Here is a 56,403-nt window from a genome sequence, read left to right on the forward strand (position 1 = left end):
TAGATCTCGACCCCCGCCTCCAGCAGCGCGCCATACACCGGCCGGGCCGCGTGGTACTGCATGAAGTATTCATAGCGCCCCTGCAGCAGCAGGCGCACACGCACACCCCGGCGCGCCGCCAGCACCAGCGCGCGGCGCAGCTTGCCGCCGGGCATGAAGTAGGCGTTGGCAATGATGATCTCGTGCCGCGCGGTGCCGATGGCGCGGCGGTAGGCTTTTTCGATGCGGCTGCGGTTGCGCACGTTGTCGCGCAGCACCAGCGCGGCGCGCATGGGCGGGCCGGCGGCGCCGTCCAGCCGTGCCGCGTGGCTGGCGGCGCTGGCCGCGCGCAGGGCCTGCAGCGCCTCGGGCAGGCGGCGCAGGCGTGCACCACGCATGGTCTGCACGGCCTGCATGCGCCACCAGAGCTGGTCCATGGTGTCGCTGGCGGCCGCCACCAGGCTGCCCGTGGCACGCACGGCAAAGTCAAAGCGGGGGGCGTCGAGCGTGCCGTGGTTGGGGTCGTGGAAATCATCCAGCACATTGATGCCGCCGCAGAACAGCAGGTGGCCATCCACCACGCAGAGCTTGCGGTGCAGCCGCCGCCACCGGTGGGGCAGCAGCAGGCCCAGGGGCCCGAGCGGCGAGTACACGCTGTACCGCACCCCGGCGGCCTGCAGCCGCCCGGCCCAGGCCTCGGGCAGGGCCCCCGTGCCCACGCCATCCACCACCAGCTGGGTGCGCACGCCCCGCTGCGCCGCACGCATCAGCGCCTCGGCCACGGCCGCGCCCGAGCCGGTGAAATCGAAGATGTAGGTCTCGAACTGGATATCCGACAGCGCGGCGTCCATGGCCAGTATCAGGGCCGGGAACAGCTCCTCGGCGCCCTGCAGCAGACGCACCCGGTGGTCGTCCGAAAACTCCGTGCCACGGACCAGGGGCGGCTTTTTCTTCACGTGCTCACAACCGGAATTCGGCGATCAGCGGCAGGTGGTCGGACATGCGCCACCAGATGCGGCCGCGCGGCACATGCAGCGACAGGGGCGTGAGGCCCCGCGCATACACATGGTCCAGCTGGGTCAGGGGCAGCCGCGCGGGGTAGGTGAAAGCGCGCGGGCCTTCAAACTCATACAGCGCAAACCCGGCGAGCATGCGCTTGAGCTGCTGCCCCCAGTCGTTGAAGTCGCCGGCCACCACCAGCGGCGCACCGGGCGGCACCTCGCGCTCGATAAACCCCTGCAGGCGCTCGATCTGCCGCACGCGGCTGCCGGGGATGAGCCCCAGGTGCACCACGATCACATGGACATTGCGGCCCTGGGCATTCACCTCCACATGCAGCAGGCCGCGCTGCTCGAAGCGGTGGTCCGAGATGTCCTCGTGCTGGTGCCCGATCACGGGCCAGCGCGTGAGCAGCGCGTTGCCATGCTCGCCATGTTTGGTAAAGGCGTTGGTGCGGTACACCGACTCATAGCCCTCGGGTGCCAGGAACTCGGCCTGGGGCACATCGGGCCAGCGCTGAAAGTAGGCCGCCTCGCGCCGGTGGAGCTTGCGCACCTCCTGCAGGCAGACGATGTCGGCATCGAGCTGCTCGACCGCCAGGCCCAGGTTGTGGATCTCCAGCCGCCGCGCGGGGCCGATGCCTTGCACACCCTTGTGGATGTTGTAGGTGGCCACCCGCAGAATATCGTCGTGTTGCATGGTCCTGGAAGCGGTAGTTGAACGCACTCACTTGGGATTGTGTCGCAAGCCGTGCCCGCAGCGGGTTTGCCCGACGCCCACGGGCGGCCATGGGCCAGTACACTGGGGCTGTCTCCTCCACGCCACACGCAGGCCAGTTCACCCTCCATGGCCACCGAGAACCGCCCCCCCGCCTCCACCCAGGTTCAGGCACTGATTGTGGACAGCAATGCCACGTCACGCAGCATCCTGGCCGGGCAACTGCGCGAATACGGCGTGAACCGCATCGTGCAGTGCTCGCGTGTGCAGGACGCGCGCAGCCGGCTGGAGCACACGGTGTTTGACTACGTGCTGTGCGACCAGTTCTTTGGCGATGCCAACTCCTCGGGCCAGACCCTGCTGGACGACCTGCGGCGCGCGCAGCTGCTGCCGTTTTCCACCGTGTTTTTCATGGTCACGGCCGAGGCCTCGTATGCCGCCGTGGCCGAGGCCGCCGAGTCGGCGCTGGATGGCTACCTGCTCAAACCCTTCACGCCCAGCGCACTGTTCGAGCGCCTGAGCCTGGCGCGCCTGCGCAAGGTGCACCTCAAGCCCATCTTTGACGCCATCGAGGCCGAGGACTTCGAGCAAGCCGCTGCGCTGTGCGTGGAGCGCTTCGAGGCGCGCAAGCCCTACTGGCTGTATGCCGCGCGCATCGGCTCGGAGCTGCTGCTGCGCCTGGGCCGGCACGACGAGGCACGCACGCTGTTCGAGGCCGTGATCGCCGCCCGCGCCCTGCCCTGGGCCAAGCTCGGGGTGGCGCGCGCGCAGATCGAATCGGGCCAGGCGGCGCGCGCCATCACCACCCTGCAGGAGCTGATCGGCGAAGACGCTTCGTTTGCCGATGCCTACGACGTGCTCGGCCGCGCCCAGGTGGAGCTGGGCAACTTCGCGCAGGCCATCGAAACCTACCGCACCGCCAGCACCCTCACGCCGGATTCGGTGGTGCGGCTGCAGAAGCTGGGGATGATGTCGTACTACATGGGCGACCGCGAAACGGCCACCAAGGTACTGGCCCGGGCCGTGATCCTGGGGATCGACTCCAAGCTGTTCGACTACCAGTCGCTGGTGCTGCTGACCTTTGCCTACTACGCCGAGAACGACCGCAAAGGCATCGAGCGCTGCATGGCCGACTTTGCGCGCATCCTGGAGCGCCACGCCGAGAGCGCACGCGTCCGCCGGTTTGCCGAGGTCGCGCGGGCGCTGCAGCTCATCCAGCAGCGGCAGTTCTCGCAGGCTGTCGAATCGGTGCGCGCCATGGCACGTGAGATCACGGCCGCCAGCTTTGACTTTGAAGCCGCCTGCAACCTGGGCAGCCTGCTGGCGGTGCTGGCCGTTACCTCCATCGAATTGCCCGAGGGCGAGGGCTGGGTGCGCGCCCTGGGCATGCGCTACGCCAACACGCGCGGCCTGACCGAACTGATGGCCAACGCCTGCAACCTGCATGAGCCCTATGGCGTGCTGGTGCGCGACTGCCTGCAGCAAGTCAACAAGGCCGCCGAAGTTGCCATGGCCCAGAGCCTGGCAGGCAACCCCGCAGGCGCCGTGCAAAAGCTGCTGCAGCAGGCCGACGCCACCCTCAACTCCAAGCTCCTGGACCTGTCGCAGCAGGTGCTGCTGCGGCACGGTGCGCGCATCGCATCGCCCGAGCCGCTGCAGGAAGCCATCGATGCGCTGCGCCAGCGCATGGGCACCACCCCGGCGCGCGCCATCCTGGGGCAGGACAGCGAACGGCGGCCCGGCGGCGTGGTGATCCGCTCGCGCAATGCCGTGGAGAGCAGCCCCGCAACGCGTGCCACAGGGAGCCCTGAACCGGGCGGCGATGATGAGGGTGCGGGCAGCGATGGTGCAGACGGGCCCGGCGATGCCGGGCCGGATGGCCCGATGGGCAGACTCCCGCTGCCGCCCTGAGCGGCCCCTGCACAGCGCGCACCGGCCTCACACAAAGCGGAACGCGATGCTGCCCAGCGAGCCGTAGTCGGCATGGAAGGTATCGCCCGCAGCGGCCGCCACGGGCCGGGTGAACGAGCCGCCCAGCACCACCTCGCCGGCTGCCAGCCCTTCCCCATAGGGCGCGAGCTTGTTGGCCAGCCAGGCCACGCCCGTGGCCGGGTGGTTGAGCACGGCGGCCGCCAAGCCCGACTCCTCGATCACGCCATTCTTGTAGAGCAGCGCGCCGCACCAGCGCAGGTCCACCGCATCGGGCCGCACGGGGCGCCCGCCGGTGACGATGCCGGCATTGGCCGCGTTGTCCGAGATGGTGTCGAACACCTTGCGCATCACGCCCGTGTGGCGGTCCTGCTGCTCGATGCGTGCGTCGATGATCTCGATGGCCGGCACCACGTACTCGGTAGCGGCCAGCACGTCGAAGATGTTCACGGGCGCTCGCCCCGGCTCGCCGCGCAGCGGCTTGTTGAGCACGAAGGCCAGCTCCACCTCCACGCGCGGCAGGATGAAGCGCTGCATGGGGATGTCGCCGCCCTCGGCAAAGAACATGTCGTCCAGCAGGGTACCGAAGTCGGGCTCGGTGATCTGGCTGGCCACCTGCATGGCGCGCGAGGTCAGGCCGATCTTGTGGCCGCGCACCGTGCGCCCCTCGGCGATCTTCATCGCCACCCAGGCGCGCGAGATGGCATAGCCGTCCTGCACCGTCATGCCGGGGTGGCGCTTGGAGAAATGCTCCACCTGCACGCGGGTCTTCTCGGCCTGGTGCAGCTCCTGGGCCAGTTGCTGGATCAGTGCATCGTCAAGCATCGGCGCACCCTCAGGATTCAGCAGTGAAGCCGATGGCTTTCACGATGGGCCCCCACTTGTCGCCATCGGCCTTGAGCAGCGCGGCCAGTTCGGTCGGCGTGGACGAACGGGCCTCCAGCCCCATGGCCGCCAGCCCGGCCACCACCTCCTTGTCCGCCAGCGCGGCGCGGATGGCGGCATTGGCCTTGGCCACCAGCTCGGCCGGCGCCTTGCCCGGCAGGAAGAAGCCGAACCATTCGCCATAGACCATGTCCTTGAAGCCCTGCTCCACCAGCGTGCCCGCACCCGGCACGAATTTATTGCGCGTGGCGCCCGAGGTGGCCAGCACGCGGATCTTGCCGCCTTGCAGGTGGGGCAAAAACTCGCCCACCGGCGCCGACACCGCTGCGATCTGCCCGCCCAGCAGGTCCAAAATGGCCGGCTGCGAACCCCGGAAGCCCACGTGGCGCATGTCCACCTTGCCCGCGCGGCTGATGAGCTCGCCCACGAAGTGCGGCACCGAACCCGGTGCTGGCGAGCCGAAGTTGGCGCCCGTGGGGTTGGCCTTGCACCACTCCAGGAACTCGGGCACGGTCTTGACCGAGGCCGGCACCTGCGGGCCCACGGCAAAGCCCATGTCGAACACCACGCCCAGCGAGACCGGGGTCACGTCGGCCACGGGGTCATAGGGCAGCTTCTTGTAGGTGTGGGGGTAGATGCCCAGCATGGACATGGGCGTGGCCAGCAGCGTGGCGCCGTCGGCCGGGGCGGCCTTGAGCGTGGTGATGGCGATCTGCCCGCCTGCGCCGGTCTTGTTCTCCACCACGGCCGACTTGGCATAGCCCCCGGTGATCTGGGTCGCCACGCGGCGCGCCAGGGTGTCCACCGTGCCACCGGCGGCAAAGCCGGCCAGGATCTTCACGGTGTCGATGGCCTGGGCGTGGGCCATGAAGGGCAACGTGCCAGCGGCGCCGGCCAGGGCCAGCTGCAGGATGTCGCGGCGGGAAGGGGTAGGCGAGGATTTCGTCATGCGTTGTCTCCGGGTCTCGTTGTGGGTTATTGCTTCGCCGCCTGCCGGTAGTTGGCCTTGAGGTGCTCGGGCACGCGCTCGTCGAAGCCGCAGGCCACGCGCCGCACCTCGGGGCTGTCGGTCGGCTGGTGGCCCACGCCCAGGGCCGAGGCGCGCGGTGCGGCGATGGCGACCACCGTGCCGGCCAGGCGGCCCAGGCCGGTGATCTCGCACTCCACCCGATCGCCCGGGTCCACCGAGCGCGAGTGGCAGGGCGTGCCCATCAGGATCACGTCGCCCGGCACCAGGGTGATGTGGCGTGCGATGTCGGCCACCACGTAGTGCGGGCCCCAGATGGTCTCGTCGCCAATGTGTGCTTCCTGCACCACCAGGCCGTTGCGGTAGGTGCGCAGCGTCTGCTCGAACAGGTTGACGCCGCGCACGATGCCCGGGCCGATGGGCAGCAATGTGTCCGCCCCCTTCACCCGCAGCATGCTGCCCTGGTCGGTGTCGCGGTAGTTCTGCAGGCCCATGTCGAGCGCGGGGCAAAAGCCTTCGATGTAATCCCAGGCCTCGTCGGGCAGCACGTTGCGGCAGGTCTTGCCGATGACCACGGCGTACTCGCCTTCATAGTTCAGGTACAGGCTGTCGGCAGGCTTGTGGATCTCGCAGCCGTGGCCGTTGACCGAGGTTGGCGGCTTGGTGAAGTAGGTCGGGGTTTCGGTCGGCTTGGGCTGGTTGCGCGTCTCGAAGCTGCGCGAGCTGTACGAGATGTGCACGGCGATGACCTTGCTGGGCGAGACGGGGGGCAGGTGCTGCACCGTGGCCGGGTCGAGCACGCGGCCATCGTCCAGGCGCAGCTGGCCCTGCTGCGCCCCCTCTTCCACAATGGTCCCCCAGCAGGCGCTGCCGCCCGCCAGCACGCGGCGGCGCTCCACGCGCGGGCCGCGCATCACGGCGGGCAACTCGGTGATCGGGAATTCGAAGTTCATGCCGCCACCCCCGCCACTTCTGTCTCGCCATCGAACCACATGTGCACGTTGCCCGTGCCGCGTGCGTTCTCGTAGGCCGACAGGGCCACGCCGCGCGCGCGGCAGTCGGCCCCGCCCATGGCGCCCAGCATCTGCAGGTAGTGCGCGCCGAAGGCCTCCCAGGGCATCTTGCGGTACTCGTCCTGCCAGCGGTCGAGCACCCTGTCGTGCCGGCCCTGCTCCATCAGCGCGATGGCGCCCTTGTCGCTCACGATGTTCTCGGGCCGCGAGACATTGCTCTCGTGGAAGATGCGCGGGTGGTTGGGCTTCCAGTCGATGGGGTTGAACTTGTGGCTGAGCGCGCCCGAGGCCAGCAGCAGCACGCGCAGGCCGCTGCGGCGCACGGCCTCGGCAATCGCCTCGCCCGATTGGAGGAAGTGGCGCCAGTCGCAGTTCTGGCACGAGCTCACGGTGACCACCGGCGTGTCGCTGCGCTCCAGGCGCAGCTGCTTGACCAGGTTGATGGTGGCGTACTGCTTGCCCAGGTCGGGGTGGTTGATGACGCGGTTGTAGCCCTTCTGTTCGCGCGACACGGCCTCGATCTCGAGCGCCAGGTCCGGGTGGCCCCGGTAGTCGTAGGGCACGCCGTGCAGGTACCAGGGCATCTCGTCGGAGATGAACATGCCCTGGTAGCGCGGCGCACCGTCCACCAGGTGGTAGCCCGTGGTAAACCAGTGCGAGTCGAAGAGGATGACCACGTCGGGCCGGGCGGCAGCGATGCGCTCGCGCAGGCGCGCATAGCCGGGGATGAGGTCCGAGTCGGCCCCCGCGCCCTGCAGCACGCGAAACTCTTCGCACTGCATCAGGCCGGGGTGGTGCGAGACGATGGCGGCGCCAACGATGCTTCCCATGGTGTGTGTCTCCTGTGGATGTGTCTTAGCGGTGGCTGAAGCTGGCGCGGAAGGGCTTCTTGGGGACCACGACGTCCTTGACGTCGCAGAAGAACTCGAAGCTCCAGTCCCCGCCCTCGCGGCCCACGCCGCTGCGCTTGATGCCGCCAAACGGCGCGGCCAGGTCGCGGATGCCGAAGCTGTTGACCCAGATGAAGCCGGTGCGCACCCGCTGCGCCACGGCGCTGGCGTGCTCGGCTTCGCCATAGCAGACGCCGCCCAGGCCGTAGTCCGTGCCATTGGCCAGGGCGATGGCCTCCTCGTCGCTGTCGAAGGTCTGCAGCGTGAGCACGGGGCCGAAGACCTCGTTCTGCACGATCTCGCTGTCCTGGCGCAGGTGGGTGAGCAAGGTGGGCTGGTAGTACTGCGCGCCGAAGGCGTGGTGCGCCCCGCCCCAGAGCAGCATGGCGCCGTCGGCCACGGCGCGCTGCACGAAGCCGTGCACGCGCTCGACCTGGCGCGGGTGGATGATCGGGCCGACCTCGGTGGCCTCCTCGCGCGGATCGCCCACGGTGAGCTTTTCCACGTAGCCGCGCAAGGCGGCCACGAAGGCATCGTGCACCTTGCGGTGCACCAGGAAGCGCGTGCCCGCCAGGCACACCTGGCCGGCGTTGCGGTACATCAGCGCGCCGGTGGCGGCCGCGTTGTCGATGTCGGCGTCCTCCAGCACGATGAAGGCCGACTTGCCGCCGAGCTCCAGGCTGCAGGGCACGAGGTTGGCACCGGCGGACTGCGCGATCCACTTGGCCGTGGGCACCGATCCGGTGAACGAGATACGCGCCAGGCGCGGGTCGCTGACCAGGCGCGCGCCGGTGCTGGCGCCTGCGCCCTGCACGATGTTGAACACCCCGGGCGGCAGCCCAGCGGCGTGCGCGCAGTCGGCCAGCAGGCTGCTGGTGAGCGGTGCCCATTCCGGCGGCTTGACGATGACGCAGTTGCCTGCGGCCAGCGCCGGGCCCAGCTTCCAGGTGGCCAGCATCAGCGGCGCGTTCCAGGGCGTGATGATGGCCACCACGCCAGCCGGGTCGTGGCGCACGATGTGGGTCGCCTGCTCGGTCTCGATAGGGCGGTCCTGCAGCGTGAGCCCATGCTCGGCGAACCAGGTGATGTTGAGCATGGCGCGCGGCACCACGCCATGCTTCATGCGCGAGAGCAGCACGCCGGCATCGTTGGATTCGAGCGTGCAGAAGGCCTCGGCGCGGCTTCCGATCTCGGCGGCAAAGCGGTCCAGGTAAGGCTTGCGCTCGGCGGCCGTGAGCGCGCTCCAGGCCGGGAAGGCACGCGCCGCCGCAGTCACGGCCGCATCCACATGGGCGGGCGAGCCCTCGCTGATGTGGCCCAGCAGCGCCTGGTCGATCGGCGAGTGCAGGTCGAAGCGCATCTCGGACGCCACGCGCTGGCCGTCGATGTAGTGGTGGGGCGATACGGCAATGCCGGCGACGTTCAGCGTGTCGGTGCTCAAGGGGTTCTCCGGTCAGACAAGAAAGCAAAGGGGCCGGGCTGCCGGCCCCCTGTCGTCGCGGAGTATCAGCAGCCCCCTGCTTGACCACAATCAATGCTTTCTTACGGATTGTGAAGATGATCTAATGAATGGCACCCAGCTGTTTTCAGGCCTTTTTCTTTCCATGTCCCTGCCCCACTTCACGCTGCGCCAGCTCGAAGCCTTCGTCACCGTGGCCGAGATGCGCAGCTTCACCGCAGCCGCCGACCGCCTGGCGCTCACGCCGTCGGCCGTGAGCCAGCTGGTGGGTGAACTGGAGGATGTGCTGGACTTCAAGCTGTTCGAGCGCAGCACGCGCCGGGTGGGCATCACCAGCGCGGGGCGCGAGTTCCTGGCGTCGGCCGAATCGGTGCTCAAGCACCTGCGCATGGCGCAGACGGCCGCGAGCGACGTGCGCAACCGTGCGGCCGGGGTGGTGCGCATAGCGGCCCCGCTGGTGGTGGCCAGCGTGATCCTGCCCCGGGCCATCAAGGCTTACCAGCAGACGCGGCCCAAGGTGCACATCCACATCCGCGATGCACCGGTGGAAAAACTGGTCGATGCCGTGGCCAGTGGCGACGCTGACCTGGCACTCGGGCCGGACCGCGCCTGCGGAGAGGACATCGCGCGCACCCCGCTGTTTGAAAGCCCCTGGGTGCTGTGGTGTGCCCCCACCCACCCGCTGGCGCGCCAGCGCAGCGTGACCTGGGCCCAGCTGCAGGCCCACCCCCTGGTGGCCGCCGGGCGCGACCACGAGCGCAGCGTGGCCCAGATGCACACCGGCCTGCCCAGCGAGCAGCGCGTGACGCCCGTGGAGATCGTGGACAACATTTCCACCGCGCTGGGCCTGGCCGCCGCCGACGTGAGCGCCACGCTGGCCCCCGACTACGTGGGTGCGCTCGCCAAGCCGCTGGGCCTGGTGCGCCGGCGCATTCTGGCGCCCGAGGCCATGCGCTATGTGTGCCTCTACAGCCCCACGCAGCGCGCCACGTCGCCGGCCGCCGAGGGCTTTGCCGAGCACCTGGTCAAGCTGCTGGCCAGGCGGCAGTGAGCTGCGGCGCGCTCAAGCTGTTCAGGGCCTTGGGGCCGGCACACAACGCGGCAGCAAAAGGCAGGCCTCGGCATTGGACGCCGAGAAACAGCGGTCGGCCGCCTCGCGCCAGGGCAACCACTCGAAGGCCACATGTTCGCGCGGGCTCAGCACCACCGGGGTGCCCACCGGCACACACAGGCCAAACACCCGCTCGCGGTTGAACACCACGCCGGGCGCATAGCGGTGGCGCCACTGGGGCCAGATGTCGTAGATGTTCTCCAGCCACCAGTCGGACAGCGTGCAGCCGGGGGCCTGCACATCGATGCCGGTTTCCTCCCACACCTCGCGCGCAGCCGTGGCCTCCCAGGCTTCATCCCAATGGTCCTTGCTGCCGGTGACCGACTGCCAGTGCGTGCCACCGTCGGCCCGGTGCAGCAGCAGCACGTCGAGCGCCGGGGTGTGGATCACCACCAGCACGGACTCGGGGATCTTGAAGGGCCGCTGCTGTTCCATCGCCGCCGCCTGGGGGAATCAGGGCTTGGCTTTCGTTGCCACCGGGGGCGGCAGCTCCTTGGCCTGCAGCGCACGCACCTGCACCACCAGCTGGTTGTGCGCATCCAGGAAAGCCGCCGCGATCACCTTGCCTTCGTTGGTGTTGCTCCAGCCCGCGCCGGCGGCACCGCCGAGCTTGCCGAACACCAGGCCCCCAACCCCCAGGTCGGTGGTGCGTGCAGCACCGGTGGCCGCCGCCACCTGCTCGGTGGTTTCGTTGTCGGACAGCAGCAGCGCCGTCTGCGCCTCCTTGAACTTGACCTGCTCCACCAGCCCGGCCAGGCCGGCGATGTCGCGCAGCACCGGGACCATGGCGATCACGCCGGCCAGGCCCCGCCCGGCATCCTGCTCGCTGAAGGTCAGGCTGGGCGTGAGGGTGTACTGCGCCTCATAACCTTTGCCCTTGGCCACGGTGGAGTTGTTCTTGCGCAGCACGCCCGCTTCCTTGAGCTCCTGCTCCTGGATGGTGCCGCGCAGGCCGGCCGCGCGGTCCACCACCCGGAAACACCCGCTTTGCTGGGCCAGCAGCTTGACCAGGGGCACAGGCGAGGACGGCAGGCCATAGCCCGCCCCCATGGTGTAGCCGTTCGGGTTCTCGGCCAGCGCCAGCGTGGCCACCGGGGCCTCGCAGCGCACCAGCTCCTTGGCAGCGTTCTGCGCCGCCTGGGGGCCCGCCGAACCGGTGACCACCGAGCCGCCCTGTCCCAATTCGGTTTTCTTTTCGCCACAGCCCACCAGGGCCAGCAACACCAAAGCGGCGGCAGCCGCCTGCATCGTGGGGGAACGCATGGAGAACCTCCTTTGTGTACCAGCCAGGGCCGGCCAATAAAAAAGCGGCGCGGGCGTGAAGCCCGTGCCGCTTTGTGGTGCGATGCCCCGAAAGCGCATCTGCAGTGATCGAGTCCGTCGAGACGTGCCCCGGATCAGGCGGCCTTGATGGCGTCCGGGTTGCGCAGGCGGATGTGCAGCTCGCGCAGCTGTTTCTCGTCCACGGGCGAAGGCGCCTGGGTCAGCAGGTCCTGCGCACGCTGGGTCTTGGGGAAGGCGATCACGTCGCGGATGGACTCGGCGCCTGTCATCAGCGTGATCAGGCGGTCCAGGCCGAAGGCCAGGCCACCGTGTGGAGGCGCGCCGTACTGCAGGGCATCGAGCAGGTAGCCGAACTTGGCCTGGGCGTCTTCGGCCGAGATCTTGAGCGCGGTGAACACCTTGCTTTGCACATCGGCGCGGTGGATACGGACGGAGCCGCCACCCAGTTCCCAGCCGTTGAGCACCATGTCGTAGGCCTTGGCGATGCACTTGCCAGGGTCCGTGTCCATCAGGTCTTCGTGGCCATCCTTCGGCGACGTGAAGGGGTGGTGCACTGCGGCCCAGCGGTCGTTCTCTTCGTCATGCTCGAACATGGGGAAGTCCACCACCCACAGGGGCGCCCAGCGGCTCTCGAACAGGCCGCTCTTCTTGCCGAATTCGCTGTGGCCGACCTTCAGGCGCAGGGCGCCGATGGAGTCGTTGACGATCTTTTCCTTGTCGGCGCCAAAGAACAGCAGGTCGCCGTCCTGGGCGCCGGTGCGCTTGAGGATCTCGGCGATGGCCGCGTCGTGCAGGTTCTTCACGATGGGCGACTGCAGGCCGTCACGGCCCTTGGCCACTTCATTGACCTTGATCCAGGCCAGGCCCTTGGCGCCGTAGATCTTCACGAACTCGGTGTAGGCATCGATCTCGCCACGCGAGATCTGCGAGCCGCCGGGCACGCGCAGGGCCACCACACGGCCGCCCTTGGTGGTGGCGGGCGCGGAGAACACCTTGAAGTCCACGTCCTTCATCACTTCGGTCAGCTCGGTGAATTCGAGCTTCACGCGCAGATCGGGCTTGTCGGAGCCGAAGCGGAAAGCCGCCTCCTGGTACGTCATGATGGGGAATTCACCCAGGTCCACGCCCAGCTGGGTCTGGAACACCTCGGTGATCATGCGCTGGAAGATGGCGCGGATCTCTTCCTCGCCCAGGAACGAGGTTTCGCAGTCGATCTGCGTGAACTCGGGCTGGCGATCAGCGCGCAGGTCTTCGTCGCGGAAGCACTTGGTGATCTGGTAGTAGCGGTCGTAGCCGGCCACCATCAGCATTTGCTTGTACAGCTGGGGCGACTGGGGCAGCGCGAAGAACTGGCCGTCGTGCACACGGCTGGGCACGAGGTAGTCGCGCGCGCCTTCGGGCGTGCTCTTGCCCAGCATGGGGGTTTCGATGTCGATGAAGCCTTCCTTGTCCAGGAAGTTGCGCACCTGGATGGCGGTCTTGTAGCGCAGCATCATGTTGCGCTGCATGTGCGGGCGGCGCAGGTCCATCACGCGGTGCGTGAGGCGCGTGGTCTCCGACAGGTTCTCGTCGTCCATCTGGAACGGGGGCGTGACCGAGGGGTTGAGCACGGTCAGCTCATGGCACAGCACTTCGATCTGGCCGCTCTTGAGCTTGTCGTTGGTCGTGCCGTCGGGACGGGGGCGCACCAGGCCCACGACCTGCACGCAGAACTCGTTGCGCACGTCTTCGGCGGTCTTGAACATCTCGGCGCGGTCGGGGTCGCACACCACCTGCACATAGCCTTCGCGGTCGCGCAGGTCGATGAAGATCACGCCACCATGGTCGCGGCGGCGGTTCACCCAGCCCGACAGGGTGACGGTTTGGCCCATCAGGGCTTCGGTCACAAGACCGCAATAGTGGGAGCGCATGGCCATGACAAAACTTCCGGCGCCGCTGGGCGCGTTGACGTTGAAAGGGATTTACTTGGGAGGGATGGACGTGGGGTCTGTCGGAGCGACCACGCCCATCGAGACGATGTACTTGAGGGCGCTGTCCACACTCATGTCGAGCTCGACACAGTCACTTTTGCGCACCATCACAAAATACCCGCCGGTGGGGTTGGGGGTGGTGGGAACGTACACGCTCACGAATTCGTCGCGCAGGTAGGCCGCCACTTCACCGTTGGGCGCACCGGTCACGAACGCCACGGTCCAGACGCCCTCGCGGGGCCACTGCACCAGCACGGCCTTGCGAAAGGCATTGCCGCTTTCGGAGAACAGCGTGTCGGACACCTGCTTGACGCTGGAGTAGATGGAACGCACCACGGGGATGCGGTGCACCAGGGCATCGCCCCACTGCACCAGCTTGCGGCCCGCGAAGTTGCTGGCCACGGCCCCCACCACGAGCAGGATGGCCAGCGTGAGCACCACCCCGAAGCCGGGGACATGCACGCCCAGCAGTTTGTCAGGGTGCCATGCGCCGGGCAGGATCTGCAGGGTCTGGTCGAGCGTGCTCACAATCCAGTTGAGCACCCAGGCCGTGATGACACCGGGAACGATGACCAGCAGACCCGTCAACAGCCATTTGCGCAAGGCAGCCATGCCGTTCCTCAGCTCGACGACGTAGAAGCAGAACTGCCACCAGCGCTTGATGCGCCTGCGCTAGCAGCTTCTTTTTTAGGAGCATCGCCCGTGCTGGCGGGGGCTGCGGCATCGGAGGCGCCTCCTGGCTTGGCTTCGGTGGCCGGTGCAGAGTTGCCGCCGCTGCCGCCCCGGAAGTCGGTCACATACCAGCCCGAGCCCTTGAGCTGAAAGCCCGCCGCCGTGACCTGCTTGGAGAAGGCTTCGGCGCCGCAGGCGGGGCACACCGTGAGCGGTGCGTCGGAGATTTTTTGCAGCACATCCTTGGCATGGCCGCAGGAGCCGCATTTGTAGGCGTAGATAGGCATGTCAGAGTGTTGAGGGAAAGTGCAAAACCCTCAATTATAGGCGGCACGCCCATACCCCCTGGGCTTACTCCGCGCCGACCAGCTTGTGGTGGGAGGCGTGGCTGTTGCGGATGGCCTGCGGCCCCAGCGAGCCGATCAGCATGCCCGCCAGCGCCGCCAGCAACCCCGCCAGCTGCGCCGGGAACACCGTGCCCGCCGGCGTGGCCAGGAACAGCACCCAGGTCAGCAGGCCCAGCACGATGGCGAAGATCGCGCCCTGCGTGGTGGCGCGCTTCCAGTACAGGCCGAACACCAGCGGCACGAACGCACCCACCAGCGGCACTTGGTAGGCGCCCGAGACGAGTTCATAGATGGAGGTGCCCTGCATGTAGATCGCATAGGCCAGCACGCAGGCGCTGAACACCAGGGTGGTGATGCGCATGGTGCGCAAGTGCTGCTGGTCCGAGCTGTGGGGGCGGAACTGGCGCCAGATGTTTTCGGTGAAGGTGACGCTGGGCGCCAGCAGCGTGGCCGAGGCCGTGGACTTGAGCGCCGACAGCAGCGCACCAAAGAACAGCACCTGCATCACGAAGGGCATCTTCTCCAGCACCAGCGTGGGCAACACCTTCTGCGGGTCGTCCTTGAGCAGCGCGGCCGTCTCGGTGGGCATGATGATGAGCGCGCTGGCCACGAGGAACATGGGCACAAAGGCAAACAGGATGTAGCAGATGCCGCCGATCACGGGGCCGCGCGTGGCCGCCTGGATGTTGTTGGCCGACATCACGCGCTGGAACACGTCCTGCTGCGGGATGGAGCCGAACATCATGGTCATGCCCGCCGCGATGAAGAACACCACGTCATGGAACTTGGGCTCGGGCAGGAAGCGGAACAGCTCGCGGCTGGAGGCAAATTCGATCACCTTGTCCGCGCCGCCCGCCATGTTGCCGGCAAACACGGCAATGACGGCCAGGCCCACCACCAGGATGATCATCTGGATGAAGTCCGTGACCGCCACCGACCACATGCCGCCGAACAGCGTGTAGGCCAGAATGGACACCACGCCGATGGTCATGCCCACCGGAATGCTGATGGCACCGCCCGACAGCAGGTTGAACACCAGCCCCAGCGCCGTGACCTGGGCCGACACCCAGCCCAGGTAGCTCAGCATGATGATGAGCGAGCAGACGATTTCCACCGCGCGGCCATAGCGCTCGCGGTAGTAGTCGCTGATGGTGAGCAGCGTCATGCGGTAGAGCTTGCCCGCAAAAAAGAGGCCCACCAGGATCAGGCAGAAGCCCGCGCCAAACGGGTCTTCGACCACGCTGCCCAGCCCCCCTTCGATGAACTTGGCGGGAATGCCCAGCACCGTTTCCGACCCGAACCACGTAGCAAACGTGGTGGTGATGATCATGTACAGCGGCAGGTGGCGCCCGGCGATGGCGAAGTCCGCCGCGTTCTTGACGCGCCGGGCCGCCAGCAGGCCGATGCCGATGGTGATCAGCAGGTAAACGATAACCAGGGTCAGCAGCACAGCGCGCTCCTCTCTCTTTTTGTCTCAGTCTGTCGATGGTGAAGGGGTCCAGCCCGCGGCCTCGGCGCCCCTGCCCAGGGGCCCGGCGCACGCCAATCGCGGGCTAGAAAAGCCGGATTCTGATCAGCAGTTGGATGAGCAGCAAGCCCAGCACAAACCCGACCCCAGCAAAAATGATGCCTTGCAGCAGCCGGTTGGTGCGTTTCTGGGTTTCCAACAGCTCTCTGAGCAGGTGCTGCTGGTCGGCGGGCCGCTGGCGCAGCGCGTCATAGACCAGGCGCGGCAGCTCGGGGATCAGCTTGGCGTAGTGCGGCGCCTCGGCACGCAGCTCGCGCCACAGGCGCTGCGGGCCCATCTGCTCCAGCATCCATTTTTCGAGAAAGGGCTTGGCCGTGCTCCACAGGTCGAGTTCCGGGTCCAGCTGGCGGCCCAGGCCCTCGATGTTGAGCAGCGTCTTTTGCAGCAGCACCAGCTGGGGCTGGATTTCGACCTGGAAGCGGCGCGAGGTCTGGAACAGGCGCATCAGCACCATGCCCAGCGAGATCTCCTTGAGCGGGCGGTCGAAGTACGGCTCGCACACGGCGCGGATGGCCGACTCCAGGTCGTTCACGCGCGTCTCGGGCGGCACCCAGCCGCTTTCGATGTGCAGCTCGGCCACGCGCTTGTAGTCGCGGCGGAAGAAGGCCACGAAGTTCTGCGCCAGGTATTCCTTGTCCACCTCCGTGAGCGTGCCCACGATGCCGAAATCCAGCGAGATGTAGCGCCCGAACGTCGCCGCATCCAGGCTCACCTGGATGTTGCCCGGGTGCATGTCGGCATGAAAGAACCCGTCGCGGAACACCTGGGTGAAGAAGATGGTGACACCATCACGCGCCAGCTTGGGGATGTCCACCCCGGCTTCGCGCAGGCGGTCGATCTGGCTGATGGGCACACCGTTCATGCGCTGCATCACCATGACCTCGGCATGGCAGAAGTCCCAGAAGATCTCGGGGATCAGCACCAGGTCCAGGCCCTGCATGTTGCGGCGCAGCTGCGCGGCGTTGGCGGCCTCGCGCACCAGGTCCAGCTCGTCGTGCAGGTAGTTGTCGAATTCGGCCACCACCTCGCGGGGCTTGAGGCGCTTGCCGTCGGCCGAGAGGTTTTCCACCCAGCCGGCCATCATGCGCATCAGGCTCAGGTCTTTTTCGATCACGGGCAGCATGCCCGGGCGCAGCACCTTCACCGCCACCTCGCGCTCCACCCCCTCGCGGTCGCGCAGCGTGGCGAAATGGACCTGGGCGATCGAGGCACTGGCCACCGGCGTGCGGTCGAAGGACACGAAAATCTCATCCAGCGGGCGGCGGAACGCGCGCTCGATGGTGGCCACCGCAATCCCGGGGTCGAACGGCGGCACCCGGTCCTGCAGCCGGGCCAGCTCGTCCGCCATATCGGGGGGCAGCAGGTCGCGCCGGGTGGACAGCACCTGGCCGAACTTCACGAAGATGGGCCCCAGGCGCTCCAGCGCCTCGCGCAGGCGCTGGCCACGCGGGGCCTCCAGGTTGCGCCCCACGGACAGGACGCGCGACACCATCCGCAGCCAGGGCTTCTGGAAACTGTCGAGCACCAGGCCATCCAGGCCGAACCGGAACACCACCCACAGGATGGTGGCGCCCCTCAGAAATTGCTTCATGTGCCGGACCGGTCAGGGCCGTTGCCGGCAGGCGTTGCGGGTGCAGGCTGCACCACCACCGCGCCCGCTGGGGCCTGCGGCGCCATGCGCGAACCCACGAACTGACGCAGCGCCTGCGCCGCCCGGCGGGCCACCTGCGCCGCCGTGTGGGCCGGCGCGTCGCCGATCACACGGGCCAGGTCTTCCTCGACATCCCAGCGCACATGGTCCACCAGCCAGTTGATCTCGGCCGCGAGTTGCACGTCGCCGTCGATGCGGATGGTGGGCTTGTCGCCGCGCAGGGCCGTCTGGGCCAGCGTGAAGGGAGAGGTTTCGGTGACGTGCAGTTGCAGGTCGGGCACGGCGGACTCCGGGGCCAGGTTGAACAACCCGGCCGGCGTGATCACCAGGCCCATCGAGTACACGCGCCACTGCACGCGGGCGATGCGGCCTTTCTGGCGCACCAGGCGGTCCATGGCCTCCTGTTCCTGCATCAGCACGTGGTTGAGGAACAGCACCACGCGCTGCTGCACCTCATGCACCAGCCATTGCGGGGGTTGCGGGCCGGCGGCCACGCGCTCGAAAAGGCCGTCCAGGAATGAAAAAGGGGACTGTGGTGTGCTTGCCATAGTCCCCGATTATTCCCTGAACTGGAATGCCCCTGGCGCAGGGGCCCCGTCTTTACTGCAAGGCCTGCACGCCCGCCACCAGCCAGCCGCTGCCACCGGACTTGGGCTTGGTCATGTTCCACACCTCGCGGAAGGGGCTCGGGCCGGCCGAGGGCTCCTCGCGGATCATGCCGGAGAACTCCACGCTGGCCATGTAGCCGTCACCCAGGTCTTCGATGCCCAGCAGCTGGGCTTCGATCATGACCACATCCGTGTGATTGGGCTGCACGCCGCGGTGGGCTTCCCGCTCGCTGAGCTGGGTGCGGATCTCGTCCAGCATGTTGTCCGTCATCATGGAGCGCAGCGTGCCGATGTCCGAACGGTCCCAGGCGGCCTGCAGCGTCACGAAATTGCGCTTGGCGGCGGTCAGGAAACCTTCGGCGTCGAAATCGGCCGGAGCGCCCCAGTTCTGCGCGCCCGACAGGCCCGAACCGATCACCACGCCCGTGCCCGCACCGCCCTGCGCACCGCGCGAGGCATCAAACGCCATGCTGCTGCGCTCCCAGGGGCGCGCCGAGGCGTCGTTGCCCACATTGTTGGGGCTGTACTGCGGCGGCACCTGCGCTGCGGCAGGGGTGGCCGCACCGGCACCGGCGCCCGCCCCCTGGAACGCGAACGGCGCACCGCCCGCGGCCCCCCCACTGTTGCCAGCGGCGCCGCTGCGCGAACGCATCACCATCTTGAAGACGGCAAACGCGGCCAGTGCCAGCAGTGCAATCATCAGGATGTTCCCAAACCCGGCGCCCAGGCCCAGCGAATGGGCCAACCAGGCCAGGCCAAGGCCCGCAGCCAGGCCGCCAAGCATCGCGCCCCAGGGCTTCTTGGGCGCGGCGGCGGGCGCTGCCGCAGGTGCCGCGGCAGGCTTGGCCGCAGCAGCGTTGGTCGCGTTCTGGGCCGGAGCCCCCGGGGTGGCGGGCGGCGGGGTCGCCGACTCGCGCTGGGTCACGTTGCTCGACTGCTTGCCCACCGATTTGCCACCGCCCATCCGCTTGGCATCGGCGTCGGCGTGCGCCAACGCCAGCATCGCAACCAACACCACAGACCACAGTTTCATCATGACTTCTCCGTCTCCATTAATCGCTGAGCAACACGCTCAGCACTTGATTCCAACATGCAGGGCCACAATGCCCCCCGTCATGTTGTGATAGTCCACATGCCCAAAGCCATTTTTTTGCATGAGGCTTTTGAGTTCTTCCTGCCCCGGGTGCATGCGGATCGATTCGGCCAGGTAGCGGTAGCTGGAATCGTCGCCCGCCACCAGCTTGCCCAGGCGGGGCAGCACCTTGAACGAGTACCAGTCGTAGGCCTTCGAAAGCGGCTGGGCCACTTTCGAGAATTCCAGCACCAGCAGCTTGCCGCCGGGCTTGAGCACGCGGCACATCTCGGCAATCGCCTGGTCCTTGTGCGTCATGTTGCGCAGGCCAAAGGCCACGCTCACCACGTCGAAATGCGCGTCGGGGAACGGCAGCTTTTCGGCATCGCACACCAGGGTGGGCAGCACCACGCCCGCGTCGATGAGGCGGTCGCGGCCCACGCGCAGCATGGCTTCGTTGATGTCGGTGTGCACCACCCGGCCCGATGCGCCCACCTTTTTCGAGAAGGCCAGCGACAGATCGCCCGTGCCCCCGGCGATGTCCAGCACCTGGCTGCCTTCGCGCAGGTTGGCCACCATCACGGTGTAGGCCTTCCAGGCACGGTGCAGGCCCGCCGACATGAGATCGTTCATCACGTCGTATTTGGAGGCCACCGAGTCGAACACGCCGCGCACATGGCGCGCCTTGTCCTGCTCATCCACCGACTGAAAACCAAAGTGGGTCGTGCTCATAAGTTTCATGCTAGGCGCGCGAGCGCCAGAGGTACAGCGACAACCCCGCACCGAAATGGGGCTTGTGTCGCAATTAGGACAACGCCATTCAAGAGAAAACCGCCTCTAGCGCCTGACTATATTGCGCCAGCAGCTCCTCTTTCAATAGCACATCAATCAACAGGGCTTCTGCGCCCCGCCCTCAGTGGCTGCCGCAGCCATGGCCACCCGATCCCCCCTTGGGCGGCATGGGCGCGTCGCGGTCCACGCCGGCTGCGGCCAGGCGCTCGGTGTATTGGGCCCACAGGGCCTCCTGTGTCTGCCCCAGCTCGTAGAGGTAGTCCCAGGTGAAGATGCCGCTGTCGTGGCCGTCGGAAAACGTGGGCTTGACCGCGTAGTTGCCCACGGGCTCCAGGTTCACCAGCGCCACGTCGCGCTTGCCGGTCTGCAGCACTTCCTGGCCGGGGCCGTGGCCCTGCACCTCGGCCGAGGGCGAATACACGCGCATCAACTCGAAGGGGATGCGGAAGCTGGCGCCATCCGAAAACCCGACCTCCAGCACCCGCGACGCCCCGTGCACCGTGAGCGCCTGCGGCGTAGGCGCGCCCGCTTTCAAACCTGCCATGGAACTCCCCTGTGAGAAAACTGTGTTGTGGATGGTAGTGAAGGCCCGCCGCTGCGCCCGGCGCGGGCCGGGCACCGCGCGGTCAAGGCAGTGGCAGCGCCGCCAGCCGGGGCCGCAGAGCCGCTTCCAGCGCCGGCAGCAGCGCACGCACGGTGTCTTCCTGCGCTGCCGGGCTGGGCCGCTGGGCGGCCGCCCACACGGGCGCGGGGAAATGGCTGTCCCAAGCAAACCGGGCAATCACATGCCAGTGCAGGTGGGGCACCATGTTGCCCAGCGCAGCGATGTTGACCTTGGCGGGCGCCACGTGCTCACGCAGGGCTTGCTCCACCAGCGTCACGGCGTCCATGCAATGGGCGCGCTCGGCGGCCGACAGGTCGGAGAACTCGGCCACATGCGCATTCCACACCACACGGTAGAACGCCGGAAAGCCAGCCTCCTGGGCGCGGATCACGCGCAGGTGGGCGCCACGCCAGACGAGCGCACCCCCATCCCCAGCGCACAAAGGGCACGCCACGTCGGCCATCAGACGAGAACCCGCTCGATGCCGCCACCGTTGGCGCGCTCGACATAGTCCGGCATCCAGTTCTCGCCCAGGATCTCGCGCGCCATCTCGATCACGATGTAGTCGGCTTCGAGCAGGCCGTTGCTCAGGTCGTACTGGTAGCGGTTCAGGCCTTGCAGGCAGCTCGGGCAGCTGGTGAGGATCTTCACGTTGTCCTGGGCGGCCACGGCGCCGCTTTCGCGCAGCTTGGCTTCGCCCTTGCGGATTTCCTCTTCCTTGCGGAAGCGCACCTGCGTGGACACGTCCGGCCGGGTCACGCCCAGCGTGCCGGACTCGCCGCAGCAGCGGTCGCTCTTCAAGACCTGCTCGCCCACCAGCGCCTTCACGGTCTTGACCGAGTCCTGCAGCTTCATGGGGTTGTGGCAAGGCTCGTGGTACAGGTAGGCGCCCTTGCCTTGCAGGGTGATGCCCTTCTCCAGCAAATACTCGTGGATGTCGATGATGCGGCTGCCCGGGAAGATCTTGCCGAATTCGTAACCCTGCAGCTGGTCGTAGCAGGTGCCGCAGCTGACCACCACGGTCTTGATATCGAGGTAGTTGAGCGTGTTGGCCACGCGGTGGAAGAGCACACGGTTGTCCGTGATCATCTTCTCGGCCTTGTCGAACTGGCCGCTGCCGCGCTGCGGGTAGCCGCAGCACAGGTAGCCCGGCGGCAGCACCGTCTGCACACCCGCATGCCAGAGCATGGCCTGGGTCGCCAAGCCTACTTGCGAGAACAAGCGCTCCGATCCGCAGCCCGGGAAGTAGAACACCGCCTCCGTCTCGGCCGTGGTGGTGGCCGGGTCGCGGATGATGGGCACGTAGTCCTTGTTCTCGATGTCGAGCAGCGCACGCGCCGTCTTCTTGGGCAGGCCGCCGGGCAGCTTCTTGTTGATGAAGTGGATCACCTGCTCCTTGACCGGCGCCATGCCCACCGTCGCTGGCGGCTTGGCCGTCTGCTTGCGGCCCACCTTGCGCAGCAGGTCCACGGCCATGCGCTGGGCCTTGAAGCCCACGTCCACCATGGCCGAGCGCATGAACTTGATGGTATCCGGGTTGGTGGCGTTGAGCATGGTCATCGCCAGCGCATTGCCGGGGCGGAAGCTCTTCTTGCCCATCTTGCGCAGCAGGTTGCGCATGTTCATGGTGACATCGCCAAAGTCGATCTTCACCGGGCAGGGGCTCTCGCACTTGTGGCACACCGTGCAGTGGTCGGCCACGTCTTCAAACTCCTGCCAGTGCTTGATGCTCACGCCACGGCGCGTCTGCTCTTCGTACAGGAAGGCCTCGACCAGGAGCGAGGTGGCCAGGATCTTGTTGCGCGGGCTGTACAGCAGGTTGGCACGCGGCACGTGGGTGGAGCACACGGGCTTGCACTTGCCGCAGCGCAGGCAGTCCTTCACGCTGTCGGCAATCGCGCCGATGTCGCTCTGCTGCATGATGAGCGACTCGTGCCCCATGAGGCCGAAGCTCGGCGTGTAGGCGTTGGTCAGGTCGGCGTGCAGCACGGCATTGGATGCCGAATCGACCCCTTGCGCTTGTCCAGCAAGCGCTGCAAGCTCCTCTTTTCGGAGCAACTTGCCTTTGTTGAAGCGGCCTTCCGGGTCCACCTTCTGCTTGTACTGCGCAAACGGACGCAGTTCGTCATCGGTGAGGAATTCGAGCTTGGTGATGCCGATACCATGCTCGCCCGAGATCACGCCGTCCAGGCTGCGCGCCAGCACCATGATGCGCTCCACCGCTTCGTGGGCGGTCTGCAGCATCTCGTAGTCGTCGCTGTTGACGGGGATGTTGGTGTGCACATTGCCGTCGCCCGCGTGCATGTGCAGGGCCACCCACACGCGGCCCTTGAGCACGCGCTTGTGGATGGCGCTGGCCTCGTCCAGGATGGGCTGGAACGCAGCCCCCGAGAAGATGGTCTGCAAAGGCGCACGCAGCTGGGTTTTCCAGCTCGCGCGCAGGCGGTGGTCCTGCAATTGCGGGAACAATGTGGCCACGTCCTGCAGCCAGCCGGCCCACAGCGCGCGCACCTCGGCCACCAGCGCGATGGCCTGGGCCACGCGGTCTTCCAGCAGCTCGGCCGACGGGATCTCATTGGCGTCGTCGTGCTTGCCCAGCGGCAGGTTGCCATGCTCGAAGAACTCGGTGAGCGCATCGCACAGCTTGAGCTTGTTGCGCAGCGACAGCTCGATGTTGATGCGCTCGATGCCGTCGGTGTACTCGGCCATGCGCGGCAGCGGGATCACCACGTCTTCGTTGATCTTGAAGGCGTTGGTGTGGCGGCTGATGGCGGCCGTGCGCTTGCGGTCCAGCCAGAATTTCTTGCGCGCCTCGGCGCTGATGGCGATGAAGCCTTCGCCGCTGCGCGAGTTGGCGATGCGCACCACCTCGCTGGTCACGCGGGCCACTTCGTCGGCGTTGTCGCCCGCGATGTCGCCGATGAGCACCATCTTGGGCAAACCGCCGTTGCCCTTCTTGCTCTTGGTGGCGTAGCCCACGGCCTTGAGGTAGCGGTCGTCCAGATGCTCCAGGCCGGCCAGCAGCACGCCGGAGCGCTTTTGCTCGGCGAACATGTAGTCCTTGATTTCCACAATGGAAGGCACGGCGTCCTTGGCATTGCCGAAGAACTCCATGCACACGGTGCGCGTGTGCTCGGGCATGCGGTGCACCACCCAGCGCGCGCTGGTGATCAGGCCGTCGCAGCCTTCCTTCTGGATGCCGGGCAGGCCCGAGAGAAACTTGTCCGTCACGTCCTTGCCCAGGCCTTCCTTGCGGAAGGTCTTGCCCGGGATGGCCAGGCGCTCGGTGCGCACGGGCGTCTTGCCGTCGGCCTCGAAATACTGCAGCTCGAAGGTGGCGGTCTCCACATCGTGGATCTTGCCCATGTTGTGGTCCAGGCGGGTCACTTCCAGCCACTGCGCATCGGGCGTGACCATGCGCCAGCTGGCCAGGTTGTCCAGGGCCGTGCCCCACAGCACGGCCTTCTTGCCGCCGGCGTTCATGGCGATGTTGCCGCCGATACAGCTGGCTTCGGCACTGGTCGGGTCCACCGCGAACACGAAGCCCGCGCGCTCGGCCGCGTCGGCCACGCGCTGGGTGACCACGCCGGCCTCGGTCCACACCGTGCCGACCTCGCTGTCCATGCCCGGCAGGCGGCGCAGCTCCACCTCGGTCATGGCTTCGAGCTTTTCGGTGTTGATGACCACGCTCTTCCAGGTCAGCGGGATGGCGCCGCCGGTGTAGCCGGTGCCGCCCCCACGCGGGATGATGGTCAGGCCCAGCTCGATGCAACCTTTGACCAGGCCGGCCATTTCAACCTCGGTGTCCGGCGTCAGCACCACAAACGGATACTCGACGCGCCAGTCGGTCGCGTCGGTCACGTGGCTCACGCGCGAGAGGCCGTCGAACTTGATGTTGTCCTTGGCCGTGAGGCGGCCCAGCGTGCGCTGGATCTGGCGGCGCAGCTGCGTGGCCTGCTCGAACTTGGCGTTGAACTCGGTCACCGCGCGGCGCGCGGCCACGACCAGCTCGCCCACCAGGCGGTCGCGCCCGGCATCGTCGGCCGGGGTGCGGCGCTTTTCGATCTCGGCCAGGCGGTGGTGCAAGGCCTCGACCAGCAGCTTGCGGCGGGCCGGGTTGTCCAGCAGGTCGTCCTGCAGGTAGGGGTTGCGCTGCACCACCCAGATATCGCCCAGCACCTCGTACAACATGCGGGCCGAGCGGCCCGTGCGGCGCTCCTTGCGCAGTTGGTCCAGCACATCCCAGGAGGCGGAGCCCAGCAGGCGGATCACGATCTCCCGGTCGGAGAACGAGGTGTAGTTATAGGGAATCTCGCGCAGACGCACGGGCTCGGCAGCCTGCGCCTGCAAGGCAGCCAACGCAATCGGAACATTCATGGGGGATCTACCTGGGGTGGGCGCCGCGCGCCCATGAGCCTCGGGGGCGTGATTTTATGTCAGGCACCCGGAACGCGCCCTCAGGGCCCGGCCAGAAAGACCCGCACCAGCGCCACCGAGCGCTCTGGCTGGTCGTTGAACAGAAAATGCCCGGCCCCCTCCAGCACGTCCAGCCGGGCCTGGCGAAAGTGCCCCAGGTGCCGCCGCTGCTGGGCCTCGCCCATCACCGGGCTGCAGCGCCCGGCCAGGAACAGCGTGGCGCCTTCAAAACGCGCCACACCCCGGCGAAAGTCCAGGCTGGCGGCAAACGCCGGGTCCCGCCCCATGCGCCCCACGGTGGCGTCAAAGTTGGCCCAACCCGCCCGCCAGCCCTCCAGCACCGGCGGGCGGCCATCGCAGGTGGCCCGCGCCTGCACCAGCGGCAGCATGCGCCCCAGCAGGTAGTCGCGCCGCGCCTGGGGGTCGCCCCGGGTGTCCACACTCCATTGCGCCAGCCAGGCACGCGCCATGCCCCAGGCCACCGGCCAGCCGGGCCACCCCCCGGCATTCAGATAAGGCAGCGTGCTGCCATCCAGAAAACCCGGCTCGGCCAGCACCAGCCGCCCCACCTTGCCGGGGTGCGCCCCCGCGTAGGCCGAAGCCAGCATCGCGCCCCACGAATGCCCGACCAGGTGCACGGGCTGCCCAGCGCCGTAGGCATCGACGATGGCGTCGAGGTCATCCACAAACCCCTGGGGCGTGATGTCCGCCGCAGGCACGCGCGGCGACAGGCCCGTGCCACGCTGGTCGTAGAACACCACGCGGAATTGGTCGGCCAGTGCCGCCAGGCCCAGCAGGTAGCGGTGGTCCGCACCGGGGCCGCCGTGCAGCACGACCACCACGGGCCGACCCACCTCGCCAAAGGCCTGGGCATGGAAGGCGTAGCCGCGCAAGCGCACGGAGGGCAGCGCGGGGTCCAGCTCGGCCGTCACCGGCAGGGTCAGCGCCCCGGCCCAGAGCGGGAACAAGCAAGAAACCAGAAAAGCAGCCCGGCGCTGGAGTGCGCGGAGCGGGAACAACACAGCCATGCATGCCACCTGCCAGAGGGATTGGGAATGGCAGAATCCTCCCGCACACGGCCCTGCGCCGCGACAACAAATGTTATCGAACGCCACGGACCACGACCACGCCTCGGTGCTGCGCACCGCCAGCCGTTTCCGGCCGGTGGACACGGCGGACTTCGCGCCCATCCTGCAGACGCTGCAATGCCGCGACCTGGCGCCTGGCGAATCACTGCTGCATGCTGGCCAACCCGAACCGGGCGAATATTTTGTGCTCCATGGCCTGCTGCGCATCAGCGTGGCCGACGAGCACGGGCGCGAGGTGACGCTGGATTTTCCGCAAGGGCCCGGCATCCTGCCACCCGCGATGACGCGCATGGCCGGGGGCTGCTCGCGCGTGGACTGCCAGGCGCTGGAGCCCACACGGGTGGCCCGCTTCGGCCGCGAGCTGCTGGTCACGCTCATGCTGCGCTCCCCGGTGCTGCAGCAGTGGGGCGAAGCCGTGATGCACGCCGAACTGCTGCGCCGCGCCGACCGCGAGTGGCGCCTGGCCGCCCTGCCCGCGCTGGAGCGGCTGCAGCTGCTGCGCCGCGAACACCCCACGCTGGAACAGCGTGCGCCCCACCGCCTGGTGGCCAGCTACCTGGGCATCACGCCCGTGTCGCTCAGCCGGCTGCGTGCGCAGCTGCTGCGGGAGAACCGCCCGCCGCAGCCGTGCTGAAGTCGCTCAGAACAACACGCGGCTGCGCAGCGTGCCGCTGACCTGGGCCAGTTTGTCCAGCGCCAGGTCGGACGATGCGGCGTCGATGTCGATCACCACGTAGCCGATCTTCTCGTTGGTCTGCAGGTACTGGGCCGAAATGTTGATCGCGTTGTCCGAAAAGATGCGGTTGATCTCGGACAACACGCCCGGCACATTGCGGTGGATGTGCAGCAGGCGGTGCTTGCCCGGATGGGCGGGCAGCGCCACCTCGGGGAAGTTCACCGACGAGGTGCTGGTGCCGTTGTCGCTGTACTTCACCAGCTTCTCGGCCACTTCGAGGCCGATGTTGGCCTGCGCCTCCATGGTGGAGCCGCCGATGTGCGGGGTCAGGATCACGTTGTCGAGCCCGCGCAGGGGCGACACAAACTCATCCTTGTTGGTGCGCGGCTCCACGGGGAACACGTCGATGGCGGCGCCCAGCAGTTTCTTGGCCCGGAGTGCCGCTGCCAGGGCCTCGATATCCACCACCGTGCCGCGCGCGGCGTTGATGAGGATGCCGCCGGGCTTCATGGCCGCAATCTCGGCCGCGCCAATCATGCCTTCGGTGGACGGCAGCTCGGGCACATGCAGGCTCACGATGTCGCTCTGGCCCAGCAGATCGTGCAGGTGCTGTACCTGGCGCGCGTTGCCCAGCGGCAGCTTGTTGACCACGTCGAAAAACGCCACCTGCATGCCCAACGCCTCGGCCAGCACCGACAGCTGCGTGCCGATGGAGCCATAGCCCACGATGCCCAGGGTCTTGCCCCGGATCTCATAGGCATTGTCAGCCGACTTGAGCCAGCCGCCGCGGTGCGCCACCGCGTTCTTCTCGGGGATGCCGCGCAAGAGCAGGATCGCCTCGGCCAGCACCAGCTCGGCCACGGAGCGGGTGTTGGAGTACGGCGCGTTGAACACCGCGATGCCACGCTCGCGCGCCGCGTTCAAATCCACCTGGTTGGTGCCGATGCAAAAGCAGCCCACGGCCACCAGCTTGTGCGCCTGGGCAAACACCGCTTCGGTGAGCTGGGTGCGCGAACGGATGCCCACGAAGTGCACGTCCGCGATCTTGCGCTGGAGTTCGTCATCGGGCAGCGCGCCGGACACCGTCTCGATCTGGGTGTAGCCCGCCGCACGGATCACATCCACCGCAGAGGAATGGATGCCCTCCAGCAACAAAAATTTGATCTTGTTCTTGTCGAGCGAATTGAGGGCCATGGCTTTAGGGAAGTTGGTTTAAAAAAGGGGGCGCGACACCCGGGATGGGAAGAGGCGGCCCACGCAGTGGCGCACGCCACTATGCACCAAGCATGGTGCAACGCACAAAACCTTGCAGCACTCGGCAAATGGCTGCATGACTGTCACAAAAAGGTCACAATCGCTCCCCTTGCGGGTGCCCCACGGGGTTTCCCCCGTTGATACAGGCCATTGCGTCTGCGACAACGACACACTCCCGTCACATCGGCTGACTACCCTTCGGCCTTTGTGCATTCCGTCATTCTTGGAGATACATACATGCAACTCAAGCATCTGGCGCTCTCTGCGGCCATCGCGCTGTCCGTCTGCGCCCCCGCACAGGCACAGCAGGTAGAGATTCAGTGGTGGCATTCGATGAGCGCTGCGTTGGGCGACTGGGTCAACGACCTGGCCAAGCAGTACAACGCCAGCCAGACCAAGTACAAGGTCGTGCCCACCTACAAGGGCACGTATGACGAATCCATGACGGGTGCCATTGCCGCCTTCCGCGCCGGCAACGCGCCCCACATCATCCAGGTGTTCGAAGTGGGCACCGCCACCATGATGGCCAGCAAGGGCGCCATCGTGCCCGCCGCCAAGGTGCTGAACGACGGCGGCTTCAAGTTCGACCCCACGCAGTACGTGTCGGCCGTGGCCGGCTACTACACCGCGCCCAACGGCCAGATGCTGAGCTACCCGCTCAACAGCTCCACCACCATCTTCTATTACAACAAGGACGCCTTCAAGAAGGCCGGCCTGGACGCCGACAAGCCGCCCAAGACCTGGCCCGAAGTGTTCGCCGCCGCCTCCAAGCTCAAGGCCAGCGGCCACAGCTGCCCGTTCACCACCAGCTGGATCAGCTGGACGCAGCTGGAAAGCTTCTCGCTGTGGCACAACACGCTGTTCGCCTCCAAGAACAACGGCTTTGACGGCAACGATGCCCAGCTGCAGATCAACACCCCGCTGCATGTGCGTCACTTCGAGAACCTGGCCAAGGCCTCCAAGGAAGGCAGCTTCGTCTACAAGGGCCGCGGCAACGCGCCCGACGCCTCCTTCCCCTCGGGCGAGTGCGCGATGATCACTGGCTCGTCGGGCCTGTACGCCCGTGTGGCCAAGGAAGCCAAGTTCGCCTACGGCATCTCCACCCTGCCCTACTACGACGACGTGAAGGGCGCGCCCCAGAACACCGCCATCGGCGGCGCCAGCCTGTGGGTGATGTCCGGCAAGAAGGCCGAGGAATACAAGGGCGTGGCCGACTTCCTGAACTTCCTGAACGACACCAAGGTGCAGGCCGCCAGCCACCAGCGCACGGGTTACCTGCCCGTCACCATGGGCGCCTACCAACTGACCGAGGCCTCGGGCTTCTACACCAAGAACCCCGGCACCGACGTGGCCGTGACGCAGATGATCAAGAAGGCCACCGACAAGTCGCGCGGCATCCGCCTGGGCAACTTCGTGCAGGTGCGCGCCATCATCGACGAGGAAACCGAACAGATCTGGTCGGGCAAGAAGACCGCCAAGGAAGCCCTGGACACCGCCGTCACACGCGGCAATGAGCAACTGGCCCGCTTCGCACGCGCCAACAAGTAAGCACTGCCGAACGCCTGCCGATGCCGCCCTGCAGCCATGCCGGGTGGCATCGAAAGCCCGCCGCCCCGTCAACCAGCCTGGTTCACGGGGCGGCGGAGTTTTCTTTTTGAGAGTTCCGATATGGAAAAACGCGTACTTTTTCGCTCTGCCTGGCTGCCCTGGGTGCTTCTGGCACCACAGTTGGCCGTCATCAGCATCTTCTTCTTCTGGCCCGCAGGCCAGGCCCTGGTGCAATCGTTCCAGATGCAGGACACCTTCGGCTTCTCCCGGGAATGGGTGGGGCTGGACAATTTCAAAACCCTTTTTGAAGACCCCGGCTACCTGGCGTCGTTCAAGACCACGGCCTTCTTCTCCATCCTGGTGGCGGTGAGCGGCATCACCCTGTCGCTGTGCCTGGCCATCTTTGCCGACCGCATCATCAAGGGCGCCATCGTCTACAAGACGGCCCTGTTGCTGCCCTATGCGGTGGCACCGGCCGTGGCCGGTGTGCTGTGGATGTTCATGTTCTCGCCCTCACTGGGTGTGGTGGCCTACCTGCTGCGCCAGTCGGGCTTTGACTGGAACCACATGCTCAACGCCGACCATGCCATGGCGCTGATCGTGATCGCGGCGGTGTGGAAACAGATCTCCTACAACTTCCTGTTCTTCCTGGCGGGCCTGCAGTCCATCCCCAAGTCGCTGATCGAGGCGGCCTCCATCGATGGCGCCAGCCCCTGGCGCCGGTTCTGGAGCATCCAGTTCCCGCTGCTCTCGCCCACCACGTTCTTCCTCTTGGTGATCAACGTGGTGTATGCCTTCTTCGATACCTTCGCCATCGTGGATTCGACCACGCAGGGCGGCCCGGGGCGCGACACCGCCATCCTGGTCTACAAGGTGTACCACGATGGCTTCAAGGCCATGGACATGGGCGGCTCGGCCGCACAGTCGGTGGTGCTGATGGCCATCGTCGTCGTGCTGACCGTCATCCAATTCCGCTACGTCGAGAAGAAAGTCCAATACTGATATGGTTGAACGCAGCCCTTACCTCACCGCGTTCTCGCACCTCATCATGGTGCTGGGCGTGATCATCGTCGGCTTCCCGCTGTACCTGGCCTTCGTGGCCTCCACCCACACGGCCCAGGAGATCGTGCAGGTGCCCATGCCCATGGTGCCCGGCGGCAACTTCTGGCAGACCTACCACGACGCGCTGTTCGGTGGCGGCTCGGGCGCAGGCTCCACCGCCCCCGTGGCCCGCATGATGTGGGTGAGCTTTGTCACCGCCATCGTCATCACCGTGGGCAAGATCGCGATCTCGCTGCTGTCGGCGTTTGCCATCGTGTACTTCCGCTTCCCGTTCAAGGGCATCTGCTTTTGGCTGATCTTCATCACGCTGATGCTGCCCGTGGAAGTGCGCATCGGCCCCACCTACCAGGTGGTGTCGGACCTGGGCATGCTCAACAGCTATGCGGGCCTCACAATCCCGCTGATCGCCTCGGCCACCGCCACCTTCTTGTTCCGCCAGTTCTTCCTCACGGTGCCGGACGAGCTGGTGGAAGCCGCGCGCGTGGACGGCGCCGGCCCCATGCGCTTCTTCAAGGACATCCTGGTGCCACTGTCGCGCACGTCCATCGCAGCGCTGTTCGTGATCCAGTTCATCTACGGCTGGAACCAGTACCTGTGGCCGCTGCTCGTGACCACCTCGGAGGACATGTACCCCGTGGTCATCGGCATCAAGCGCATGCTGGCCGGCGGCGACGCGGGCAACGAGTGGAACATCGTGATGGCCACGGCCCTGCTGGCCATGCTGCCACCCGCCTTCGTGGTGGTGGTGATGCAGCGCTGGTTCGTCAAGGGCCTGGTGGACACCGAAAAGTAAAGATTAAACCTGGCCCTACCGCTTCATACACCTGCGCTAGCAGCTACCAATTTAATAGCAAAATGGCATCTCTATCCCTTCGCAACATCGTCAAACGCTACGGCACGGGCCCCAAGGCCAACCAGGTCATCCACGGCGTGAACGCCGAGGTCCAGGACGGTGAATTCATCGTGATCGTCGGCCCCTCGGGCTGCGGCAAATCGACCCTGCTGCGCATGGTGGCCGGCCTGGAGGAAATCTCGGGCGGCGACCTGTTCATCGGCGAGCGCAAGGTCAACGACCTGGAACCCGCGCAGCGCGACATCGCCATGGTGTTCCAGAACTACGCGCTCTACCCGCACATGACGAACTTCGAGAACATGGCCTATGGCCTGAAGATCGCCAAGGTGCCCAAGGAGGAGATCAAGGCGCGCGTGGACAAGGCCGCCAAGATCCTCGAACTCTCGCACCTGCTCGAGCGCAAACCGCGCGAGCTGTCGGGCGGCCAACGCCAGCGCGTGGCCATGGGCCGCGCCATCGTGCGCCAGCCCCAGGTGTTTTTGTTCGACGAGCCGCTGTCCAACCTGGACGCCAAGCTGCGCGCCCAGACCCGCCTCGAAATCCAGAAGCTGCACCGCGAGCTGGGCATCACCAGCCTGTTCGTGACGCACGACCAGGTCGAGGCCATGACCCTGGCCCAGCGCATGATCGTGATGAACGCGGGCAACATGGAACAGTTCGGCACGCCCGAAGAGGTCTACCACACGCCCGCCACCACTTTCGTGGCCAGCTTCATCGGCTCGCCACCCATGAACCTGCTCAAGAACGCCCCCAGCGCCACGCCCGGCACCATTCTGGGCATTCGCCCCGAACACCTGGACGTGCGCAGCGAGGGCTGGGAAGTCAAGGTGGAAACCGTGGAGCTGCTGGGCGCCGAACGCCTGATCTACGGCCGCATCAACGGCGAGCAGATCATCGTGCGCGTGGAAGAAGGCACGCACTCGCCCGCCCCCGACTCGGTGATCCATGTGCAGCCGCGCGCCGACCGCCTGCACAGCTTCGACGCCACCACCGGCAAGCGCATCCCGGCGCCCTGATCCGGCCCGCCGCCTACCGGGAGACCTGGTTGCGCCCCGCGCGCTTGGCCCGGTAGAGCGCGGCGTCGGCACGGTCGATGCAGGCCTGTATCGACTCGCCCGCCTCCCACAGCGCGATGCCCCACGAGGCCGTCACGGTCAGCGCCCGGGGCTGAAGCACCAGGGGGGCTGCGGCCAGATGGCTGCACAGGTCCTGGGCCTTGGCCATCAGGCTCTCGTCGTGCACCTGCATCAGCACGCACACAAACTCCTCGCCGCCCCACCGCGCCAGCAGGTCCGTCTCACGCAGCCGCGCCCGCACCCGGGCGGCGGCGGCCACCAGCACGGCATCCCCCACGGCATGGCCATGGGTGTCGTTGATGGACTTGAAATGGTCCAGATCCAGCATCACGATGCCCAGCGCCACCGGACAGCGGCTGCGGCGCCGCTCCTCCTGTTGCAAGGCATCCATCAGGGCGCGCCGGTTCAGGCAATGGGTCAGGGGGTCGAGCGTTGCCAACCGCTGCACATGCTGCAGCGCCTCCGTCAGCTCCTGGTTGCTCTGCTTCAACTGCTGCGCCAGCTTGCGCGCCATCACCCGGCCTTCGATGTCGTGGCGATGCACGGCATACGACGAGATCCCGTACAGCTGGATCAGCAGCACCATCAGGACGGCGCACAGCGCCCACAGGACCTGCGGCGCGCCCGAGGCGGCCACCAGCCCCATCCCCCACAGCGGGGTGGCCACCCCCACACAAAAAGCCAGCAGCATGGGCCAGTAGGTGCTGAGGTTGTGAATGCTGAACAGCGCCACCGTGGCCACGCACACCAGGATGACCTGCAGCAGCGTGGCGTCATTCCACAGCCCGGGCAAGGCCGTTGCAGAGCCCCAGGCCGCGCCATAGACAAAGAACAGCACGGTCAAGCCATGCAACCAGCGCCGGCGCTGCACCGCAGCGCCCAGGCTGCGTCGCAGCAGCCCCAGCAGCCCCAGTGCGAGCAACTCCAGCAACACCATGCAGCCCACCCAGCCCGCCAGGTAGTCCACCGCCACCGCGTCCTGCATCAGCCAGGCCATGAAGCCAAAGCCCAGCCAGGACGTGGAGGACGAGAATCGCTGCCGCTTGAGCAGCACCCGCAACAACCCGGCGTCGATGGCCTCCCTGTCCCCTTCGTCCAGCGCCACCTCGCTGGCGGCATCGCTTTGTAGTTCGAGCATTCACGACTCCCTTTGGCCGGCCCCAGGCAGGGGCTTTCAGGGTAGCGATGGCCGTGCCAAAGCGCAAGCGGCGCCAACGCCTGCCCCTACACTTTGGCTTTGCGACCATGCAGGCGACACCCGCCCGCCGCCCCCTCCCGTCCCCACCCTTCGTGTCCATTTCCATGAGCAGCACCGCCACACCCCTTCCGCCCTGGCCCTACCCCCGCTGGATCGCCCACCGCGGCGCGGGCAAGCTGGCCCCTGAAAACACGCTGGCCGCGTTCCGCCTGGGCGCGCAGCACGGCTACCGCATGTTCGAGTGCGATGCCAAGCTGAGTGCCGATGGCGTGCCTTTTTTGATGCATGACGCCACGCTCCACCGCACCACCAACGGCGTGCAGGTGTTGGGTGCCGCCGCCAGCCCCACGGGCGGCGACCACCCCTGGTCCATGCTGTCGCAACTGGATGCGGGCGGCTGGCATTCGCGCAGCCATGCGGGCGAGCCGCTGCCCACGCTGGAGAACCTGGCGCGCTACTGCATCGCCAACGGCTTGTTCCTGAACATCGAGATCAAGCCCACGCCGGGGGCCGAGGAAACCACCGGCCGGGTGGTCGGCGAAACCACGACGCGCCTGTGGCAAGGCCAGGCGACGCCACCGCTGCTCTCGTCCTTCCAGCCCGAGGCACTGAAAGGTGCGATGTCCGCCGCACCGCACATCCCGCGCGCTTTGCTGCTGGACACGCTGCGGGACGGCTGGGCCGACATGGCCCGGCAGCTGGGCTGCGTCGCCATCGTCTGCAACCATGCGCTGTGGGACGCGGCCCTGGTGGCCCAGGTGCAGGGCCTGGGCATGCGCACCCTGAGCTACACCGTGAACGACGACTGGGCCGCGCAGCGGCTCATTGCCCTGGGCACGGACGGCATCATCACCGATCGCGTGGACTTTTTTCCGCCCGCCACGGCCTAAAAAAGTCCCCAGGCCAGCGCCACCATGGAGCCGGATTGGCCGGGCCACGGGTGGCGTCCCCTTCGCAGGAGGAAGGCGCTATAGCGCCTCAGGGGGTCAATCGAGCTTTGCGCCCGACTTCTTCACCGCGTCCGCCCAGCGCGGCGTCTCGGAGGCCAGGAACTTCGCAAAGTCGTTCGCGCCCAGGAACGCCGGGTCGGCCCCCTGGCTCACCATGCGGCTCTTCACATCCGGCATCTGCATCACCTGGCCAAACGCATCGCTGAGCTTGGCCACCACGTCCTTGGGCGTGCCTGCAGGCGCCAGAAAGCCATAGAAGCCCACCACCTCGAAGCCCTTGAGGCCGCTCTCGATCACCGTGGGCACGTCGGGCAGCGCAGGGTTGCGTTCGCGGCTGGTCACGGCCAGGGCGCGCACCTTGCCCTGCTTGTGGTACGAGGCGGCCTGCGGAATGCTCTCGGCCATGAACTGCACCTGCCCACCCATGAGGTCGGTGAACGCGGGCGCACTGCCCCGGTAGGGGATGTGCACCATGAACAGGCCCGTGGCCGTCTTGAACATCTCGGGCACCAGGTGGCTGATGCCGCCATTGCCCGCCGAGCCGAAGTTGACCTGGCCCGGCCGCGCCTTGGCATAGGCCATGAACTCCTGCAGGTTCTTGGCCGGCACGTTGGTGTTCACCAGCAGGGCCAGGGGCTGCATGGCGGTGCGCGCGATCGGCGTGAAATCCTTGAGCGTGGTGTAGGGCAGGCGGCTGTAGAGCGCGGGGTTGATCACCATCACGCCGGTGTTGGCCAGCATGAGCGTGTGGCCGTCGGCCGGGGCCTTCATCACCTCCTGCGCCCCCACGGTGCCGCCCGCGCCGGCCTTGTAGTCCACCACCACCGGCTGGCCCAGCACGGCCTGCAGTTTGTCGGTGAGCAGGCGGGCATGCTGGTCCAGCGGGCCACCGGCCGGGAAGCCGATGACGATGCGCAACGGTTTGGAGGGAAAGGAGGCCGCAGTCTGCGCATGCGCCGCCACGGAAAACACCAGGCCAGCCGCCAGGGCCCAGCAGGAACGCATCGTGGGTTTCATTCTTTGATCTCTGAAATGGGGTTGGGAGAAGGGACGCTCGCGTCCATGCCCCGATTCTCGCGGCATCGCCCCCGGGGAAGTCCATCCGCCGCGCAGGGGCATGCGGGCGGCGGTCAGCCCTTCCAGCCCCGCACCAGCAGCCACTGGCAGGTGGCTGCCGCCACCACCAGTGCGGAATAGGTCAGCATCTTGCCGTCGCGCGCCCCCAGCGCCAGCCCGCCAGCCAGCACCACCAGCCCCACCGCAAAAATAACCGCAAACTGGCGCCAGCCTGCCACCACCCCCCCTTTGGCGCCGAACAGGCGACCGCACAGCACCAGCGCCAGCGCGACAAAGGCGGCGGGGGCCATGAAGTTCAGCAGGTGGTTGAGGATGTCCAGGGGACCCATGAATTGACCCAAATCAAGGCATAGGCAAGCACCGCTGCCCATGGAAGCCAACGATTTTATAATCGGGAGTTATGGCAGTCTGGGCCCTCGGGATCAACCACACCACCGCGCCGCTCGATCTGCGCGGCCGGTTTGCGTTTGCGCTCGACCAGATCGCGCCCACGCTGCAGGGCCTGCGCCAGTCGCTGGGCACCACCAGCAGCCACCCCGGCGTGGAAACGGCCATCATCTCCACCTGCAACCGCACCGAAATCTACTGCGCCGGCGAGCAGCCCGCACTGGACCACACGCTGGGCTGGCTGGCCCACAGCGGCGGTGTGACTCCGGCCCTGTTGCGCTCGCACTCCTACACCCTGGAAGACAGCCTGGTCGCGCGCCACGCGTTCCGCGTAGCCAGCGGGCTCGACTCGATGGTGCTGGGCGAGGCCCAGATCCTGGGCCAGATGAAGGATGCCGTGCGCGCCGCCGAGACCGCCGGCGCCCTGGGCACCACGCTCAACCAGCTGTTCCAGCGCAGCTTTGCCGTGGCCAAGGAGGTGCGCAGCAGCACCGAGATCGGCGCACACAGCATCAGCATGGCCGCCGCCGCCGTGCGCCTGGCCAGCCAGCTGTTTGAAGACCTCGGCAAGATCCGCGTGCTGTTCGTGGGCGCGGGCGAGATGATCGAGCTGTGCGCCACGCACTTTGCCGCCAAGAACCCCAAGCAGATCGCCATTGCCAACCGCACGCTGGAGCGCGGCGAGAAGCTCGCCACCCGCTTTGGTGGCGAGGTGATGCGCCTGGCCGACCTGCCCGAGCGCCTGCACGAGTTCGACGCCGTCATCAGCTGCACCGCCAGCAGCCTGCCCATCATCGGCCTGGGCGCCGTGGAGCGTGCGCTCAAGAAGCGCCGCCACCGCCCCATCTTCATGGTCGACCTGGCCGTGCCGCGCGACATCGAGCCCGAGGTCAAGGCCCTGGGCGATGTGTACCTCTACACCGTGGACGACCTGGCCACCGTGGTGCAAACCGCCCAGGCCAACCGCCAGGCCGCCGTGGCCCAGGCCGAGGCCATCATCGACGCCGGTGTGCAGAGCTTCATGCACTGGATGGAGCTGCGCAGCCCGGCCGGAGCCACCGGTGGCGTGGTGCCACTGATCCAGCAGCTCAACGCCCAGACCGACGAGTGGCGCGCCGCCGAGATCGCGCGCGCCAAGAAGCTGCTGGCCAAGGGCGAGAACGTGGATGCCGTGCTCGAAGCGCTGTCGCGTGGCCTTACACAAAAAATGCTGCACGGCACCCTGGCCGAACTGCGCGCAGGCGACGCCGAAATGCGCGCCCAGACGGCCCAGACCGTCTCGCGCCTGTTCCTGCGCTCGCAAACCAAAACCACCAACAACAGCAACGGGCTGTAGCGGCGCTCGCCCGCTCCCCTGCCCGCCCCGATTTCAAGCCAAATCGGCCCCTGGCGCTTTACCGACAAGCGCTAAAAGCTACAGAATTCGTAGCACATCATTTTCCCCAATGCCATGAAACCCTTTCTCCGAAGCCAGCTGGAGCGCTACGCACAGCGCCTGGGCGAACTCGACTTCCTGCTCTCGCGCGAAGACATCATGAGCGACATGGCGCAGTACCGGCGCATCTCCGTCGAGCATGCCGAGGTCACGCAGGTGTCCGGCCGCTACGCCCGCTACCAGCAGCGCGAGGCCGACCTGGCCGGTGCGCGCGAGATGCTGGCCGACCCCGACATGGCCGAGATGGCGCAGGAAGAAATCACCAGTGCCGAGGCCGAACTGCTGCAGCTCGAAGACGAACTGCAGCGTCTGCTGCTGCCGAAAGACCCCGACGACGCCCGCAACGCGTTCGTCGAAATCCGCGCGGGCACGGGCGGTGACGAATCCGCCCTGTTCGCGGGCGACCTCACCCGCATGTACACCCGCTACGCCGCCAACGTGGGCTGGAAGGTGGAGGTGGTGAGCGAAAACGCGGCCGAGCTGGGCGGCTACAAGGAAATCGTGCTGCGCTTTGAAGGTGACAACGTGTATGGCCACCTGAAGTTCGAATCCGGCGGCCACCGCGTGCAGCGCGTGCCCGCCACCGAAACGCAGGGCCGCATCCACACCAGCGCCTGCACGGTGGCCGTGATGCCCGAGCCCGACGAGCACGAGGCCATCAAGCTCAACCCGGCCGACCTGCGCATCGACACCTTCCGCGCATCCGGCGCGGGCGGCCAGCACATCAACAAGACCGATTCCGCCGTGCGCGTGGTGCACTTGCCCACCGGCATCGTGGCCGAATGCCAGGACGGCCGCAGCCAGCACAGCAACAAGGCCAAGGCGCTGCAGGTGCTGCAGGCGCGCATCCAGGAGAAAGAGCGCAGCGAACGTGCCGCCAAGGAGGCGGCGCTGCGCAAGGGCCTGATCGGCAGCGGCGACCGCAGCGACCGCATCCGCACCTACAACTTCCCGCAGGGGCGGCTGACGGACCACCGCATCAACCTCACGCTGTACAAACTGCTGTACGTGATGGAAGGCGACCTGGGCGACGTGCTGCAGGCCCTGGCCCACGCGCGCGAGGCCGAGCAGCTGGAAGAGCTGGAGATGGGCACCACAGGCTGAACGCCCTCTTGAATTTGAATCAAATCAGCCCCTTGCGCCCGACCATCAAGCGCTAGCAGCTATCAAAAACAGAGTGAACCACCACACCGCCCCCACCCTCGCCCAGGCATTGGCCCAGGCCCACACCCTGGGCCTCGCGCGCATCGACACGCAACTGCTGCTGCTGCACGCCCTGGCCCGCCCCGATGCAGGCCGCGCCTGGCTGCTGGCGCACGACACGGACGCGATGGACGAGGCCGCACACGGCCAGTTCATCGCCCTGTGCCAGCGCCGCCTGGCGGGCGAGCCCGTGGCCTACCTCACCGGACGCAAGGAGTTCTACGGCCTGCCCCTGCAGGTGGATGCGCGCGTGCTGGACCCGCGCCCCGACACCGAAACCCTGGTGGACTGGGCTCTGGAAGTGATCGGTCCCCTGCCAGCGCCCCGCGTGGTGGACCTGGGCACCGGCAGTGGCGCCATTGCGCTGGCCCTGCAAAGCCAGCGCGCCGACGCCCAGGTGCTGGCGGTGGATGCCAGTGCCGATGCGCTAGCCGTGGCACAGGCCAATGGAAAGCGGCTGGGCTTGCCCGTGCGGTTCCAGCAGGCCAACTGGCTGGCTGGCGTCGAGGGCCAGTTCGATGCCATCGTCTCCAACCCCCCCTACATCGCCAGCGCCGACCCCCACCTGGCCGCGCTGGCCCACGAGCCCCTGCAAGCCCTGGCCAGCGGCACCGATGGGCTGGACGACCTCCGCACCATCGTGGCCCAGGCCCCGGCGCACCTGCAGCCCGGCGGCTGGCTGCTGCTGGAGCATGGATACGACCAGGCGCCCGCCGTGCAGGCGCTGCTCGCCGCCCAGGGCTTTGCCCAGGTGCTCAGCCGCAATGACCTCGCTGGCATTGCGCGTTGCACGGGCGGGCAGTGGCCTCTGGCACAGACAGTGAAATAATCCCCCCCATCGCGGGCTCCCTGCCTTCCATTGCCCGCCCGCCCCTTCCAAGGAGTTTTACCCATGAGCGACACCCAACAACGCATCGACGCCCTCGTCAAATCCAGCGACATCCTGCTGTTCATGAAGGGCAGCGCCAGCTTCCCCATGTGCGGCTTCTCGGGCCGCGCGATCCAGATCCTGAAGGCCTGCGGCGTGGACCCCAAGGCCGTGGTCACCGTCAACGTGCTCGAAGACGACGAAATCCGCCAGGGCATCAAGGAATACAGCAACTGGCCCACCATCCCCCAGCTGTACGTGAAGGGCGAGTTCATCGGCGGCTCGGACATCATGATGGAGATGTACGAGTCGGGCGAACTCAAGCAGGTGCTGGGCACCGAGGGCTGACCCCTTCCGTCCCCGGCCCTCCGCCCCCACCAACCGCCTTCGGGCGGTTTTTTCATGGCGTATTGGTGTGCCCGCAACAGCGGCACCAACCAGGGGCTTTTCCGATAGAGCGGCGGGCATGTTGTGTGCTTGAATGGTTGCGTGACCCCCATCACAAGGAGCATGCAATGACCAGCCATAGCCTTGTTCCCCAGCCACCCGCCCTGCGCTTGCCGGTGGCCCAGATGCGCAATGTGTTCCACCCCGGCGACGTCGAGCGCAAGCTCGCGCGGCTGCAGGAGTCCGGCAACCAGCGCGAATACGAAACCCTGCGCACCGTGTACGAACGCATGCTGGAGCGTGGGCCGGAGCGCTTCCAGGTCAAGCCCTCGGGCATCCCCGACATGGCCAGCCTGTACGCGCAGCTGCCCAACTTCACTGAGGTGCTGGACGACGTTCGGCGCCATGTGGCCCTGGCCCAGGACAGCAGCGATGGCCTGGAGGTCACGCCCATGCTGCTGCTGGGCCCGCCCGGCATCGGCAAGACCCACTTTGCACGCCACCTGGCCGAGCTGCTGGGCACGGGCATGAACCTGCTGCCCATGAGCTCGATGACCGCGGGCTGGCTGCTGTCGGGCTCGTCGGCGCAGTGGAAGGGCGCGCGCCCCGGCAAGGTGTTCGAGGCGCTGGTGGAGGGCGAATATGCCAATCCTGTCATCGTGGTGGACGAAATTGACAAGGCTGCAGTGGATGCGCAGTACGACCCGCTGGGAGCGCTGTACAGCCTGCTGGAACACGACACGGCCCAGAGCTTTACCGACGAGTTCGCCGAGGTGGCCATCGACGCAAGCCAGGTGATCTGGATCACCACGGCCAACGACACGCGGGGCATCCCCGACCCCATCCTGAACCGCATGAACGTGTTCGAGGTGGAGGCCCCCACGCTGGAGCAGGCGCGCGCCATTGCCCGCAACCTGTATGCCGGCATCCGCGCCGGGCACGACTGGGGCCGCCTGCTGGACCCGGAGCCCCTGGACGATGTGCTGGACCACCTGGCCCAGATGCCGCCGCGCGAAATGCGGCGCGCGCTGATGACGGGCTTTGGCAATGCCCGGCTGGACCGGCGCGGCACGGTGGAGATCACCGACCTGCCCAAGGCCGCCTCGGGGCGCAGCCGCATCGGCTTCGTGCAGTAAGCGCTGCGGGTGGTTGCCGCCGGCCGCCGCGCACGGTGCGCCGCCGGTGCCTGCCCGCAGGGCGCACAGATACACTCAGGTGGCCGCAGTGCCCTGGCCTGCGCCGCCCGCCCCCGCCATGACCCTGTCCCAAAGCCTCTTCGTGATCGGGCTGCTGATCGCAGCCAGCGCCTTCTTCTCCATGGCCGAGATCTCGCTCGCGGCCGCCCGCCGCCTGCGCTTGCGGCAGATGGCCGACGAGGGCGATGCGCGCGCGGACCGCGTGCTGCGCATGCAGGAGCAGCCAGGCGACTACTTCACCGTGGTGCAGGTGGGCCAGAACGCGGTGGCCATCCTGGGCGGTATCGTGGGCGAAGGGGCGCTGAGCCCCCATTTCAGTGCGCTGTTTGGCCTGTGGCTGTCCGAGTCCACGGCAGAGAAAGCCGGTTTCCTGGCGTCGTTCCTGGTCATCACCTCGCTGTTCATCCTGTTTGCCGACCTGTTCCCCAAGCGCCTGGGCATGGCCGATCCTGAGCGGCTGGTGGTGCGCCTGGCACAGCCCATGGCCTGGTGCACGGCGCTGCTGCGCCCGGTGGTGTGGTTCTACAGCCGGGGCGCCGATGCGCTGTTCCGCATGCTGGGGCTGTCGTCGCTGCGCGATGAGCGCATTACCTCCGACGACATCCTGGCCATGATGGAGGCCGGGGCGCGTGCCGGAGTGCTGGCCGCACGGGAGCAACAGGTCATCACCAATGTGTTCGAGCTGGACACCCGCATGGTGTCCAGCGCCATGTCGCCGCGCGACCGGGTGGCGTTCTTCCTGCGCGACGAACCCGACTCCGTCATCCGCCTGCGCATTGCGGCCGAACCCTTCTCCACCTACCCCGTGTGCGAGGGCGACATCGACCATGTGGTGGGTTATGTGGACGCCAAGGACCTGTTCCAGCGCGTGCTGAACAACCAGCCCATTTCGCTGGCCGACGACAGCCTGGTGCGCAAGGTGCTCATCGTGCCCGACCGCCTGACCCTGTCCGAGGTGCTGGAGCAGTTCCGCCAGGTGCACGAAGACTTTGCCGTCATCGTGAACGAATACAGCCTGGTAGTGGGCGTGGTGACGCTGAACGACGTGATGAGCACCGTGATGGGCGACCTGGTGGGCCCCGCAGACGAAGAACAGATCGTGCGGCGCGACGAGGACTCGTGGCTCATCGATGGCGTCACCTCCATCGAGGACGTGCTGCACGCGCTGTCGCTCGACGAACTGCCCCACGCCGGGGAATACGAAACCCTGGCCGGGTTCCTGATGGTGATGCTGCGCCGCGTGCCGCGCCGCACCGACAGTGTGAGCTGGGGCGGCTACAAGTTCGAGGTGCTGGATGTGGACAGCTACCGCATCGACCAAGTCATGGTCTCGCGCCTGAACCCTGCGGACAACGGCAGCCCCCCACCCGCACCACCGGCAGGGCGTGCCGCAGAGACCGGGGGCTGAACCAAGGTGCTTGGGGTTGTTGAGAGCGGACAACAAAACCCAGCGCAGCGGCTCTGGCTAGGGATCCTCTGCACGAATCGAGCGGTAAGTGGGCGCTGCGGATCGGGAGGGGCTGCAAGGCGCAAAACGCAGCAATAGCCGTAGCTATTGCGAAGTTTTGCAACGCCGCAGACTGCCCGAGACCGCAGATGCACACGACGCGGTGATTTGTGCAGAGGATCCCTAGGCGCTGCGTCGCAGGCAGCACGCGCAGTACGACAAGACGCGGCAACAACGCCAGAAGGGTTTTGTGAGCCGCTCTTAAGCGGCAGGCGCTGTCGGCCTGTCGGCAAACGCCCAACTGCGCTGGGCGCCAAACACTGCGTCCGGGTAGGGCGAACGGCCACGGCTGCCGTTGTAGCGGCCCAGGGCCATGAAGAGATCGCCCTGTTCCCGGTCGATGTAGTGGCGCAGGATCACGCAGCCAAAGCGCAGGTTGGTCTGCATGTGGAACAGCTTGCCGGCATCGCCATCGCCGATCACCCGCGTCCAGAACGGCATGACCTGCATGTAGCCCCTGGCCCCGACGCTGGACACGGCAAACTTGCGGAACCCGCTCTCCACCTGAATCAGCCCGAGGACCAGCGACACATCCAGCCCCGCGCGCTTGGACTCGTACCAGACCGTCTGCAGAAAGTCGCGGCGCACCTCCCACTCGGGCTTGCGGCGGCGCAGCCGGTCGCTCTGGGTGCCCAGCCAGCGCAGGTAGTGCAGGCGGGCTTCGGTGGTAAAAAACTCGGGCTCGGGCGGCGCATGGTTGGCAATGGCCGAACTCAGCGCCGAGCGCACGGAATCCATCAAGGGCTCTTCGAGCTGCCCCCCCGCGTGCGCCGCCTGCGGCGCGGCCAGCCAGGCTGCAGGTGCCGCGAACGAGGCGGCAGACAGCAGGCACGCGCGCCGCGACAGCCCCCCCGCAGCGGCGCCAGGCCGGGCCGGGGAGGAAGAACAGCCGTCAGAGGCGTTGGCGTCCCGCTCGCTCATGCTCATACCACCATGCGGCCCTTCACGTGGGCCAGGATGTCGGCAACGGCCACCTTGGTGGCGGCCGTGTCGCGGCGGTGCTGGTACTCGACCACGCCTTCCTTGAGGCTCTTGTCACCAATGGTCACGCGGTGCGGCACACCGATCAGCTCCCAGTCGGCGAACATGGCGCCGGGGCGCTCGCCGCGGTCGTCCAGGATCACATCCACACCGGCGGCCAGCAGGTCGGCATAGAGCTGCTCGGCCGTGGCCTTGACGGCCTCGCTGCGGTCCATGCCCACGGGGCAAATGACTGCAGTGAACGGCGCAATCGCGTCGGGCCAGATGATGCCGCGCTCATCGTGGTTTTGCTCGATGGCGGCGGCGGGCAGGCGCGTAACGCCGATGCCGTAGCAGCCCATCTCCAGCGGCTGGGGCTTGCCGGTCTCGTCCAGGAAGGTGGCGTTCATCGCGCGGCTGTATTTGGTGCCCAGGTAGAACACATGGCCCACTTCGATGCCGCGCTCGATGGCGAGCTCGCCCTGTCCATCGGGGGAGCGGTCGCCCGCCACCACGTTGCGCAGGTCGGCAATCGCATCGGGCTCGGGCAGGTCGCGACCCCAGTTCACGCCGGTGATATGGACATCCACCTCGTTGGCGCCGCAGATCCAGTCGGCCATGAGGGCCACTTCACGGTCCACCACGAGCTTGAGCGGCTTTTTCAGGCCGATGGGGCCCAGGTAGCCGGGCTTGCAGCCAAAGTGGTCCTCGATCTCGGAGAGCGTGGCAAAGCGGAAGCCTGCCAGGCCAGGCACCTTGCCCACCTTGATCTCGTTCATGTCATGGTCGCCGCGCAGCAGCAACAGCCAGACCTGGCTCTTGACGATCTCGCCGGCCTCGTTGGTTTCGTCCGTGGCCAGGACCAGCGACTTCACCGTGGTGCTCAAAGGCACACCGAGCAGCTCGGCCACGTCGGCACAGGTGGCCTTGCCAGGCGTCGGCGTCTTTTCCATGGCCTTGGCGGGCGCAGGGCGTGGACCGGCGGGCGCCAGCGCCTCGGCCTTTTCCATGTTGGCGGCGTAGTCGCTCTCTGGGCAGTAGACGATGGCATCCTCGCCCGTGGCGGCGATCACCTGGAACTCTTCGGACAGGTCGCCACCGATGGCGCCGCTGTCGGCCGCCACGGCGCGGTAGGTCAGGCCGAAGCGGTCAAAAATGCGGCGGTAGGCCTGGGCCATCACCTGGTAGCTGGCCTTGGCGGCCACCTGGTCGCGGTCGAAGCTGTAGGCGTCCTTCATGATGAACTCGCGGCCGCGCATGAGGCCAAAGCGTGGGCGGCGCTCGTCGCGGAACTTGGTCTGGATCTGGTAGAAGTTCTTGGGCAGCTGCTTGTAGCTCTTGAGTTCCTGGCGCGCGATGTCAGTGATCACTTCTTCGCTGGTGGGCTGCACCACGAAGTCCCGGCCATGGCGGTCCTGGATGCGCAGCAGCTCGGGGCCCATCTTGTCAAACCGCCCGGTCTCCTGCCACAGCTCGGCCGGCTGCACCACGGGCATGGTCAGCTCCACGGCGCCCGCGCGGTTCATTTCCTCCCGCACGATCGCCTCGACCTTGCGGATGACCCGAAGGCCCATGGGCATGTAGTTGTAGATGCCCGCGCCCAGCTTCTTGATCAGCCCCGCCCGCATCATGAGTTTGTGGCTGACCACTTCTGCGTCGGCCGGAGCTTCCTTGAGGGTGGAAATAAAGAATTGGGAGGCTTTCATCGGAATCGATTTCAGGCGGATCAGAGCAGTCCACTTGCTGCGCGCTAGGCGCCGTGCATAATGGACGCAGTTTAAAAATTTGGGGTTTGATTATGCTTGACCGGGACGGCTTTCGGCCGAACGTCGGCATCATCCTGCTCAACCAGAGAAACCAGGTGTTCTGGGGCAAGCGCATACGCACCCACAGCTGGCAGTTTCCGCAGGGTGGCATTGACCGGGGCGAAACCCCCGAGCAGGCCATGTTCCGGGAGCTGCACGAAGAGGTGGGATTATTGCCTGACCACGTGCGCTTGGTGGCCCGCACCCGGGACTGGTTGCGCTATGAGGTGCCTGACCGGTACATCCGCCGCGACGCGCGCGGACATTACAAGGGCCAGAAGCAAATCTGGTATCTGCTCCAACTGGTGGGCCACGACTGGGACTTGAATCTCCGCGCGACCAACCACCCCGAGTTTGATGCCTGGCGCTGGAATGACTACTGGGTGCCCCTGGACGTGGTGGTCGAGTTCAAGCGGGGGGTCTATGAAATGGCCCTGACCGAACTGGCGCGCTACCTGCCTCGGCACGAGCAACGCAACCGCTATCTGCGCAGCGGTATGCGCACGCGAGAGGGCGAGCACGCAGGGGCCAGCATGTACCGCACCGGGTCCATGCTGATCAACCCAGGCATGGAACTGCCCCCCGGCGCCAGTTTTGATCCTGACCCGCAAAATAGCATGCCGGCGGAGCTCGATGGGATTCCGCCCCTGACCACTACGCCGCGCTGACCTCCGGACCCACCAACAAAAATGCCTGCAACTAGCAGGCATTTTTGTTGGCTGTGACGCAACGCGCCAGAGCAATCGGGCGATCAGGCGATCACGCCCCCACGGCCAGCACCAGGTTGTCGCGGTGCACCATTTCTGCCTCCGCCACATAGCCCAGCAGTTTTTCAAACTCGGCCGAAGGCTTGCGGCACAGAAGGCGCGCTTCGGCGGCCGCATAGTTGGCCAGGCCGCGCGCAATCTCGACCCCGGAGGCGTCCCGCACGGCAATCACGTCGCCGCGCGAAAAATCCCCCTCCACCGCCGTCATGCCAATGGGCAGCAGGCTCTTGCCCTCATCGCGCACCTTGGCGGCAGCCCCGGCATCCACCACCACGGAGCCGCGCAGCTGCAGGTGGTCCGCCATCCACTGCTTGCGGGCCTGTGTCTTCTGGGTTTGCGCGACCAGCAAGGTCCCCAAGGGCTCGCCCCCGACCAGGCGCAACAGCACATCCGGCTCACGCCCCCAGGCAATCACGGTGGATGCCCCTGAACCCGCAGCACGCTTGGCCGCCAGGATCTTGGTGATCATGCCGCCCTTGCCAATGCTGGAGCCCGCGCCCCCGGCCATGGCCTCCAGGGCCAAGTCCCCGGCCTTGGCTTCGTGCACAAATTGCGCCGAGGGGTCACGGCGCGGATCGGCGGTGTACAGCCCTTTCTGGTCCGTGAGGATGATCAGCGCATCGGCCTCGACCAGATTGGCCACCAGCGCCCCCAGGGTGTCGTTGTCGCCAAACTTGATTTCGTCGTTGACGACCGTGTCGTTCTCGTTGATCACCGGCACCACGCCCAGGCGCAGCAGCGTGAGCAAGGTGGAGCGCGCGTTCAGGTAGCGCTCGCGGTCCGCCAGGTCGGCATGGGTGAGCAGCACCTGGGCGCTGCCCATGCCCTCTTCGCGCAGCTTGGTCTCGTACATTTGCGCCAGGCCCATCTGCCCCACCGCAGCAGCGGCCTGCAGCTCATGGATTTCCTGCGGGCGCGTGGTCCAGCCCAAGCGCTTCATGCCCTCGGCAATGGCACCACTGGACACCATCACCACCTCGCGCGCAACCCCGCCATCACCGCGCACCAGGGCCGCCAGCTGGCGGCTCCATTCACCGATGGCTGTTTCGTCCAGGCCACGGCCTTCGTTGGTCACAAGGCTGGAACCCACCTTGACCACGATGCGGCGGGCATCTCGCAATACGCTGGAAACCATTGTTTGAATCATTTTGGCCGCTACCGCGCATCCATCAAGCGCCAGCAGCTATTAAAAATATAGCAACCGAATGAAAGGTGCTGCAAGCCCCGCCCTGCGTCAGGCGGGCGCGTCGCCGGCAAACCGGGGATCCACTTCCACCGGCTCGTTTTCTGTGCGCTGCTCAGACTGCACATGGCGGAAGATCGCATGGATCAAAGGCTCACAGCCTTCGCGCGTCAGCGCAGAAATCTCAAACACCGGCCCCTTCCACTTGAAGCGCTTCACAAAGTCTTTGACACGCGCCTCGCGCTCGTCGGCCGGCACCATGTCCAGCTTGTTCAGCACCAGCCAGCGGGGCTTGTTGTAGAGCTGCGGGTCGTACTTCTTCAGTTCGTTGACGATGGCCTTGGCCTGGGCCACCGGATCCACTGCATCGTCGAAAGGCGCCAGATCCACGACATGCAGCAACAGGCGGGTGCGCTGCAGATGGCGCAAGAACTGGTGGCCCAGCCCCGCCCCCTCCGACGCCCCTTCGATCAGACCCGGGATGTCCGCCACCACAAAACTCTGCTCGGGCCCCACGCGCACCACGCCCAGATTCGGATGCAGCGTGGTGAAGGGGTAGTCGGCAATCTTGGGGCGCGCATTGGAAACCGCCGTGATGAAGGTGGACTTGCCAGCGTTTGGCATGCCCAGCAGGCCCACGTCGGCCAGCACCTTCAACTCCAGCTTGAGGTTCTTTTTTTCGCCCGGCCAACCCGGCGTCTTCTGCCGGGGCGCGCGGTTGATGGCGCTCTTGAAACGCAGGTTGCCAAACCCGCCATCGCCCCCCTTGGCGATGGTGATGACTTCGCCCGGGTTGAGCAGCTCATACAGCACCTCGCCCGTTTCCGCATCGGTGATGATGGTGCCCACGGGCATTTTCAGGGTGATGTCGCCGCCCGCTGCGCCAAACATGTCCGAGCCCATGCCATGCTCGCCGCGCTTGGCCTCATGCCGGCGCGAGTAGCGAAAGTCCACCAAGGTGTTCAGGTTGGGGTCAGCGACGGCAAACACATGCCCCCCTCGCCCGCCATCGCCGCCATTGGGTCCGCCAAACTCCTTGTATTTTTCGTGCCGAAACGACACGCAGCCATTGCCACCGTCACCGGCAGCAATGTCAATAAAGGCTTCATCGACGAACTTCATGGAATATCCAGTTTACAAAAGGGCGCCGGACCGACCGACAGCCAACGGCCGATTGTGGCGGAACAGCGGAGCGCCTTCCAGGCGCCACAGGCAGATGGCATGCGAGAGCCACCCGTACAGACCAAACAACAAAGCCCCGGCAAAGCGGGGCTTCGATGTTTGCCAGAGGAAAAATCCTCAGGCGGGAGTCACATTGACCGTGGACTTGGACAATGCACCCTTGGTGCCGAACGACACATGGCCGTCCACCAGGGCGAACAAGGTGTGATCCTTGCCGACGCCGACGTTGTTGCCGGGGTGGAAACGCGTGCCACGTTGGCGCACGATGATCGAGCCAGCGCTGATCAATTCACCACCGAACGCCTTGACACCCAGCATCTTTGGCTTGGAGTCGCGCCCATTTCGCGTAGAGCCGCCGCCTTTTTTCTGTGCCATGACTCAGCTCCTTCGCTTAAGCAGCAATCGCACCGATTTGCAGTTCAGTGAACTGCTGGCGATGGCCTTGGCGTTTTTGATAGTGCTTGCGACGGCGCATCTTGAAGATGTGCACCTTGTCGTGCTTGCCGTGTGCCACAACAGTGGCTTTCACGGTTGCGCCGGACACCAGGGGCGTGCCAACCTTCAGTTCAGCGCCGTTGCCGACAGCCAGAACCTGGTCGATCACGATCTCCTGGCCTACGTCCGCAGCAATCTGTTCTACTTTAATTTTTTCGCCGGAAGCAACGCGATACTGCTTGCCGCCGGTTTTTATGACCGCGTACATGTTGACCTCTTGATATGAGTTCCGCAGACGGATTTCTGCAGAGCCCATGAGTATAGCGCATCGCGCATTTCAGGTCTAGCCCCCTTGCAGGCCTGCGCAACGCTCCCCCAATCGGGCCGCAATGACCCTGTTCAGGCCTTCCTATAATCCGGACACTTTCTGTGACCGCCATCTTGACTGACCATACCGCCCCCGCCGCCGCCCCCCTCACGCTCGTTGCACAGGACATGCACGAGGTCGACAAGGTCATTGAGCGGCGCCTGACGTCCAGCGTGCCGCTGGTCGCCCAGATATCGCAATACATCATCGCCGCCGGCGGCAAACGCCTGCGGCCTGCGTTGCTGCTCATGGTGTGCGGCGCCCTGGACTATCGCGGCGCCCATCGGTTCAGCCTCGCGGCGGTGGTCGAGTTGATTCACACCGCCACGTTGCTGCATGACGACGTGGTGGACGCCTCCACGCTGCGCCGGGGGCGCCCCACGGCCAACGAGACCTTCGGCAATCCCGCCAGCGTGCTCGTGGGCGATTTCCTGCACACCCGCTCCTTCCAGATGATGGTGGAGGCAGGAAGCATGCGGATCATGGAAATCCTCTCCGAAGCCACGAACGTGATCGCCGAGGGCGAGGTGCTGCAGCTCATGAACATGCACGACGCCTCCCTGGACGAAGCCGGCTATCTGCGCGTGATCCGCTCCAAGACAGCCAAGCTGTTCGAAGCCAGCGCCAGGCTCGGAGCCGTGCTGGCCGACAGCACCCCCGAGGTCGAAGAAGCATGCGCCACCTACGGACAGGCTCTGGGCACAGCCTTCCAGATCATCGACGACGTCCTGGACTACGACGGTGATGCTTCGGAAATGGGCAAGAACCTGGGCGATGACCTGCGCGAAGGCAAGTCCACACTGCCATTGATTGCCGCCATGGAGCGGGGCACCCCCAGCCAGGCACTCATTGTTCGCCAGGCCATCGAACAAGGCTCAACGGAACAATTGAGCGAGATCATCCGCATCGTTCGAGCCACCGGCGCCCTGGACGTCACACGCGCAGCCGCATTTGCCGAAGCCCGCCGGGCCATGGCCGCCGCAGAGCAACTTCCAGCGAATGCGCATTCAAAGGGTTTGTTAGAATTAGCCGCACAATTGCTGGCACGGCGCAACTAAAACGCCCATTAGGACCGCACACGGGTGCTATGCAATCAACGGGGTGTAGCTTAGCCTGGTAGAGCGCTACGTTCGGGACGTAGAGGCCGGAGGTTCGAATCCTCTCACCCCGACCATAAACCAATCGCCCCACACATTTGCGCCGCCTGTGGCGCAGTTACCAATATCCAGCGCTGTACACCCTCCGCGCGATCGGTGATGATAGGATGGTTTCTTTTCCACACCTAACACATTACCGGTTACATGGCCGCTGTTGATACTGTCCCCAAAGAAGCCTCTGCAGTCGCCCTCCCCGGACTGGGTCGGGCCTTGATGTCTGCTGGCAAACTGACCCAAAAGTCAGCCGAGGACATTTACAAAAAATCACAAATCAGCCGGACCAGCTTTATTGCCGAATTGACAGGTTCGGGGGCGGTATCTGCGGCTGATTTGGCCCACACCGTATCTGCCGTATTTGGCGCACCACTGCTCGACCTGGACGCGATTGACCCACTGCGCCTTCCCAAGGAACTGCTGGACGGGAAAATATGCCAGGCCTACCGGGTTGTTGTGCTCAGCAAGCGCAACAACCGATTAATCGTCGCAACGGCAGATCCCACAGACCAGGAAGCCGCAGAAAAAATCAAATTCACCACCCAGATGGGGGTGGATTGGATTATTGCGGAATATGACAAACTAAGCCGCCTGGTAGAAACCACCACCAAATCAGCCAGCGAATCCATGGATACGCTGGTGAGCGGTGGCGGCGATTTTGAGTTCGATGATGTTTCCATCGAGGAAGCGCCCGATGAAGCAGACACCGGCGTCACCGAAGTTGAAGATGCCCCCATCGTCAAATTCCTGCACAAAATGCTTTTGGATGCCTTCAACATGCGGGCATCCGATTTGCATTTTGAGCCCTACGAGCACCAGTACCGCGTCCGCTTTCGCGTTGACGGAGAGTTGCGCGAAATAGCCTCCCCCCCCATCGCCATCAAGGACAAACTCGCATCGCGGATCAAGGTGATTTCGCGCCTGGATATTTCGGAGAAACGCGTTCCACAAGATGGCCGCATGAAGCTGAAAGTGGGCCCCGACCGGGTGATCGACTTCCGGGTCAGCACATTGCCCACCTTGTTTGGCGAAAAGATCGTGATCCGTATCCTTGACCCCAGCAGCGCCAAGCTCGGCATTGATGCCCTGGGTTATGAGCCCGTGGAAAAGGAACGACTCCTCCAGGCGATTGGCCGCCCCTATGGCATGATTTTGGTGACAGGACCGACCGGCTCCGGGAAAACCGTGTCGCTGTATACCTGCCTTAATCTCCTGAACAAGCCCGGTGTCAATATTGCGACCGCGGAAGATCCTTCTGAAATCAACCTGCCCGGCGTCAATCAGGTCAACGTCAATGAAAAGGCGGGGCTGACATTTGCGGTCGCGCTCAAGTCCTTCCTGCGGCAGGACCCGGACATCATCATGGTCGGGGAAATCCGGGATCTGGAAACCGCCGACATCTCGATCAAGGCCGCACAGACCGGCCACTTGGTGCTGTCCACCCTGCACACGAACGATGCGCCCACGACCCTCACGCGGATGCGCAACATGGGCATTGCACCCTTCAATATTGCATCCAGCGTGATCCTGATCACCGCGCAGCGGCTTGCGCGCAGGCTGTGCCCGGCCTGCAAGGCCCCCGCCGACATCCCCCATGAAGCACTGGTGGACGCCGGCTACAAGGAGCATGATCTTGACGGTTCGTGGGTGACCTACCGCCCCGTCGGCTGCTCCGCCTGCAACAACGGCTACAAGGGCCGGCTGGGCATTTATCAGGTCATGCCGGTGTCCGAGGACATTCAGCGCATCATCCTTCGTGACGGAAGCGCCCTGGAAATCGCAGAACAAGCGCGGGCCGAGGGTGTGCGCTCGCTGCGGGAGTCTGGTCTCTATAAAGCCAAACTCGGCCTGACGTCCCTGGAGGAAGTCCTGGCCGTTACCAATGAATAGCATCCACTGACGAGGGCAGTATGGCGACCGTAGCATCAAAAAGAGATATCAAGGACTTTGTCTTCGAGTGGGAAGGCAAGGATCGCCATGGAAAAATTATTCGGGGTGAAATCCGCGCCGTGGGTGAGAATCAGGTCCAGGCCACCTTGCGCCGCCAGGGCGTTTTTCCGACAAAGATCAAAAAGCGCCGGATGCGCTCGGGCAAGAAAATCAAGCCCAAAGACATCGCCCTGTTCACGCGGCAACTGGCGACCATGATGAAGGCGGGCGTGCCCCTGCTGCAAGCCTTTGATATTGTGGGCCGAGGGAATACCAACGCCAGTGTCACCAAACTGCTCAACGACGTTCGCTCGGACATTGAAACCGGAACATCGTTGAATGGCGCATTCCGCAAGTACCCCATGTACTTTGACAGCCTCTACTGCAATCTGGTGGAGGCCGGTGAAGCCGCAGGTATTCTGGAAGCCCTGCTGGACCGGCTCGCCACCTACATGGAGAAAACCGAGGCCATCAAGTCCAAGATCAAATCTGCCTTGATGTACCCCATTTCCGTCGTCATCGTCGCGTTTGTGGTGGTGACCGTGATCATGATTTTCGTGATCCCGGCCTTCAAGGAGGTGTTCACCTCATTTGGCGCCGATCTGCCCGCCCCGACACTCTTCGTGATGGCAGTGAGCGAGATTTTCGTCAAATGGTGGTGGCTGATTTTCGGCGTCCTGGGCGGTGGATTCTTCTTCTTCATGCAGGCCTGGCGCCGCAATGAAAAAATGCAGATGTTCATGGACCGCCTTCTGCTGCGGATGCCTGTCTTTGGCGCCTTGATCGACAAGTCCTGCGTTGCACGCTGGACCCGGACCTTGTCCACCATGTTTGCAGCAGGGGTTCCCCTGGTGGAAGCGCTGGACTCGGTCGGCGGGGCCGCTGGCAATTCCGTGTACTCCCTGGCCACCGACAAAATCCAGCAGGAAGTGTCCACCGGCACCAGCCTGACCGCTGCCATGGGCAATGCCAACGTCTTTCCGTCCATGGTGCTGCAGATGTGCGCCATTGGGGAAGAGTCGGGCTCCATTGACCACATGCTTGGCAAGGCAGCCGATTTTTACGAAGCCGAAGTGGATGACATGGTGGCGGGCCTGTCCAGCCTGATGGAGCCCATCATCATTGTGTTCCTGGGCACGCTGATCGGCGGCATCGTCGTCTCCATGTACCTCCCCATCTTCAAACTCGGTCAGGTCGTGTAATGGTGCTGGACCTGTGGTGGGACGCCGCTTTTGGCGGCGTGGTGGGATTGCTGCTTGGCAGCTTTTTGAACGTGGTCATCTACCGACTTCCCAAGATGATGGAGCGGCAATGGGCTGCGGAACTGGCCCAGCTGGAGGCGGAGAAGCAAGGCAAGGAGCCCCCGGGAGACACCCAGGCGCCTTTCAACCTGATGACCCCCCGCTCACGCTGCCCAGCCTGCGGGCATGCCGTGCAGTGGTATGAGAATGTTCCGGTATTGAGCTATCTCTTTCTGCGGGGCCGCTGCTCGGCCTGCAAGGTACGCATCAGCGCCCGCTACCCGCTGGTCGAACTCGCAACGGGCGCCTTGTTTTTCTTCTGCATCTATCGCTGGGGCGTGACTCCCGCCGGCATTGCCTGGTGCGGGTTTTCCGCCGCACTCGTGGCACTGGCCCTGATCGACTGGGACACCACGCTGCTGCCGGACGACATCACCCTGCCCCTGCTGTGGGCGGGCTTGCTGTCTGCAGCGATGCAATGGATCGACGTGCCGCTCCATGCGTCCGTGGTGGGCGCAGCAGCGGGCTATCTGTCTTTGTGGCTGGTCTACTGGGGTTTCAAGCTGGCCACAGGCAAGGAGGGCATGGGATACGGCGACTTCAAGCTGTTCGCCGCGCTGGGCGCCTGGTTTGGCTGGCAAGCGCTGGTGCCCATCATTCTGATGTCATCGGTCATTGGTGCCCTCGTCGGCATCGCGATGAAGATCTTCAGCAGCCTGCGTGAAGGGGGTTACATCCCTTTTGGCCCCTTTCTCGTGGGTGCGGGCTTCACGGCCATGGTGTTCGGCCCCAATGCCATCTTGGGCACGGTACTGAAGCTCCTGGGACTGTGAGTACCACCCCTTCCACCCTGCAGCCTCCGGGGCGCCCGCTGCGCCTGGGCCTGACCGGCGGCATTGGCAGCGGCAAGAGCACCGTCGGCGGCATGTTCGTGTCGCTGGGAGCCACCTTGATCGACGCCGACCAGATCGCACGCAACGTCACCGGCCCCCAGGGGGATGCGATGGAGGCCATCCGCAGCGCATTTGGCGACGCGCTCGTTGACGCCTTCGGCGCCCTGGACCGCGCCCGGATGCGCGAGCTGGCCTTCAGCCGGCCCGAGGTCCGCGCGCGGCTGGAGGCCATCGTGCATCCGCTGGTGGCCCACCACAGCCATCTGCAGACGCAACACGCCATCGCCGCCGGCTCCCGCATGATCGTGCACGACATTCCACTGCTGACGGAATCCGGCCGGTGGGCGCGCCAACTAGACGCTGTGGTGGTGGTGGATTGCCCGGTCGAGACACAGATCGAGCGGGTCGTGCAGCGCAGCGGCCTCGCCCCCGAGGGGGTGCAGAGCATCATCGCATCGCAAGCCACCCGCCGTGCGCGCCGGGCGGTGGCCGATGTCGTGATCACCAATGGGCCCGGCTGCACGCTGCCCCAATTGCAGGCCCAGGTGCGGCAGGCAGCCGCGTTGTTCGGGCTATGATGCATAAGAGGCTGTTTCAAAAGTCGGACGCGGGCGTGATCACGGCGGGATACGCGGGTCTGCGGCGCTGCAAATCCTTGCCGGGCCACCAGCCCGGCTGCGGTTTGCGCCTTGCATCCCCACGCATCCCGCCGCAATGCGCCTCGCGCCGACTTTTCAAACAGCCTCCAAGAGCCCCCAGGAACCCGCCAGCGTGATTCTCTACGAATACCCCTTTAACGAGCGTCTCAGAACCTATCTGCGGCTTGAGCAGTTGTTCCGCCGGTTGGGGGAGCTGATCCCCCGCGCCCATGCGCTGGACCACCACTTCGCGCTGGTCACGATTTTCGAGATCATGGATGTGGCCGCCCGGGCCGACCTGAAGTCGGATGTGCTCAAGGACATCGAAAAACACAAGCACCAACTCGACGGCTACCGCGGCAACCCCTCCATCTCGGAGGCGGCGCTGGATGCCGTGATCGCGCAGCTCGACCGGTGCTTTGCCGCGCTCAATGCCCAAACCGGGAAATCAGGCCACGCGCTGACGGAAAACGACTGGCTGATGAGCATCCGCAGCCGCATCGGCATCCCAGGCGGCACCTGCGGGTTCGATCTGCCGGCCTACTATGCGTGGCAGCACCACGCCCCCGATGTCCGGCAGCAGGCCCTGGAGCAATGGGCGTCCACGCTCGCGCCACTGGCCGAATCGATCTACGTGCTGCTCAAGCTGTTGCGCGATTCAGGTGTTCCCCAGAAAGTGGCCGCCGAGCGCGGCCAGTTCCAGCAGAACCTGCCGCAAGGCCGCACGTTCCAGCTGCTGCGGCTGCGCATCGACCCCGCCCTGAACCTGATCCCCGAGATCAGCGGCAACCGCCTGATTGTTTCGGTGCGGCTCATGCGACTGGAAGGAGATGGCCGCCTGCACGCCTGCAACGAGGATGCGGCGTTTGAACTCACGCTGTGCGCCTGACGCCTGAGTCCGGATTCTTTCATTGAGCACGCCACGAAGCTGACTGGCGAAGACGCCACTGAGTCACCCACTAGCATGACCCGCCCTCCATCCTCTGCCCCCTTCGCACGCACCGTGGTCTGCCCCTGCTGTGGCGGCGACAGCGTCTACAGCCCCGCCAATGCCTACCGCCCTTTTTGCAGCGAACGTTGCAAGCAGGTCGATCTCGGTGCCTGGGCCAGCGAGGACTTTCGCATGCCCGCCGAAGCCCCACCTGCGGAAGCCCAGTATGGCGATCCGCGCCTGCAGCACTGAGGCGACCACGG

The 56,403-nt window shown here is 66.0% G+C and carries 53 protein-coding genes and 1 tRNA gene (1 of these 54 cut by a window edge); 23 read left to right on the forward strand and 31 right to left on the reverse strand.

Translation table 11 applies throughout. The features are described from left to right. Both clsB and DBV10_RS02305 read right to left on the reverse strand, forming a co-directional pair. On the reverse strand, positions 1-935 hold the 5' portion of the coding sequence (gene clsB, locus DBV10_RS02300) for a cardiolipin synthase ClsB (protein WP_199740022.1). The gene continues 313 nt to the left of window position 1, outside the view; only the first 935 of its 1,248 coding nucleotides appear in the window; its start codon is at positions 933-935; its stop codon lies beyond the left edge, outside the window. A 4-nt stretch (positions 936-939) separates the two neighbouring features. Then, entirely contained in the window at positions 940-1,677 is a 738-nt protein-coding gene (locus DBV10_RS02305; protein ID WP_124510223.1) for an endonuclease/exonuclease/phosphatase family protein, read from the reverse strand. Between the two features lie 147 nt (positions 1,678-1,824). On the opposite strand from DBV10_RS02305, the gene DBV10_RS02310 reads away from it, so the two are divergent. Continuing rightward, on the forward strand, positions 1,825-3,606 hold the full coding sequence (locus tag DBV10_RS02310) for a response regulator (RefSeq protein ID WP_124510225.1): 1,782 nt from the start codon (positions 1,825-1,827) through the stop codon (positions 3,604-3,606). A 27-nt stretch (positions 3,607-3,633) separates the two neighbouring features. On the opposite strand, the gene hpaH is transcribed toward DBV10_RS02310, so the two are convergent. Genes hpaH through DBV10_RS02335 form a run of 5 tightly spaced genes read right to left on the reverse strand, consistent with a single transcriptional unit; the run spans position 3,634 to position 8,820 of the window. Then, entirely contained in the window at positions 3,634-4,449 is an 816-nt protein-coding gene (gene hpaH, locus DBV10_RS02315) for a 2-oxo-hept-4-ene-1,7-dioate hydratase (protein ID WP_124510227.1), read from the reverse strand. Between the two features lie 10 nt (positions 4,450-4,459). Next, positions 4,460-5,458 carry a Bug family tripartite tricarboxylate transporter substrate binding protein gene (locus DBV10_RS02320; RefSeq protein ID WP_124510229.1) on the reverse strand — a complete coding sequence of 333 codons (999 nt, stop codon included), beginning with the start codon at positions 5,456-5,458 and terminating at the stop codon, positions 4,460-4,462. A 26-nt stretch (positions 5,459-5,484) separates the two neighbouring features. Continuing rightward, positions 5,485-6,429: a fumarylacetoacetate hydrolase family protein gene (locus tag DBV10_RS02325; RefSeq protein ID WP_124510231.1), complete on the reverse strand. Its 945-nt coding sequence runs from the start codon at positions 6,427-6,429 to the stop codon at positions 5,485-5,487. Continuing rightward, complete coding sequence (locus tag DBV10_RS02330; RefSeq protein WP_124510233.1) at positions 6,426-7,319, reverse strand: extradiol ring-cleavage dioxygenase; 894 nt, start codon at positions 7,317-7,319, stop codon at positions 6,426-6,428. Before DBV10_RS02330 ends, DBV10_RS02325 begins: the two co-directional genes overlap by 4 nt. Positions 7,320-7,344: 25 nt before the next feature. Continuing rightward, a complete protein-coding gene (locus DBV10_RS02335) occupies positions 7,345-8,820 on the reverse strand; it encodes an aldehyde dehydrogenase family protein (protein ID WP_124510235.1) in 1,476 nt (491 codons plus the stop codon). 163 nt (positions 8,821-8,983) lie between these two features. Here DBV10_RS02335 and DBV10_RS02340 point away from each other — a divergent pair, with 163 nt between their 5' ends. After that, entirely contained in the window at positions 8,984-9,889 is a 906-nt protein-coding gene (locus DBV10_RS02340) for a LysR family transcriptional regulator (RefSeq protein WP_124510237.1), read from the forward strand. A gap of 21 nt (positions 9,890-9,910) precedes the next feature. Here DBV10_RS02340 and nudB read toward each other — a convergent pair whose 3' ends face one another. From nudB to DBV10_RS02410, 14 genes are all read right to left on the reverse strand, one after another. Beyond that, positions 9,911-10,384, reverse strand: coding sequence for a dihydroneopterin triphosphate diphosphatase (gene nudB, locus DBV10_RS02345; RefSeq protein WP_124510239.1), 474 nt, complete (start codon positions 10,382-10,384; stop codon positions 9,911-9,913). 18 nt (positions 10,385-10,402) lie between these two features. After that, complete coding sequence (locus tag DBV10_RS02350; protein WP_124510242.1) at positions 10,403-11,212, reverse strand: CsgG/HfaB family protein; 810 nt, start codon at positions 11,210-11,212, stop codon at positions 10,403-10,405. A gap of 134 nt (positions 11,213-11,346) precedes the next feature. After that, positions 11,347-13,149: an aspartate--tRNA ligase gene (aspS, locus tag DBV10_RS02355; protein WP_124510244.1), complete on the reverse strand. Its 1,803-nt coding sequence runs from the start codon at positions 13,147-13,149 to the stop codon at positions 11,347-11,349. A 45-nt stretch (positions 13,150-13,194) separates the two neighbouring features. Further along, positions 13,195-13,815: a DUF502 domain-containing protein gene (locus DBV10_RS02360; protein ID WP_124510246.1), complete on the reverse strand. Its 621-nt coding sequence runs from the start codon at positions 13,813-13,815 to the stop codon at positions 13,195-13,197. Positions 13,816-13,823: 8 nt separating this feature from the next. After that, the gene (locus tag DBV10_RS02365) at positions 13,824-14,162 is read right to left on the reverse strand and encodes an FmdB family zinc ribbon protein (RefSeq protein ID WP_124510248.1); all 339 of its coding nucleotides are present in this window, start codon (positions 14,160-14,162) and stop codon (positions 13,824-13,826) included. Between the two features lie 64 nt (positions 14,163-14,226). Continuing rightward, on the reverse strand, positions 14,227-15,672 hold the full coding sequence (locus tag DBV10_RS02370) for a sodium:solute symporter family protein (protein WP_124510250.1): 1,446 nt from the start codon (positions 15,670-15,672) through the stop codon (positions 14,227-14,229). Positions 15,673-15,775: 103 nt separating this feature from the next. After that, entirely contained in the window at positions 15,776-17,341 is a 1,566-nt protein-coding gene (ubiB, locus tag DBV10_RS02375; protein ID WP_124510252.1) for a ubiquinone biosynthesis regulatory protein kinase UbiB, read from the reverse strand. Then, the gene (locus DBV10_RS02380; RefSeq protein WP_124510254.1) at positions 17,338-17,949 is read right to left on the reverse strand and encodes a hypothetical protein; all 612 of its coding nucleotides are present in this window, start codon (positions 17,947-17,949) and stop codon (positions 17,338-17,340) included. Before DBV10_RS02380 ends, ubiB begins: the two co-directional genes overlap by 4 nt. A 52-nt stretch (positions 17,950-18,001) precedes the next feature. Further along, positions 18,002-19,045: a Tim44 domain-containing protein gene (locus tag DBV10_RS02385; protein ID WP_124510256.1), complete on the reverse strand. Its 1,044-nt coding sequence runs from the start codon at positions 19,043-19,045 to the stop codon at positions 18,002-18,004. A 36-nt stretch (positions 19,046-19,081) separates the two neighbouring features. After that, positions 19,082-19,813 carry a bifunctional demethylmenaquinone methyltransferase/2-methoxy-6-polyprenyl-1,4-benzoquinol methylase UbiE gene (ubiE, locus tag DBV10_RS02390; protein ID WP_124510258.1) on the reverse strand — a complete coding sequence of 244 codons (732 nt, stop codon included), beginning with the start codon at positions 19,811-19,813 and terminating at the stop codon, positions 19,082-19,084. Positions 19,814-19,994: 181 nt separating this feature from the next. After that, positions 19,995-20,417: a gamma-butyrobetaine hydroxylase-like domain-containing protein gene (locus DBV10_RS02395; RefSeq protein ID WP_124510260.1), complete on the reverse strand. Its 423-nt coding sequence runs from the start codon at positions 20,415-20,417 to the stop codon at positions 19,995-19,997. 82 nt (positions 20,418-20,499) lie between these two features. Beyond that, on the reverse strand, positions 20,500-20,940 hold the full coding sequence (locus tag DBV10_RS02400) for an HIT family protein (RefSeq protein WP_124510262.1): 441 nt from the start codon (positions 20,938-20,940) through the stop codon (positions 20,500-20,502). Next, positions 20,940-24,854 carry an FAD/FMN-binding oxidoreductase gene (locus tag DBV10_RS02405; protein WP_124510264.1) on the reverse strand — a complete coding sequence of 1,305 codons (3,915 nt, stop codon included), beginning with the start codon at positions 24,852-24,854 and terminating at the stop codon, positions 20,940-20,942. The genes DBV10_RS02400 and DBV10_RS02405 overlap by 1 nt, the downstream gene beginning before the upstream one ends. Positions 24,855-24,934: 80 nt before the next feature. Then, complete coding sequence (locus tag DBV10_RS02410) at positions 24,935-25,861, reverse strand: alpha/beta fold hydrolase (RefSeq protein ID WP_158616794.1); 927 nt, start codon at positions 25,859-25,861, stop codon at positions 24,935-24,937. Between the two features lie 130 nt (positions 25,862-25,991). Here DBV10_RS02410 and DBV10_RS02415 point away from each other — a divergent pair, with 130 nt between their 5' ends. After that, the gene (locus DBV10_RS02415) at positions 25,992-26,615 is read left to right on the forward strand and encodes a Crp/Fnr family transcriptional regulator (RefSeq protein ID WP_158616795.1); all 624 of its coding nucleotides are present in this window, start codon (positions 25,992-25,994) and stop codon (positions 26,613-26,615) included. 6 nt (positions 26,616-26,621) lie between these two features. Here the strand turns inward: DBV10_RS02415 and serA are convergent, their stop codons facing one another. Beyond that, positions 26,622-27,851, reverse strand: coding sequence for a phosphoglycerate dehydrogenase (gene serA / locus DBV10_RS02420; protein ID WP_124510270.1), 1,230 nt, complete (start codon positions 27,849-27,851; stop codon positions 26,622-26,624). 297 nt (positions 27,852-28,148) lie between these two features. On the opposite strand from serA, the gene ugpB reads away from it, so the two are divergent. From ugpB to ugpC, 4 genes are all read left to right on the forward strand, one after another. Further along, the gene (ugpB, locus tag DBV10_RS02425; RefSeq protein ID WP_124510272.1) at positions 28,149-29,459 is read left to right on the forward strand and encodes a sn-glycerol-3-phosphate ABC transporter substrate-binding protein UgpB; all 1,311 of its coding nucleotides are present in this window, start codon (positions 28,149-28,151) and stop codon (positions 29,457-29,459) included. 120 nt (positions 29,460-29,579) lie between these two features. Beyond that, the gene (gene ugpA, locus DBV10_RS02430; RefSeq protein WP_124510274.1) at positions 29,580-30,461 is read left to right on the forward strand and encodes a sn-glycerol-3-phosphate ABC transporter permease UgpA; all 882 of its coding nucleotides are present in this window, start codon (positions 29,580-29,582) and stop codon (positions 30,459-30,461) included. A 1-nt stretch (position 30,462) separates the two neighbouring features. Then, on the forward strand, positions 30,463-31,314 hold the full coding sequence (gene ugpE, locus DBV10_RS02435) for a sn-glycerol-3-phosphate ABC transporter permease UgpE (protein ID WP_124510276.1): 852 nt from the start codon (positions 30,463-30,465) through the stop codon (positions 31,312-31,314). A gap of 62 nt (positions 31,315-31,376) precedes the next feature. Then, the gene (gene ugpC / locus DBV10_RS02440) at positions 31,377-32,390 is read left to right on the forward strand and encodes a sn-glycerol-3-phosphate ABC transporter ATP-binding protein UgpC (RefSeq protein ID WP_124510278.1); all 1,014 of its coding nucleotides are present in this window, start codon (positions 31,377-31,379) and stop codon (positions 32,388-32,390) included. A 13-nt stretch (positions 32,391-32,403) separates the two neighbouring features. On the opposite strand, the gene DBV10_RS02445 is transcribed toward ugpC, so the two are convergent. Then, on the reverse strand, positions 32,404-33,588 hold the full coding sequence (locus tag DBV10_RS02445) for a GGDEF domain-containing protein (protein WP_124510281.1): 1,185 nt from the start codon (positions 33,586-33,588) through the stop codon (positions 32,404-32,406). A 164-nt stretch (positions 33,589-33,752) separates the two neighbouring features. Between DBV10_RS02445 and ugpQ the strand changes: the two genes are divergently transcribed. Then, on the forward strand, positions 33,753-34,538 hold the full coding sequence (ugpQ, locus tag DBV10_RS02450) for a glycerophosphodiester phosphodiesterase (protein WP_124510283.1): 786 nt from the start codon (positions 33,753-33,755) through the stop codon (positions 34,536-34,538). A 96-nt stretch (positions 34,539-34,634) separates the two neighbouring features. Here ugpQ and DBV10_RS02455 read toward each other — a convergent pair whose 3' ends face one another. Both DBV10_RS02455 and DBV10_RS02460 read right to left on the reverse strand, forming a co-directional pair. Then, positions 34,635-35,615 carry a tripartite tricarboxylate transporter substrate binding protein gene (locus DBV10_RS02455; RefSeq protein ID WP_124510285.1) on the reverse strand — a complete coding sequence of 327 codons (981 nt, stop codon included), beginning with the start codon at positions 35,613-35,615 and terminating at the stop codon, positions 34,635-34,637. A gap of 113 nt (positions 35,616-35,728) precedes the next feature. After that, the gene (locus tag DBV10_RS02460; protein WP_124510287.1) at positions 35,729-36,004 is read right to left on the reverse strand and encodes a hypothetical protein; all 276 of its coding nucleotides are present in this window, start codon (positions 36,002-36,004) and stop codon (positions 35,729-35,731) included. Between the two features lie 71 nt (positions 36,005-36,075). Between DBV10_RS02460 and hemA the strand changes: the two genes are divergently transcribed. The 6 genes from hemA to DBV10_RS02490 all read left to right on the forward strand — a co-directional run bounded on the left by hemA (position 36,076) and on the right by DBV10_RS02490 (position 42,559). Continuing rightward, positions 36,076-37,398, forward strand: coding sequence for a glutamyl-tRNA reductase (gene hemA, locus DBV10_RS02465; protein WP_124510290.1), 1,323 nt, complete (start codon positions 36,076-36,078; stop codon positions 37,396-37,398). 114 nt (positions 37,399-37,512) lie between these two features. Then, complete coding sequence (gene prfA / locus DBV10_RS02470) at positions 37,513-38,601, forward strand: peptide chain release factor 1 (protein ID WP_124510291.1); 1,089 nt, start codon at positions 37,513-37,515, stop codon at positions 38,599-38,601. Between the two features lie 73 nt (positions 38,602-38,674). Then, positions 38,675-39,529, forward strand: coding sequence for a peptide chain release factor N(5)-glutamine methyltransferase (gene prmC, locus DBV10_RS02475; RefSeq protein ID WP_124510293.1), 855 nt, complete (start codon positions 38,675-38,677; stop codon positions 39,527-39,529). A 63-nt stretch (positions 39,530-39,592) separates the two neighbouring features. Beyond that, positions 39,593-39,916 (forward strand): Grx4 family monothiol glutaredoxin, encoded by a 324-nt coding sequence (gene grxD, locus DBV10_RS02480; protein WP_124510295.1) that lies wholly within the window; start codon positions 39,593-39,595, stop codon positions 39,914-39,916. Between the two features lie 167 nt (positions 39,917-40,083). Further along, positions 40,084-41,091, forward strand: coding sequence for an AAA family ATPase (locus DBV10_RS02485; RefSeq protein WP_124510297.1), 1,008 nt, complete (start codon positions 40,084-40,086; stop codon positions 41,089-41,091). 118 nt (positions 41,092-41,209) lie between these two features. After that, a complete protein-coding gene (locus DBV10_RS02490) occupies positions 41,210-42,559 on the forward strand; it encodes a hemolysin family protein (RefSeq protein WP_124510299.1) in 1,350 nt (449 codons plus the stop codon). A gap of 300 nt (positions 42,560-42,859) precedes the next feature. On the opposite strand, the gene DBV10_RS02495 is transcribed toward DBV10_RS02490, so the two are convergent. Both DBV10_RS02495 and DBV10_RS02500 read right to left on the reverse strand, forming a co-directional pair. After that, positions 42,860-43,579, reverse strand: coding sequence for a lytic transglycosylase domain-containing protein (locus tag DBV10_RS02495; protein WP_233589777.1), 720 nt, complete (start codon positions 43,577-43,579; stop codon positions 42,860-42,862). Between the two features lie 2 nt (positions 43,580-43,581). Next, complete coding sequence (locus DBV10_RS02500; RefSeq protein WP_124510301.1) at positions 43,582-45,324, reverse strand: proline--tRNA ligase; 1,743 nt, start codon at positions 45,322-45,324, stop codon at positions 43,582-43,584. A 92-nt stretch (positions 45,325-45,416) separates the two neighbouring features. On the opposite strand from DBV10_RS02500, the gene DBV10_RS02505 reads away from it, so the two are divergent. Beyond that, a complete protein-coding gene (locus tag DBV10_RS02505) occupies positions 45,417-46,091 on the forward strand; it encodes an RNA pyrophosphohydrolase (RefSeq protein ID WP_124510303.1) in 675 nt (224 codons plus the stop codon). 91 nt (positions 46,092-46,182) lie between these two features. Here DBV10_RS02505 and proB read toward each other — a convergent pair whose 3' ends face one another. From proB to rplU, 4 genes are all read right to left on the reverse strand, one after another. Then, a complete protein-coding gene (gene proB / locus DBV10_RS02510; protein WP_124510305.1) occupies positions 46,183-47,325 on the reverse strand; it encodes a glutamate 5-kinase in 1,143 nt (380 codons plus the stop codon). A 99-nt stretch (positions 47,326-47,424) separates the two neighbouring features. Then, the gene (gene cgtA / locus DBV10_RS02515; RefSeq protein WP_124510307.1) at positions 47,425-48,495 is read right to left on the reverse strand and encodes an Obg family GTPase CgtA; all 1,071 of its coding nucleotides are present in this window, start codon (positions 48,493-48,495) and stop codon (positions 47,425-47,427) included. A 177-nt stretch (positions 48,496-48,672) separates the two neighbouring features. After that, complete coding sequence (rpmA, locus tag DBV10_RS02520) at positions 48,673-48,930, reverse strand: 50S ribosomal protein L27 (protein WP_008905145.1); 258 nt, start codon at positions 48,928-48,930, stop codon at positions 48,673-48,675. Positions 48,931-48,946: 16 nt separating this feature from the next. After that, on the reverse strand, positions 48,947-49,258 hold the full coding sequence (gene rplU, locus DBV10_RS02525; RefSeq protein WP_005794184.1) for a 50S ribosomal protein L21: 312 nt from the start codon (positions 49,256-49,258) through the stop codon (positions 48,947-48,949). A gap of 227 nt (positions 49,259-49,485) precedes the next feature. Here rplU and DBV10_RS02530 point away from each other — a divergent pair, with 227 nt between their 5' ends. The 8 genes from DBV10_RS02530 (at position 49,486) to DBV10_RS02565 (ending at position 56,392) form a co-directional block, all read left to right on the forward strand. Further along, entirely contained in the window at positions 49,486-50,415 is a 930-nt protein-coding gene (locus DBV10_RS02530) for a polyprenyl synthetase family protein (RefSeq protein WP_124510484.1), read from the forward strand. Between the two features lie 39 nt (positions 50,416-50,454). Continuing rightward, positions 50,455-50,531 (forward strand) — tRNA-Pro (locus tag DBV10_RS02535). Positions 50,532-50,658: 127 nt separating this feature from the next. Continuing rightward, positions 50,659-52,398, forward strand: coding sequence for a type IV-A pilus assembly ATPase PilB (gene pilB / locus DBV10_RS02540; protein WP_124510309.1), 1,740 nt, complete (start codon positions 50,659-50,661; stop codon positions 52,396-52,398). A 20-nt stretch (positions 52,399-52,418) separates the two neighbouring features. After that, the gene (locus DBV10_RS02545) at positions 52,419-53,639 is read left to right on the forward strand and encodes a type II secretion system F family protein (protein WP_124510311.1); all 1,221 of its coding nucleotides are present in this window, start codon (positions 52,419-52,421) and stop codon (positions 53,637-53,639) included. Beyond that, a complete protein-coding gene (locus DBV10_RS02550) occupies positions 53,639-54,511 on the forward strand; it encodes an A24 family peptidase (protein WP_124510313.1) in 873 nt (290 codons plus the stop codon). The genes DBV10_RS02545 and DBV10_RS02550 overlap by 1 nt, the downstream gene beginning before the upstream one ends. Next, positions 54,508-55,149 carry a dephospho-CoA kinase gene (gene coaE / locus DBV10_RS02555; protein ID WP_233589779.1) on the forward strand — a complete coding sequence of 214 codons (642 nt, stop codon included), beginning with the start codon at positions 54,508-54,510 and terminating at the stop codon, positions 55,147-55,149. The genes DBV10_RS02550 and coaE overlap by 4 nt, the downstream gene beginning before the upstream one ends. A 193-nt stretch (positions 55,150-55,342) precedes the next feature. Beyond that, positions 55,343-56,098 carry a cell division protein ZapD gene (gene zapD / locus DBV10_RS02560; RefSeq protein WP_124510315.1) on the forward strand — a complete coding sequence of 252 codons (756 nt, stop codon included), beginning with the start codon at positions 55,343-55,345 and terminating at the stop codon, positions 56,096-56,098. A 75-nt stretch (positions 56,099-56,173) separates the two neighbouring features. Continuing rightward, positions 56,174-56,392, forward strand: a complete 219-nt coding sequence (locus DBV10_RS02565) for a DNA gyrase inhibitor YacG (protein WP_124510317.1) — start codon at positions 56,174-56,176, stop codon at positions 56,390-56,392. Positions 56,393-56,403: the final 11 nt, after the last annotated feature.

Origin of the sequence: Acidovorax sp. FJL06, from assembly GCF_003852545.1 — a bacterium.
In the GTDB taxonomy this organism is placed as follows: Bacteria; Pseudomonadota; Gammaproteobacteria; order Burkholderiales; family Burkholderiaceae_C; genus Acidovorax.

Bases quoted from the DNA above. Each gene is read 5' to 3' on its own strand.
- DBV10_RS02305 (WP_124510223.1), bottom strand. From the start codon at position 1,677: ATGCAACACGACGATATTCTGCGGGTGGCCACCTACAACATCCACAAG.
- DBV10_RS02310 (WP_124510225.1), top strand. From the start codon at position 1,825: ATGGCCACCGAGAACCGCCCCCCCGCCTCCACCCAGGTTCAGGCACTG.
- hpaH (WP_124510227.1), bottom strand. From the start codon at position 4,449: ATGCTTGACGATGCACTGATCCAGCAACTGGCCCAGGAGCTGCACCAG.
- DBV10_RS02320 (WP_124510229.1), bottom strand. From the start codon at position 5,458: ATGACGAAATCCTCGCCTACCCCTTCCCGCCGCGACATCCTGCAGCTG.
- DBV10_RS02325 (WP_124510231.1), bottom strand. From the start codon at position 6,429: ATGAACTTCGAATTCCCGATCACCGAGTTGCCCGCCGTGATGCGCGGC.
- DBV10_RS02330 (WP_124510233.1), bottom strand. From the start codon at position 7,319: ATGGGAAGCATCGTTGGCGCCGCCATCGTCTCGCACCACCCCGGCCTG.
- DBV10_RS02340 (WP_124510237.1), top strand. From the start codon at position 8,984: ATGTCCCTGCCCCACTTCACGCTGCGCCAGCTCGAAGCCTTCGTCACC.
- nudB (WP_124510239.1), bottom strand. From the start codon at position 10,384: ATGGAACAGCAGCGGCCCTTCAAGATCCCCGAGTCCGTGCTGGTGGTG.
- DBV10_RS02350 (WP_124510242.1), bottom strand. From the start codon at position 11,212: ATGCGTTCCCCCACGATGCAGGCGGCTGCCGCCGCTTTGGTGTTGCTG.
- aspS (WP_124510244.1), bottom strand. From the start codon at position 13,149: ATGGCCATGCGCTCCCACTATTGCGGTCTTGTGACCGAAGCCCTGATG.
- DBV10_RS02360 (WP_124510246.1), bottom strand. From the start codon at position 13,815: ATGGCTGCCTTGCGCAAATGGCTGTTGACGGGTCTGCTGGTCATCGTT.
- DBV10_RS02365 (WP_124510248.1), bottom strand. From the start codon at position 14,162: ATGCCTATCTACGCCTACAAATGCGGCTCCTGCGGCCATGCCAAGGAT.
- ubiB (WP_124510252.1), bottom strand. From the start codon at position 17,341: ATGAAGCAATTTCTGAGGGGCGCCACCATCCTGTGGGTGGTGTTCCGG.
- DBV10_RS02380 (WP_124510254.1), bottom strand. From the start codon at position 17,949: ATGGCAAGCACACCACAGTCCCCTTTTTCATTCCTGGACGGCCTTTTC.
- DBV10_RS02385 (WP_124510256.1), bottom strand. From the start codon at position 19,045: ATGATGAAACTGTGGTCTGTGGTGTTGGTTGCGATGCTGGCGTTGGCG.
- ubiE (WP_124510258.1), bottom strand. From the start codon at position 19,813: ATGAGCACGACCCACTTTGGTTTTCAGTCGGTGGATGAGCAGGACAAG.
- DBV10_RS02395 (WP_124510260.1), bottom strand. From the start codon at position 20,417: ATGGCAGGTTTGAAAGCGGGCGCGCCTACGCCGCAGGCGCTCACGGTG.
- DBV10_RS02400 (WP_124510262.1), bottom strand. From the start codon at position 20,940: ATGGCCGACGTGGCGTGCCCTTTGTGCGCTGGGGATGGGGGTGCGCTC.
- DBV10_RS02405 (WP_124510264.1), bottom strand. From the start codon at position 24,854: ATGAATGTTCCGATTGCGTTGGCTGCCTTGCAGGCGCAGGCTGCCGAG.
- DBV10_RS02415 (WP_158616795.1), top strand. From the start codon at position 25,992: ATGTTATCGAACGCCACGGACCACGACCACGCCTCGGTGCTGCGCACC.
- serA (WP_124510270.1), bottom strand. From the start codon at position 27,851: ATGGCCCTCAATTCGCTCGACAAGAACAAGATCAAATTTTTGTTGCTG.
- ugpB (WP_124510272.1), top strand. From the start codon at position 28,149: ATGCAACTCAAGCATCTGGCGCTCTCTGCGGCCATCGCGCTGTCCGTC.
- ugpA (WP_124510274.1), top strand. From the start codon at position 29,580: ATGGAAAAACGCGTACTTTTTCGCTCTGCCTGGCTGCCCTGGGTGCTT.
- ugpE (WP_124510276.1), top strand. From the start codon at position 30,463: ATGGTTGAACGCAGCCCTTACCTCACCGCGTTCTCGCACCTCATCATG.
- ugpC (WP_124510278.1), top strand. From the start codon at position 31,377: ATGGCATCTCTATCCCTTCGCAACATCGTCAAACGCTACGGCACGGGC.
- DBV10_RS02445 (WP_124510281.1), bottom strand. From the start codon at position 33,588: ATGCTCGAACTACAAAGCGATGCCGCCAGCGAGGTGGCGCTGGACGAA.
- ugpQ (WP_124510283.1), top strand. From the start codon at position 33,753: ATGAGCAGCACCGCCACACCCCTTCCGCCCTGGCCCTACCCCCGCTGG.
- DBV10_RS02455 (WP_124510285.1), bottom strand. From the start codon at position 35,615: ATGAAACCCACGATGCGTTCCTGCTGGGCCCTGGCGGCTGGCCTGGTG.
- DBV10_RS02460 (WP_124510287.1), bottom strand. From the start codon at position 36,004: ATGGGTCCCCTGGACATCCTCAACCACCTGCTGAACTTCATGGCCCCC.
- hemA (WP_124510290.1), top strand. From the start codon at position 36,076: ATGGCAGTCTGGGCCCTCGGGATCAACCACACCACCGCGCCGCTCGAT.
- prfA (WP_124510291.1), top strand. From the start codon at position 37,513: ATGAAACCCTTTCTCCGAAGCCAGCTGGAGCGCTACGCACAGCGCCTG.
- grxD (WP_124510295.1), top strand. From the start codon at position 39,593: ATGAGCGACACCCAACAACGCATCGACGCCCTCGTCAAATCCAGCGAC.
- DBV10_RS02485 (WP_124510297.1), top strand. From the start codon at position 40,084: ATGACCAGCCATAGCCTTGTTCCCCAGCCACCCGCCCTGCGCTTGCCG.
- DBV10_RS02490 (WP_124510299.1), top strand. From the start codon at position 41,210: ATGACCCTGTCCCAAAGCCTCTTCGTGATCGGGCTGCTGATCGCAGCC.
- DBV10_RS02495 (WP_233589777.1), bottom strand. From the start codon at position 43,579: ATGAGCGAGCGGGACGCCAACGCCTCTGACGGCTGTTCTTCCTCCCCG.
- DBV10_RS02500 (WP_124510301.1), bottom strand. From the start codon at position 45,324: ATGAAAGCCTCCCAATTCTTTATTTCCACCCTCAAGGAAGCTCCGGCC.
- DBV10_RS02505 (WP_124510303.1), top strand. From the start codon at position 45,417: ATGCTTGACCGGGACGGCTTTCGGCCGAACGTCGGCATCATCCTGCTC.
- proB (WP_124510305.1), bottom strand. From the start codon at position 47,325: ATGGTTTCCAGCGTATTGCGAGATGCCCGCCGCATCGTGGTCAAGGTG.
- cgtA (WP_124510307.1), bottom strand. From the start codon at position 48,495: ATGAAGTTCGTCGATGAAGCCTTTATTGACATTGCTGCCGGTGACGGT.
- rpmA (WP_008905145.1), bottom strand. From the start codon at position 48,930: ATGGCACAGAAAAAAGGCGGCGGCTCTACGCGAAATGGGCGCGACTCC.
- rplU (WP_005794184.1), bottom strand. From the start codon at position 49,258: ATGTACGCGGTCATAAAAACCGGCGGCAAGCAGTATCGCGTTGCTTCC.
- DBV10_RS02530 (WP_124510484.1), top strand. From the start codon at position 49,486: ATGCACGAGGTCGACAAGGTCATTGAGCGGCGCCTGACGTCCAGCGTG.
- pilB (WP_124510309.1), top strand. From the start codon at position 50,659: ATGGCCGCTGTTGATACTGTCCCCAAAGAAGCCTCTGCAGTCGCCCTC.
- DBV10_RS02545 (WP_124510311.1), top strand. From the start codon at position 52,419: ATGGCGACCGTAGCATCAAAAAGAGATATCAAGGACTTTGTCTTCGAG.
- DBV10_RS02550 (WP_124510313.1), top strand. From the start codon at position 53,639: ATGGTGCTGGACCTGTGGTGGGACGCCGCTTTTGGCGGCGTGGTGGGA.
- DBV10_RS02565 (WP_124510317.1), top strand. From the start codon at position 56,174: ATGACCCGCCCTCCATCCTCTGCCCCCTTCGCACGCACCGTGGTCTGC.